The sequence below is a fragment of the Pseudoalteromonas sp. 3D05 genome (assembly GCF_002723455.1).
Lineage (GTDB): Bacteria > Pseudomonadota > Gammaproteobacteria > Enterobacterales > Alteromonadaceae > Pseudoalteromonas.
The window spans coordinates 1-57,671 of the sequence record NZ_PDUS01000021.1; the positions used below are offsets into that span (position 1 = coordinate 1).

Annotated in this window: 49 protein-coding genes and 1 pseudogene (1 of these 50 running past the window's edge); 13 read left to right on the forward strand and 37 right to left on the reverse strand. The window is 40.5% G+C overall.

Annotated features, from left to right (window positions below):
• Positions 1–243: 243 nt before the first annotated feature.
• From CSC79_RS17040 to dnaK, 7 genes are all read right to left on the reverse strand, one after another.
• On the reverse strand, positions 244–855 hold the full coding sequence (locus CSC79_RS17040) for a hypothetical protein (RefSeq protein ID WP_143483839.1): 612 nt from the start codon (positions 853–855) through the stop codon (positions 244–246).
• On the reverse strand, positions 848–1,837 hold the full coding sequence (locus CSC79_RS17045) for an RHS repeat-associated core domain-containing protein (protein ID WP_237114051.1): 990 nt from the start codon (positions 1,835–1,837) through the stop codon (positions 848–850). The genes CSC79_RS17040 and CSC79_RS17045 overlap by 8 nt, the downstream gene beginning before the upstream one ends.
• Before the next feature lie 78 nt (positions 1,838–1,915).
• Positions 1,916–2,272 (reverse strand): hypothetical protein, encoded by a 357-nt coding sequence (locus tag CSC79_RS20280; protein ID WP_237114052.1) that lies wholly within the window; start codon positions 2,270–2,272, stop codon positions 1,916–1,918.
• 125 nt (positions 2,273–2,397) lie between these two features.
• A complete protein-coding gene (locus CSC79_RS17050) occupies positions 2,398–4,653 on the reverse strand; it encodes an acyl-CoA dehydrogenase (RefSeq protein ID WP_099296949.1) in 2,256 nt (751 codons plus the stop codon).
• Positions 4,654–4,866: 213 nt separating this feature from the next.
• Positions 4,867–5,328, reverse strand: coding sequence for a Cys-tRNA(Pro) deacylase (ybaK, locus tag CSC79_RS17055; RefSeq protein ID WP_099296950.1), 462 nt, complete (start codon positions 5,326–5,328; stop codon positions 4,867–4,869).
• 288 nt (positions 5,329–5,616) lie between these two features.
• The gene (gene dnaJ / locus CSC79_RS17060) at positions 5,617–6,759 is read right to left on the reverse strand and encodes a molecular chaperone DnaJ (protein ID WP_099296951.1); all 1,143 of its coding nucleotides are present in this window, start codon (positions 6,757–6,759) and stop codon (positions 5,617–5,619) included.
• A gap of 212 nt (positions 6,760–6,971) precedes the next feature.
• Complete coding sequence (gene dnaK, locus CSC79_RS17065) at positions 6,972–8,891, reverse strand: molecular chaperone DnaK (RefSeq protein WP_099296952.1); 1,920 nt, start codon at positions 8,889–8,891, stop codon at positions 6,972–6,974.
• A 243-nt stretch (positions 8,892–9,134) separates the two neighbouring features.
• Between dnaK and CSC79_RS17070 the strand changes: the two genes are divergently transcribed.
• On the forward strand, positions 9,135–9,950 hold the full coding sequence (locus tag CSC79_RS17070) for a thioesterase family protein (RefSeq protein WP_099296953.1): 816 nt from the start codon (positions 9,135–9,137) through the stop codon (positions 9,948–9,950).
• Here the strand turns inward: CSC79_RS17070 and CSC79_RS17075 are convergent.
• Positions 9,939–10,715, reverse strand: coding sequence for a transporter substrate-binding domain-containing protein (locus CSC79_RS17075; RefSeq protein ID WP_237114053.1), 777 nt, complete (start codon positions 10,713–10,715; stop codon positions 9,939–9,941). The genes CSC79_RS17070 and CSC79_RS17075 overlap by 12 nt on opposite strands.
• Positions 10,716–10,974: 259 nt before the next feature.
• Here CSC79_RS17075 and CSC79_RS17080 point away from each other — a divergent pair, with 259 nt between their 5' ends.
• From CSC79_RS17080 to CSC79_RS17090, 3 genes are read left to right on the forward strand one after another with little or no spacing between them, the layout of a single operon-like run.
• Positions 10,975–12,195: a paraquat-inducible protein A gene (locus tag CSC79_RS17080; protein WP_099297010.1), complete on the forward strand. Its 1,221-nt coding sequence runs from the start codon at positions 10,975–10,977 to the stop codon at positions 12,193–12,195.
• A gap of 8 nt (positions 12,196–12,203) precedes the next feature.
• Positions 12,204–13,859 carry an intermembrane transport protein PqiB gene (gene pqiB / locus CSC79_RS17085; RefSeq protein ID WP_099296955.1) on the forward strand — a complete coding sequence of 552 codons (1,656 nt, stop codon included), beginning with the start codon at positions 12,204–12,206 and terminating at the stop codon, positions 13,857–13,859.
• Positions 13,860–14,495 (forward strand): PqiC family protein, encoded by a 636-nt coding sequence (locus CSC79_RS17090; RefSeq protein ID WP_099296956.1) that lies wholly within the window; start codon positions 13,860–13,862, stop codon positions 14,493–14,495.
• 67 nt (positions 14,496–14,562) lie between these two features.
• Here CSC79_RS17090 and CSC79_RS17095 read toward each other — a convergent pair whose 3' ends face one another.
• From CSC79_RS17095 to CSC79_RS17115, 5 genes are all read right to left on the reverse strand, one after another.
• On the reverse strand, positions 14,563–14,982 hold the full coding sequence (locus CSC79_RS17095) for a GNAT family N-acetyltransferase (protein ID WP_099296957.1): 420 nt from the start codon (positions 14,980–14,982) through the stop codon (positions 14,563–14,565).
• A 66-nt stretch (positions 14,983–15,048) separates the two neighbouring features.
• Positions 15,049–16,068: a zinc-binding dehydrogenase gene (locus CSC79_RS17100; RefSeq protein WP_099296958.1), complete on the reverse strand. Its 1,020-nt coding sequence runs from the start codon at positions 16,066–16,068 to the stop codon at positions 15,049–15,051.
• 16 nt (positions 16,069–16,084) lie between these two features.
• Positions 16,085–17,461, reverse strand: a complete 1,377-nt coding sequence (locus CSC79_RS17105) for a TolC family protein (RefSeq protein ID WP_099296959.1) — start codon at positions 17,459–17,461, stop codon at positions 16,085–16,087.
• Positions 17,454–20,609: a multidrug efflux RND transporter permease subunit gene (locus CSC79_RS17110; RefSeq protein ID WP_099296960.1), complete on the reverse strand. Its 3,156-nt coding sequence runs from the start codon at positions 20,607–20,609 to the stop codon at positions 17,454–17,456. Before CSC79_RS17110 ends, CSC79_RS17105 begins: the two co-directional genes overlap by 8 nt.
• An 8-nt stretch (positions 20,610–20,617) precedes the next feature.
• On the reverse strand, positions 20,618–21,784 hold the full coding sequence (locus CSC79_RS17115) for an efflux RND transporter periplasmic adaptor subunit (RefSeq protein WP_099296961.1): 1,167 nt from the start codon (positions 21,782–21,784) through the stop codon (positions 20,618–20,620).
• 121 nt (positions 21,785–21,905) lie between these two features.
• On the opposite strand from CSC79_RS17115, the gene CSC79_RS17120 reads away from it, so the two are divergent.
• Positions 21,906–22,853, forward strand: a complete 948-nt coding sequence (locus CSC79_RS17120; protein WP_099296962.1) for a LysR family transcriptional regulator — start codon at positions 21,906–21,908, stop codon at positions 22,851–22,853.
• On the opposite strand, the gene CSC79_RS17125 is transcribed toward CSC79_RS17120, so the two are convergent.
• Positions 22,850–23,881 carry a GGDEF domain-containing protein gene (locus CSC79_RS17125; protein ID WP_099296963.1) on the reverse strand — a complete coding sequence of 344 codons (1,032 nt, stop codon included), beginning with the start codon at positions 23,879–23,881 and terminating at the stop codon, positions 22,850–22,852. The two genes, CSC79_RS17120 and CSC79_RS17125, sit on opposite strands and share 4 nt — an antisense overlap.
• 172 nt (positions 23,882–24,053) lie before the next feature.
• A complete protein-coding gene (locus tag CSC79_RS17130; protein ID WP_099296964.1) occupies positions 24,054–24,917 on the reverse strand; it encodes a DUF6279 family lipoprotein in 864 nt (287 codons plus the stop codon).
• A 489-nt stretch (positions 24,918–25,406) separates the two neighbouring features.
• Between CSC79_RS17130 and CSC79_RS17135 the strand changes: the two genes are divergently transcribed.
• Positions 25,407–26,132, forward strand: coding sequence for a tetratricopeptide repeat protein (locus CSC79_RS17135; protein WP_099296965.1), 726 nt, complete (start codon positions 25,407–25,409; stop codon positions 26,130–26,132).
• Between the two features lie 128 nt (positions 26,133–26,260).
• Here the strand turns inward: CSC79_RS17135 and CSC79_RS17140 are convergent, their stop codons facing one another.
• The 12 genes from CSC79_RS17140 to CSC79_RS17200 all read right to left on the reverse strand — a co-directional run bounded on the left by CSC79_RS17140 (position 26,261) and on the right by CSC79_RS17200 (position 40,165).
• Positions 26,261–27,682 carry a coniferyl aldehyde dehydrogenase gene (locus tag CSC79_RS17140; RefSeq protein WP_180270453.1) on the reverse strand — a complete coding sequence of 474 codons (1,422 nt, stop codon included), beginning with the start codon at positions 27,680–27,682 and terminating at the stop codon, positions 26,261–26,263.
• Positions 27,683–28,140: 458 nt separating this feature from the next.
• Entirely contained in the window at positions 28,141–29,571 is a 1,431-nt protein-coding gene (locus CSC79_RS17150; protein ID WP_237114056.1) for an SLC13 family permease, read from the reverse strand.
• Positions 29,572–29,623: 52 nt separating this feature from the next.
• Positions 29,624–30,586, reverse strand: coding sequence for a porin (locus CSC79_RS17155; protein WP_099296967.1), 963 nt, complete (start codon positions 30,584–30,586; stop codon positions 29,624–29,626).
• 198 nt (positions 30,587–30,784) lie between these two features.
• Positions 30,785–32,149: a sigma-54 dependent transcriptional regulator gene (locus tag CSC79_RS17160; RefSeq protein WP_099296968.1), complete on the reverse strand. Its 1,365-nt coding sequence runs from the start codon at positions 32,147–32,149 to the stop codon at positions 30,785–30,787.
• Positions 32,146–33,882 (reverse strand): cache domain-containing protein, encoded by a 1,737-nt coding sequence (locus CSC79_RS17165; RefSeq protein ID WP_099296969.1) that lies wholly within the window; start codon positions 33,880–33,882, stop codon positions 32,146–32,148. Before CSC79_RS17165 ends, CSC79_RS17160 begins: the two co-directional genes overlap by 4 nt.
• Positions 33,883–33,927: 45 nt before the next feature.
• Positions 33,928–35,907 (reverse strand): TonB-dependent receptor, encoded by a 1,980-nt coding sequence (locus CSC79_RS17170; RefSeq protein ID WP_099296970.1) that lies wholly within the window; start codon positions 35,905–35,907, stop codon positions 33,928–33,930.
• 115 nt (positions 35,908–36,022) lie between these two features.
• Positions 36,023–36,286, reverse strand: a complete 264-nt coding sequence (locus tag CSC79_RS17175) for a hypothetical protein (protein WP_099296971.1) — start codon at positions 36,284–36,286, stop codon at positions 36,023–36,025.
• Positions 36,287–37,027: 741 nt separating this feature from the next.
• On the reverse strand, positions 37,028–37,279 hold the full coding sequence (locus tag CSC79_RS17180; protein WP_099296972.1) for a hypothetical protein: 252 nt from the start codon (positions 37,277–37,279) through the stop codon (positions 37,028–37,030).
• Positions 37,280–37,326: 47 nt separating this feature from the next.
• Positions 37,327–37,731, reverse strand: a complete 405-nt coding sequence (locus tag CSC79_RS17185) for a DUF1761 domain-containing protein (protein ID WP_099296973.1) — start codon at positions 37,729–37,731, stop codon at positions 37,327–37,329.
• Positions 37,732–37,960: 229 nt separating this feature from the next.
• Positions 37,961–38,491: a response regulator gene (locus CSC79_RS17190; RefSeq protein WP_099296974.1), complete on the reverse strand. Its 531-nt coding sequence runs from the start codon at positions 38,489–38,491 to the stop codon at positions 37,961–37,963.
• Entirely contained in the window at positions 38,491–39,738 is a 1,248-nt protein-coding gene (locus tag CSC79_RS17195; protein WP_099297012.1) for an ATP-binding protein, read from the reverse strand. Before CSC79_RS17195 ends, CSC79_RS17190 begins: the two co-directional genes overlap by 1 nt.
• Before the next feature lie 22 nt (positions 39,739–39,760).
• The gene (locus CSC79_RS17200) at positions 39,761–40,165 is read right to left on the reverse strand and encodes a DUF4440 domain-containing protein (protein WP_099296975.1); all 405 of its coding nucleotides are present in this window, start codon (positions 40,163–40,165) and stop codon (positions 39,761–39,763) included.
• 390 nt (positions 40,166–40,555) lie between these two features.
• On the opposite strand from CSC79_RS17200, the gene CSC79_RS17205 reads away from it, so the two are divergent.
• Both CSC79_RS17205 and CSC79_RS17210 read left to right on the forward strand, forming a co-directional pair.
• Complete coding sequence (locus CSC79_RS17205; RefSeq protein ID WP_099296976.1) at positions 40,556–41,623, forward strand: ketoacyl-ACP synthase III; 1,068 nt, start codon at positions 40,556–40,558, stop codon at positions 41,621–41,623.
• Between the two features lie 55 nt (positions 41,624–41,678).
• Positions 41,679–42,065: a VOC family protein gene (locus CSC79_RS17210; protein ID WP_099296977.1), complete on the forward strand. Its 387-nt coding sequence runs from the start codon at positions 41,679–41,681 to the stop codon at positions 42,063–42,065.
• On the opposite strand, the gene CSC79_RS17215 is transcribed toward CSC79_RS17210, so the two are convergent.
• Together CSC79_RS17215 and CSC79_RS17220 are read right to left on the reverse strand one after the other, a co-directional pair.
• On the reverse strand, positions 42,062–43,423 hold the full coding sequence (locus tag CSC79_RS17215; RefSeq protein WP_099296978.1) for a leucyl aminopeptidase family protein: 1,362 nt from the start codon (positions 43,421–43,423) through the stop codon (positions 42,062–42,064). The genes CSC79_RS17210 and CSC79_RS17215 overlap by 4 nt on opposite strands.
• Before the next feature lie 92 nt (positions 43,424–43,515).
• A pseudogene (locus CSC79_RS17220) lies at positions 43,516–43,941 on the reverse strand (hypothetical protein).
• A 110-nt stretch (positions 43,942–44,051) separates the two neighbouring features.
• Here CSC79_RS17220 and CSC79_RS17225 point away from each other — a divergent pair.
• From CSC79_RS17225 to CSC79_RS17235, 3 genes are all read left to right on the forward strand, one after another.
• A complete protein-coding gene (locus CSC79_RS17225; protein WP_099296979.1) occupies positions 44,052–44,213 on the forward strand; it encodes an oxidoreductase-like domain-containing protein in 162 nt (53 codons plus the stop codon).
• A 289-nt stretch (positions 44,214–44,502) separates the two neighbouring features.
• On the forward strand, positions 44,503–47,145 hold the full coding sequence (locus tag CSC79_RS17230) for a TonB-dependent receptor (protein ID WP_099296980.1): 2,643 nt from the start codon (positions 44,503–44,505) through the stop codon (positions 47,143–47,145).
• A gap of 107 nt (positions 47,146–47,252) precedes the next feature.
• On the forward strand, positions 47,253–48,695 hold the full coding sequence (locus CSC79_RS17235; protein WP_099297013.1) for a sulfotransferase: 1,443 nt from the start codon (positions 47,253–47,255) through the stop codon (positions 48,693–48,695).
• Here CSC79_RS17235 and CSC79_RS17240 read toward each other — a convergent pair.
• Complete coding sequence (locus CSC79_RS17240) at positions 48,673–49,572, reverse strand: alpha/beta fold hydrolase (RefSeq protein WP_099296981.1); 900 nt, start codon at positions 49,570–49,572, stop codon at positions 48,673–48,675. The two genes, CSC79_RS17235 and CSC79_RS17240, sit on opposite strands and share 23 nt — an antisense overlap.
• A gap of 141 nt (positions 49,573–49,713) precedes the next feature.
• On the opposite strand from CSC79_RS17240, the gene rlmF reads away from it, so the two are divergent.
• Together rlmF and ltaE are read left to right on the forward strand one after the other, a co-directional pair.
• Positions 49,714–50,646 carry a 23S rRNA (adenine(1618)-N(6))-methyltransferase RlmF gene (rlmF, locus tag CSC79_RS17245; protein ID WP_099296982.1) on the forward strand — a complete coding sequence of 311 codons (933 nt, stop codon included), beginning with the start codon at positions 49,714–49,716 and terminating at the stop codon, positions 50,644–50,646.
• Positions 50,647–50,668: 22 nt separating this feature from the next.
• Positions 50,669–51,676, forward strand: a complete 1,008-nt coding sequence (gene ltaE / locus CSC79_RS17250; RefSeq protein WP_099296983.1) for a low-specificity L-threonine aldolase — start codon at positions 50,669–50,671, stop codon at positions 51,674–51,676.
• Here ltaE and CSC79_RS17255 read toward each other — a convergent pair.
• From CSC79_RS17255 to CSC79_RS17285, 7 genes are all read right to left on the reverse strand, one after another.
• Entirely contained in the window at positions 51,659–52,243 is a 585-nt protein-coding gene (locus tag CSC79_RS17255) for a thymidine kinase (RefSeq protein ID WP_099296984.1), read from the reverse strand. The genes ltaE and CSC79_RS17255 overlap by 18 nt on opposite strands.
• A gap of 122 nt (positions 52,244–52,365) precedes the next feature.
• On the reverse strand, positions 52,366–52,857 hold the full coding sequence (locus CSC79_RS17260; RefSeq protein ID WP_237114054.1) for a methylated-DNA--[protein]-cysteine S-methyltransferase: 492 nt from the start codon (positions 52,855–52,857) through the stop codon (positions 52,366–52,368).
• Positions 52,854–54,215, reverse strand: a complete 1,362-nt coding sequence (locus CSC79_RS17265) for an AlkA N-terminal domain-containing protein (protein ID WP_099296985.1) — start codon at positions 54,213–54,215, stop codon at positions 52,854–52,856. Before CSC79_RS17265 ends, CSC79_RS17260 begins: the two co-directional genes overlap by 4 nt.
• Before the next feature lie 83 nt (positions 54,216–54,298).
• The gene (locus CSC79_RS17270) at positions 54,299–54,907 is read right to left on the reverse strand and encodes a superoxide dismutase (protein ID WP_099296986.1); all 609 of its coding nucleotides are present in this window, start codon (positions 54,905–54,907) and stop codon (positions 54,299–54,301) included.
• A 31-nt stretch (positions 54,908–54,938) separates the two neighbouring features.
• Positions 54,939–55,445 (reverse strand): hypothetical protein, encoded by a 507-nt coding sequence (locus CSC79_RS17275; protein ID WP_099296987.1) that lies wholly within the window; start codon positions 55,443–55,445, stop codon positions 54,939–54,941.
• Positions 55,446–55,531: 86 nt separating this feature from the next.
• Positions 55,532–56,023, reverse strand: coding sequence for a GNAT family N-acetyltransferase (locus CSC79_RS17280; protein ID WP_099296988.1), 492 nt, complete (start codon positions 56,021–56,023; stop codon positions 55,532–55,534).
• Positions 56,024–57,671, reverse strand: partial view of a PAS domain-containing protein gene (locus tag CSC79_RS17285; protein ID WP_099296989.1) — the 3' portion only. 3,089 nt of this gene lie beyond the right edge of the window; only the last 1,648 of its 4,737 coding nucleotides appear in the window; the start codon falls outside the window, past its right edge; the stop codon is at positions 56,024–56,026.

Consider the following 57,671-nt stretch of genomic DNA (forward strand, 5'->3'; position numbering starts at 1 on the left):
CGTTTTCTTGCAGTAGCCATGTATCACCCTGTTTGTTTTTTGCACTAATTGAAAGTTAGTTGAAAAAATAAAAAATACAAACTTTAGGGTGGGTGTCTTTTTATTTATTTAGATGGGTGTCTTATTTATTTCGTTAGTAGCAATTTAAAACCGTCTAATGCTTGCTGATAAAGAGTTGGATAGTTGAAGTGGTGGTTGTTACTCAGACTCTCACTGAGAGTCTGGATGCCACATTAAAAAGACTTAATTGCAAATTGTTACTTTTAATTCACTTCTCGCACCTTTTTGCTCATAAGTCTTACAAACCCCTTTTCCCGTTTTTATTGTAGGTAAAGAAATTAACATTAGTATCTCGATGTAATTACTGGTGCTAGCAACCTTTAATGGTAAAGAGTTTTCAATTAACATTTTATGGAAATTGTCATTAAACAAGTTGTAAACTTTGTTTTTGGACATTTCTTCGATTATAGAGGCTACTTCCATTTCACAGTCACTTTCACCACTACCGGTTTCATTCGCCTTCTTAATCAATCTAGACTGAAGATTTTCTATAAAAAAATCACGAGCCAAAAGAAAAGTATTAATATTAGTTTTTCCCATGAAGAATCGGTCAATAGCAGCTTTTGATGACTCACGAATAGACACTCTGGCCCATTGGGGTACTTTATCGTAGACAAACCTCTCAACCCCTTCCATAGAATCAAAAATAGTTAGGTTGGACTCTAGCTTCTGCCCTAGCTTTACACCTTCACAACTCCCCATTAGGTTTATTTGATTTACATCACTATCAGCCAATGACCAAGGTGAAGCTGACATCAAAAATAGCATGAGCACTAGGATTATTAATTTATTCACCAATTGTTACTCCTTTGATTAAACGCCCCTCAGGTCTTGCAATGTTTACTGAGCTTTTAGCTCTTCGATAATTTAATTCTCTATAACTACCATTTCTTGTTGAGACAGAGACCAAATACTTTTTGTTTACATATCCATTTTTTACCATTGATGTGACATGTCTAGCGTCATGCCCACTAAAATTGTTATTGCTATCCCAATGTGTATGACCCGACCTCATTATAGATACCTTGCCAAGTGATTTTTTTACTCGATGGTACATTAAGCTAGGATTAACCCCTGTTGAGGACCCCCCTTCTCCTGAAAGAGTTCCGACAGCCCCAAAAGTTGCCTGAAATCCCGATTCGGTTTTCACAACAAACCATTGAACCTCGTCTTTAACTATTTGTGATAGTGGGTTGTATAAGTTATGCGCAGCAATATCAGCCTCCTGCTGACTATCAAAGCTTCCAAGAGAATCATTTACTCTCCCTTGCTGAGAATTGTGTGACAATAAAGTAGTTACAGCATCTTGCTCTGTTTCTGACAGGTTATCGAAAACATTGTCACTTACAAGCCCTGCGACACCACTTCCGCCAGAGTTCCCTGACCCAGTTACACTGGTACCACCATTCTCTTCTCCCGACTTTTGAGCAATATTTTTCTGACTGCCTATATCCATACTGACTACTTTACCACCGCTAAATGTTGCAGAAAATGATTGTGTTGCCCCATTTGAATAGGTAGCTGTACCAGAGACTCCTGTAGTCACTGTTCGCTTTATTCTTGAGCCAGTTACAGCAACTTTTTCAGTAGTTTTGGTTGACTCAATTTTTTCAAGTTCAGGTTCTTTCGCCGTATACCCAGTCGGGTCTGTTCCCGCCAGCGGATTATTCATAATATACGAATATGGATTGATACTCTGTGAATTTCCAGGGCTTTGAATCACAGGATCAACACTCATAAACCGACCAAGGTTATAATCGTACACCCGACCGTTCATATGAATTAACTCTACATCATCTAAATGCTCGTGGTCGGTAAAACCTCTGCGTGTTTTGGCTTTATCCAGGTCATCCAGTTATGAATTACCATACGGCTTTAAGTCGCCACTTGCCAGCCTAGGTTTACCAAATGGGTCAAAGTTGCGCTGTGCTGTGGCATAACCATTATGGTCGCTGAATATGCGTGCGCTGCCTAGGCGGTCGCGGTGGGTATAGCGAATAGTTGCGCCTTCATTGGTTGTTTGGCTTATTACAGCAATGTCGTCTATAAATGCGCGCCAAGTGGTTTTGCTGCCGTCGGTTTCTTCTTCATACAATTTATCGCTATAATAGGTAGTCACACTACCATTCACTTGCTTATAGCGCATATTCTCTGGGCCATAGGTAAAGTTGATAGTTTTACCGTCTTTTTTGATTTGGGTAGGCTTATCCATCGCGTTTAAATGGCACGAGTAATTTCATTACCGCAAACAAAAAAGCCCACACAATTTTGTGTGGGCTTTTGAATATAAAAGCGCCAGAACTGCTGGGCGCTTACATTGTTGAATTAAATCAAACTTTACTGATTAACAACGCTTTTCAGTGGGTTTACTGGCTTTGCATTTTCATCTAACAAGTTTAAATCAAAATCAAACTCATCAACACGAATTGCGCGTTCACGCTTTTTGTTGTAATCAATTAATTTTGCATATTCATCTTCTGTGATGATGTTAGCCACAAGCGCATTATCAAGTGTTAACGCAAAACGAATACCTGGCTTGATTGTTTTGCTGCGTAACGCTTTTTTAACTTTTGCAAGTAAGTCTAAACACGCCATTTTAGCTTGGTATGCTTGCTCATTAATATGATGACCGTCGCCTTCAACTGGCTTAACTAGATGCGTGATTTGCTTTTTAAACGCTGTATCTAGCTGTGCTTGCTTAGATAGTTCACGGATTAAGTCATCGCTTATCTTTGGCATTTTAGTTGAGTAGTTCATGGTAATGAAACGCATAAACTTACGCGTACCGCTTGCCGGGAAGTTATCTAAAAACTTGTGCAAGGCTTCTTCAGCGCTTTGTAGAGCAAAACGAGTTGCATAGTGGAAGTAAGGTGCTGCTTGCTCACGCTCACTGCTCGCTACTTTTTGCTCGTAGTACTTAATTGATGCCATCGCCGCATATAAAAAGCTCATCACGTCACCTAAGCGCGCTGAAAGCATTTCAGCTTGCTTAAGTTTACCGCCAAGCACTAGTAACGAGAAGTCAGCATATACAGCAAGTTTAGCAGATAACTTTTGCGCTGCTTTTTCGTATTCGCGCACTTCTGGTAATTTAGACTCAGCACCCGCAGTAAATGGTAAAACACCTAAGCGGAATGCACGCAAGCTGTTACCTACGCTGTAGCCAACTGTTTTACGTAGAATGCTGTTAAATTCTTTGTCTGCGTTTTTATCTTCACTGTGGATAGATTCAACCATAGATTGTAAATATGGGTGGCAACGCATAACACCTTGACCAAAAATCATTAGGTTACGAGTTAAAATGTTTGCACCTTCTACCGTGATGGCAATAGGCTGTGCCACATAGCCACTGGCTAATGTATTTTGCGGGCCATTTTGAATCGCTTTACCTGCTTGGATATCCATTGCTGAATCAAGTACATCGCGACCAATCTCTGTCATGTGGTATTTTGCAATCGCTGTAACAACAGAGGGTTTTAAGCCCATGCCTAAGCCTTCAGTTGTCAGCACTCGCATCGCTTCTTGTAGGTATGTTTTACCTGCAATGTCTGCTAGTTTTTCTTGAATACCTTCAAACTGACCAATGGCTAAGCCAAATTGCTCACGCACTGCTGCATACTCAGATGCACCTTTAAATGCAACTTGTGAAGAACTTACACCTAATGCCGGTAATGAAATACCACGGCCAGCGCCTAAGCAGCTAACCAGCATTTGCCAACCGCGGCCGATGTTCTTTTGGCCACCAATAATGAAGTCCATTGGTACGAATACTTTGTTACCACGGGTAGTACCGTTGTAAAAGCGAATGCCCATAGGATCATGGCGATTACCAAGCTCAACACCTGGGTGCTCTTTTGGAATAAGCGCACAAGTAATGCCTAGGTTTTCTTTGCCGCCAAGTAGGCCATCAGGATCAACTACTTTAAAGGCTAAACCAAGTACCGTCGCAATCGGTGCAAGCGTGATGTAACGTTTGTCCCATGTGATTTCAAGACCTAACACTTCTTTACCGTTATACATGCCTTTAGTCACGGTGCCTAAATCAGGGATACCGCCTGCATCAGAACCCGCTTCTGGGCTAGTTAATGCAAAACATGGAATATCACGGCCATTTGCTAAGCGTGGTAAGTAATGAGCTTGTTGCTCTTTTGTACCAAAATGGAGTAGTAACTCACCCGGACCTAATGAGTTAGGTACCATAACCGTTACCGCCACCGCTGAGCTTTTAGTCGCAATAGTTCCTACGATAGTTGAGTTAGCATAAGGGCTAAACTCTAAACCGCCGAATGACTTAGGAATGATAAGTGAAAAGAAACGTTCTTTTTTAAGAAAATCGAGAATGTAGTCAGGTAAATGAATACCATTTTGAATCTCTGTATCATCAATCATGCCCATTAGTTCTTGTAATGGACCGTCGATGAAGGCTTGCTCGTCTGCACTCAATGTTGCAGCAGGCACAGCGCGCAAGGCGCTAAAATCGGGCTTACCTTGGTAGATAGAGCCCTCTAACCAAACATCACCCGCATCAAGCGCTTCTTGTTCAGTAATAGAAATACTGGGTAACACTTTTTTTAATTTTGTACGTAAACTCATGATTAACTCATCCGACCAGATAATTTATAGTACTATTACGTCATAAAAATCACTTTAGATCAATTGCTCTAACCAACTTTTTAACAGTTTTTTCAATTTATTTATTTTTTCTATGCATAAGTTATTGAATAAAAACAGCTTACACGTGTAAGCTGAATTGAAAATACTTTTGAATTTTTGTGCAATAAAACCGCAAACCTATCATCTTATTTATCAAAAACAGGCAAAGCTCGCCTGCGTTAACGTTTGTAAATCCATTGGACATAGCGCTATCTCAAGGCCGCGCTTACCTGCACTCACATAAATAGTGTTATACTTTTCAGCGCTTTGATGAATGTACGTTTCAAGGCGCTTTTTTTGCCCAAGCGGGCTGACTCCCCCTAAAATATAGCCCGTACTGGCAGCCACTTTATTTGGCTCTGCCATCGCTGCTTTTTTAGCCCCACATGCTTTAGCCAGTTGCTTTAAATTGACCTGCTGCGATACCGGCGTAATTGCCACAACGAGTTTATTGTCACTCGTTTCTAACACTAACGTTTTAAATACTTGCTCTGCATTTAATGCAAGCTTTTCAACCGCTTCGAGTCCAAATTGTGCTGCTGTTGAATCATGTTCATAGCTTAATACAGTAAAGTTAATGCGCTTTTGCTCTAGGAGTGTAATTGCCGGTGTCATTATTATTTATCCCTAAATTTGTACGTTTGCCGTACTGCAGATGATTACATAGTTTGTAGAATATTTGGGCAGTAATAAAGCGAAATTTGATATTTATATGGTTATTCATTGCAATAAACAACAACATTAAAAATAAAAATCTGGTTTTAATTATATAGAGGAGTTTAACGCTTAGGCGTGGAATGCTGCTAAATATAAACGCGTACTTATTCAATACACACGCTATTTATTTCAAATTATTAAAAATGGCGCCATGTGGCGCCATTTTTTAAAATCACTTAACGATTATTACTTAGTTAAATCATCAAAGAATTTCTTCACGCCATCAAAGAAGCCTTTCTCTTTAGGGCGATTTTTTGAACCGTCTTTACCCATGCTTAGTTCAAGCTCTTCGAGTAATTCACGTTGGCGTTCATTTAGGTTAACCGGTGTTTCGATAACCACTTTGCAAAGTAAGTCACCTACAGCACCACTGCGAACTGATTTAACACCTTTGCCACGCATACGGAACATCTTACCCGTTTGGCTCTCAGCAGGTATTTTAAGCTTAGCACGACCATCTAGCGTAGGTACTTCAATCTCGCCACCTAACGCCGCTGTGGTGTAGCCAATTGGTACTTCACAGTAGAGGTTGTTTCCATCACGCACAAAGATTGGGTGTTCACGTACCGATACTTGTACATATAAATCACCCGCAGGTGCTCCATGAGCGCCCGCTTCACCTTCGCCAGATAAACGAATGCGGTCACCGGTATCAACACCAGCCGGTATTTTAACTGATAAGGTTTTGGTTTTCTCTACACGGCCTTGACCATGACAGCTGTTACAGGGATCAGAAATAATCTGACCTGTGCCCTGACACGTAGGACACGATTGTTGAACAGCAAAGAAACCTTGGCGCATTTGTACTTGGCCTGCGCCATGACACGTTGTACATGTTTTTGGCTTAGAACCAGGTTTTGCACCACTGCCATCACAAGGTGAACAGCTCACCCACGTAGGCACTTTAATTTCAACTTCTTTACCACGAACCGCTTCTTCTAAGCTTAAGTCCATGTTGTAACGTAAATCGGCACCGCGTTGCTGGCGAGATTGACGACGACCACCGCCACCTCCGCCAAAGATATCACCGAATACATCACCAAAAATATCACCAAAGTCGCCTTGGCCGCCACCAAAGCCACCGTGACCACCGCCACCACCTTGTTCGAAGGCTGCATGACCATATTGATCATACATTTGACGTTTTTGATCATCGGTTAAGATTTCGTAAGCTTCTTTAACTTCTTTAAACTTACTTTCTAGCTCTTTATCACCGGCGGTACGATCTGGATGATATTTCATCGCTAAGCGTTTATACGCTTTTTTAATGTCTCTTTCGCTGGCATCTTTTGCCACACCAAGAACTTCATAATAATCGCGTTTTGACATATCTATCACACTACTCTTTTGCTACTGCAGCTTGGCTGCGGATAAACCGATAAATCATATCGATTTACCATTAATTTTTAAGCTATTTTACATGTTCTTTTTACATGCAAAAGGCGCGTTAAGCTTTAGCCTACGCGCCTCATTTGTTCATCCTAACTTAAACACCCCAATTAGTCATGGTGTTTTACGTTAGTGAGAAGCGTTAGTAACAATTACTTGTCGTCTTTCACTTCTTCGAACTCTGCATCTACAACGTCGTCATCTTGCTTAGCTGACTGTTGTGGTTGCTCACCAGCGTCGCCGCCAGTTTGTTGTGCTTTAGCTTGTGCAATTTCCATCAATTTTTGTGATTTCTCAGCAAGAGCTTGAGTTTTTGCTTCAATCTCTTCTTTTTTGTCACTCTTGATTGCTGTTTCTAGGTCAACAACAGCCGCTTCTATTGCTTCTTTGTCTTCGCTAGGCAATGCATCGCCAGCTTCTTCGATTTGCTTACGCGTACCGTGAACCATTGCATCAGCTTGGTTACGAGTCGCTACAAGCTCTTCGAACTTTTTATCTTCTTCAGCGTTAGCTTCTGCATCACGAACCATTTTTTCAACTTCTTCGTCACTCAGACCTGAAGACGCTTGAATCGTGATCTTTTGCTCTTTACCTGTATCTTTATCTTTTGCTGATACATGTAAGATACCATCCGCATCTACGTCGAAAGTAACTTCGATTTGTGGTGTACCACGTTGCGCAGGACGAATACCTTCTAGGTTAAATTGACCTAGAGATTTATTATCACTTGCGCGTTTACGCTCACCTTGTAATACGTGAATAGTAACCGCTGCTTGATTGTCTTCAGCTGTTGAGAAAGTTTGCGATTTCTTAGTAGGAATCGTTGTATTTTTCTCAATTAGCGCAGTCATTACAGAACCCATTGTCTCAATACCTAGAGACAGTGGAGAAACGTCTAGTAATAGTACGTCTTTAACGTCACCTGCAAGTACGCCACCTTGAATCGCCGCGCCTACTGCTACTGCTTCATCAGGGTTAACGTCTTTACGTGGGTCTTTACCAAAGAACTCAGCCACTGTTTTTTGTACTAACGGCATACGTGTTTGACCACCAACAAGAATGATATCGTTGATGTCGCTTACAGATAAATCCGCATCAGCAAGTGCACGTTTAAGTGGTTCAATTGACTTAGTTACTAAGTCTTCAACTAGTGACTCAAGCTTAGCACGTGTCAATTTCACGTTCATGTGCTTAGGACCTGATGCGTCAGCAGTTACATACGGAAGATTTACTTCAGTAGACTGTGCCGATGAAAGCTCAATTTTTGCTTTTTCTGCTGCTTCTTTAACACGTTGCATTGCAAGTGGATCAGCTTTTAAGTCAACGCCTTGGTCTTTCTTAAACTCAGCAACTAGGTAGTTGATTACGCGGTTATCGAAATCTTCACCACCTAAGTGAGTGTCACCGTTAGTCGCAAGTACTTCAAACGTGTGCTCGCCTTCAACTTCGTCAATCTCGATGATTGATAAATCGAAAGTACCGCCACCTAAGTCGTAAACGGCTACAATGTTTTCGCCTTTGTTTTTATCCATACCGTATGCAAGTGCAGCGGCTGTAGGCTCATTGATGATACGTTTAACTTCTAGACCCGCGATACGGCCAGCATCTTTCGTTGCTTGACGTTGTGAATCGTTAAAGTATGCAGGTACTGTGATAACGGCTTCAGTTACTTCTTCACCTAAGAAGTCTTCCGCTGTTTTCTTCATTTTTTTCAGTACTTCTGCTGAAATTTGTGGTGCCGCACGCTTTTCGCCGCCCGCTTCAACCCATGCATCGCCATTATCAGCTTTGATGATTTGAAATGGCATGATACCGATATCGCGTTGCACTTCTTCGTCTTCAAAACGACGACCGATTAAACGCTTAATCGCAAATAAAGTGTTAGTTGGATTTGTTACTGCTTGACGTTTTGCAGATTGACCAACTAATGTTTCACCATCTTGCGTGTACGCAATAATGGATGGTGTTGTACGATCGCCTTCCGCATTTTCAATTACGCGTGCTTTATCGCCATCTAGTACTGCAACACAAGAGTTAGTAGTACCTAAATCGATTCCAATAATTTTACCCATGAATCATCTCCAACTTCAAAATTCGTTAATACGTTCGATGACTAGTAAATAGGGATGCCCCAAACTGAATTCAACTGTAAAAATGAAAAAAAAGTGATTTTTTGTCATTTATTTTGCAAATAACTTAATAACAAGTCTGAGTTGATGTTTTTTAGACCATTTGAGCACGCTTTCACAAGTGGTCTGATCAGTTTTTGTATGATATAAATTAAACAAATAACATTTTATTCCAAAGGAACGGCTATGCACTTTGATGATTTACTCCAAGCTGCAACACAAATCGGTAACATGTCTGCACTTGAACAAAAAACGGCGACCATGCAATTTCCTGCTAATTGGTGCCAAGGTAGAACTGCATTTGGTGGGTTATCTGCATCACTACTTTATCAAGCCATGCGCCAACAGATTGAGCCATCGCGACGTTTACTGTCATTAAGTACAAATTTTGTAGGGCCATTATTAGCCGACACCGGCTTTTCATTGCACGTTGAAATATTACGAGAAGGTAAAAATAGCACACAAGTTTTAGCCAAAGCCGTACAAAATGATCAAGTAAGTGTAATTGTGCAGGCTTGCTTTGCTAAAGCGCGTAACTCCGGCGTTCATGTACCCGTTTCGAAAGAAATGACATTAAAACCTGTGGATCCTCGCTATACGCTTCCTTTTAAATCGGGTGCCATGCCTGAGTTTTTCCAACATGTTGATTTATGTCCGCAACAAGGTGGTATGCCGTTTGTTGGCGCTGATACATCACACTTAGGTGGTTGGATGAAACTAAAACACACCCCAGCACAATTGAACGAAGCGCACGTTATTGCGCTCACCGATGCTTGGCCACCCACTTTATTGCAGATGTTTAACCAACCGGCTCCTGCAAGTAGTATGTCTTGGTATTTAGAATTTGTACAAGAGCCCCAATTAGGGGCAAATGAATGGTTAGGGTTTGAAGCAATTACTCATCACTGTAAAGATGGATATGGACTTGAAGATGGGTCTATTTGGTCACAATCAGGGGAACTTATTGCGCTAACACGACAAACGGTTGCTTTATTTGATTAGGCCATCGTAAGAGGCCTTTGCATAATTAGTACCATCGAAGGTCATAATCGCATTATATTCACCACTTTTTTTGATATGGGCTAAGCCCATATCAAACAGCTCTTGTAAGGGTTTATCATTGAAGTACGCTGGGCGCGCAGCTTCACTAAATATAGGGTGAATTGTTATTTCTTTTGTGTTGTTCTCTAGCTGATACTGCTGTAAGTAATACAAAAACACTCGCTTTTCGAGTACCACTACATCGACCCACTCTTTCATTAAGTGATCAACCTGAGCCGCCTGATTGACGACCTCTTCATAGTAATTTAATTTCGTTGTTACCTTTTTATATGGGTGAGGTAAGAACGCCGTCGCGTTTTGAAAGGCCAATACACTTTTACCTGTTAACGCATACACCGAGTTTATCTTGAAATTATTTTTAGTCAGGCTCACGGCCACATTTTGATAGGATAAAAGACTTTGGCTTGGGTAAATCCCCTCGATTCGAGAACCTGCGTAATTCACTGCAACATCTATTTCAGCCTGCTCTAAAGAATGTTCTACGCGTTTATTCGACATGTAAATAATATTCAGATCAGTAATGCCTTGGCTTTTAAAAGCCGCCTTAATTAACTCTAACTGTAAACCCGAGTTATTTTTACTAAATACATATGGGGGTAATGAAGGGCTTACGCCAATATTGACACGGTTAGTTGATTTTTGCTCTGTGAGAGCATGTAAGCTTACGCTAAATAAAATTAAGCAAAAACAAAGTAGTTTAATCACAAATTGACCCTTGAGGCATAATTTACGCCTATTGCGTGTATGTATGACTCCATTCATTGTTATACCGAAACCACCTCAAGGTGCGAGCGTCGTTGCAAAGTATCACCTTGATATTGAGCCCCTGCGAAACGCTGAATTCTGCACCTTAAGGTGGCTTGGGTATATACTTATAATAGTGTATTTAAAACAATCATCCAATTGTAATTCACATTTATTTGATGCAAACTTTAATTCGTATGTACTTTATTTGGCTATCACATTGCAAACAGCTTGTCCTAACTGTGACCTAATTATAGATGTTCCTCAAATAGCAGCAAAACAAATAGCTGTGTGCCCGCATTGCCACACGAAATTATCTACTGCAAATACAAATAACGACTCCCTTATTGTGGCACTAAGTATCAGTGCGTTAATCATGCTTTTAAGCAGTATGTTCTACCCTTTTATTTCATTTAGCAGCAGCGGTATTACGCAAACAATCACGCTACCCGATGCAGCAAAAATTTTATTTAATTATGACAGTGAATTACTCGGTATCTTTATTGATGTGAGCATTATTGGCTTGCCCATGGCGTTACTTGCCTTACTGATTCCATTACATTTAGGAGCTTTAAAAGTACTGCCTTTTACTATTGCAAAGCGGTTACTTAAGTTCACATTGGCATTAGAACCGTGGATCATGTGTGAAATTTTTCTGATTGGTGTGCTTGTCAGTATGGTTAAGATTATGTCGATGGCAGACATTAGTTTTGGGATTAGCTTTTGGGCTTATATCTGCTTCGTCATTTTGTATATTGCCGCACTTACGCACTTAAACCGTCAACGTCTATGGGAGCAAGTCCGCCCACTCGCTAATATTAGTGAAGCAAACAATGGCGACAGAGGCATCGATAAAAATATTAGAGCATGTCATGTGTGTCACCAATTATCCGAATATGAATATTGTCCCCGCTGCCACAGTAAAGCTCATGTTCGAAACCCTAACAGTATTCAAAAAGCACTCGCGTGGTTATTAACTTCCGTTGCCTGTTATATACCTGCAAATATGTTTCCTATTATGTATACCACTAGCTTGGGTGATCAAACGCCTTCTACACTTATTGGTGGTGTTATTGTGTTATGGCAAGCAGGTTCGTACCCCATCGCTATAATTATATTTTTGGCTAGTGTGGTTGTGCCACTAGCAAAAGCACTCATCTTATTTTTTTTATGTATTATCGTTAAATACCCAGCAAGCAGTCAGTCAAAACGGTATACCAAAGTGTATCAATTAACTGAATTTATTGGTAAATGGTCTATGATTGATGTATTTGTTGTCGCAATTCTAGTAGCCTTGGTTCAGTTAGGTAATTTAATGTCTGTAAGCCCAGGCCTAGGGACTGTATTTTTTACTGCTATGGTGCTCAGCCAAATGATGGCAGCCCACGCATTCGACCCTCGTCTGCTTTGGGATTCGCCAAATACCGTTACACGTAATTAGAGATAGTCATGAATGAAACAGCCAACGTAAAACAAGAGCCTCGCATTTCTGCTATTTGGATTATTCCTATAATAGCCCTATTTGTTGGTGCATGGATGTTGTATCAATATCAGGCAAACAAAGGAGCGACTATATATATTACCATGGCACAAGCTGAAGGAATTATTGCCGGTAAAACAGAAATTAAAGTTCGTAGCGTAAAGATAGGCCAAATAGACCACATCCGATTATCTGATGATAAAAACAGCGTTATTGCGCGAGCGCAAATAGATAAACACTACGATAGTTTACTTACCGATGATGCTAATATTTGGGTGGTAAAGCCACGGATTGATGAAACTGGTATCAGTGGCATGAGTACATTACTTTCAGGTGTATATTTAGAATTTGCACCGGGTGAAAGTAACCTAATGAAAGAACATTTTATATTACAAGACGAGCCCGCATTAATTGGTAAAGATGTTAAAGGTGGTCGGTTTGTTTTACAAAGCTATAATGCCGAAGTAATGGATGTAAGTACCAGCATTTATTATAAAAACTATAAAATTGGCCAAGTTGAAACCGCCACTTTTGATTGGAAAAATCAAGCGATGAAGTACGGCATCTTCATCAATGAGCCATATCAAAACTTAATAACCCTTAATTCAATTTTTTGGGTCAACGCGGGGGTAGAAATTGATTTATCAGCTGATGGTATTAACGTTAATACGGGCTCTTTAAGTAAACTACTTAAAGGCGGTATTTCTGTTGGTCTACCTGAACAACAAGCCCCTGGTGATTTAGCCAATGATGGTCATGCATTTTCATTAAGTAAAAGTTATAAGCATGCCCTTGAAGAACGTTTTTATGATTTTGATTACTACCTAATTGAATTTGAGCAATCTATACGTGGCTTAAGGCCTGGCGCCCCAGTTGAATACCGGGGTATGCGTGTCGGAACAGTCGTAGAAGCACCAGCCAATGTGATGATTGATGGTGTGCCTGCCCATTTTAGAACTGATAATACAGCCGTACCTGCTCTTATTAAAATTGAATATGGCCGCATATATCATAACAGCAACCAAGCTCGCGATTTTTGGCGAGGCAACGTCGAAGGGTGGATTAAAAATGGTTTACGCGCCTCGCTTAAACCAGGGAACCTGCTCACTGGTGCCGTGTATGTTGATTTTGATATATATAACGATGCTGATGACGCTGAACTAACAACTGTGTCTCAATATCAAGTGTTTCCGAGTGTTTCAAGTGGGATCACGGTATTGGCTGATCAAGTTTCGGATGTACTGAATAAGGTGAACAACCTAAAAATTGAAGACAGTTTAGCCCAAATGCAATCTACATTTACTGATTATCAGGCGCTTGCCAATGAAATGCGTGACTTGCTTAATCAACAAGATACACAAAATTTACCCGGCGATATTAACCGCAACTTTGCTGAAATGACCAAAAGCATGCAACAATTTGATGTCACAATGAAACAGTTTGAAAAAACCATGGCCAGCTATCAGCAAGGGTCGCAATTTCACCATCAATTACAACAAACGCTTTCTGAATTTAAACGCTTAAGTGAAGAGTTACAACCTTTAACACGCGGCCTAAATGAGCAGCCAAACATGTTCATTTTTGATAAATCATTACCAGCAGACCCAACACCGAGGAAACAATAAATGCGTATCTTCAGTTTAATAAACACGCTACTCGTTACCTGCATGCTAGGAATCGCTGGCTGTAGTCAGTCATTAAATGCTCCTGTGAAGTATTTTCAGTTTAATCAGAAAATAACTCCTTCAGCGCGCACGAGTGAGAACACCGATTTACAGTTACGTATATTAACCGTCAACCTACGTGGTGCTTTAAATAATCGCGGTATTGCACTAGAGGTAGATAATAACCAAGTCACATCGGCAAATTATCATTTATGGAGCGAAGCGCCAGATATTATGCTAACAACCAGTGCTCATCAAACACTGTTTACCCAATTAGATTCATGGATGGTCGTCAAAGGATTACCTGTAATTACCGACACCGACCAACAAACTTTTTATGAGATTGAATATGAAATTCACCACTTTAATGGTGACAATGCTGGCAATGCTGATATCTCTGGCCTGTGGCGGCTTTACCACACAACATTTGAGAATGGGCGCACATTAAAAGAGATTCACTACTTTAGTGAATTGACCCCGTTGATAGATGATGATTATAAAGGGCTTGTTGAAACACTTGAAAAAACATGGTCGGCAGTCAACCTAAACGTTGCAGAGCAATTAAAAGCAATGCAAATTAAAGTTACAACGCCTTAATGTAAAGGCAAATAGGCTGCTTGTCATGACTTGCTATTATATCTGTCATGCGGGAGAAATTTAACTTTTAAAGTATTTTTTGTGATGCGATATTATCTTCAGAGGTAATTGCTGAAATTGTTTGAAAGCGATTCTGAACATTTTGAATCAATTGTTCACATGCCTCCGTTGCATAGCCTTTACCGGTATACTTTGATAAAAAGGCATAACCAATATCAGGGACATGCAGATAGTCTCTTTTAAACAACCCAACCATACCAATAGGGGTAGAGTCTTTAAGCGTTACTATATAAGGACCAAAGCCATTTATTTGATGTGAATTTATAAATGTATTTTGAATATAATCCTGTGCCTGCTCAGGTGTATAAATGCCTTTGTCTGCAATGTTTTCATAAAAACTGGGTTGATTCAGTAAAGTTAAGATAAAAGAACTATCACTCAATTGCCCTGAACGCATTATTAGCCGTTGTGATTTAATATTATCCATAACATCCTTTATACAAAAACCTCCAGACAGTGAGGCTTAATTACATTTTCAGATAATGTATTTAATTTAGCTCACCTGCACAACTTGCTTTCCGGTAAAACCACCTTGTAATTGTTTATTTAGCGAGGCAGATACATTCGAAGCATTAAACTCAACAGGAATAATACAAGGAATGGTCAGTGTATTATTTGCCAAACTTTCTAGTAGCAAATTGCCCATAAAGCTCATTCTTTGCTGCGCACATAAGCTATTTGCAAGCCAAGCACCGCCGAGTGAAACAATACCGATATTCGGAGCTCGGCGAAACATCAGCTCTTGCTCAAATGCTGGTAGAGGGTTTAAACAAGCAATACGTCCACAAAAACGCATTAATTCAACGTTTCGAATGGTCGTTTCTCCCCCTATTGAATCCAGAACGGCATCGAAACCTTGCGGGCCGAGCTCTCGGCGAATTTTATCCGCTAATTTTTTATCGTGATAATCAAATGCAACATCGGCTCCGAGCTGTTTAACAAGCTTATGGTTGCGCTTACTTGCTGTCGTAAACACTGTTGCACCACGCTGTTTTGCAAACTGGATTGCAAACTGGCCCACTGCACCTGCACCGGCTTCAATTAATATTGAATCCCCTTCACTTAACTGTAGTTTGTCCAATGCAATTAATGCAGACATACCTGCACAGGGTAAAGTTGCCGCATGACTTGATTTAACCGAGTCGGGGATCACTGAAACTGCAAAGTTGGGGACTTTTACGTATTGGGATAACACGCCTTGCTCACCCAAATTACCGTGGAACATTACCCGGTTCCCCACGCCTGGGAAAACACCTTTATCCGCTTTAACTACCACACCAACGGCATCCAAACCCAAAGTATGAGGGTAATTCCATTTACAAAAACCCGTTTTAGCGAACTGTGCATCCGTGGGATTTAACCCCACATACTCCACTTTAATTAACAAATCATTCCCTGATACATCGGGCACAGGTATTTCACGTTCAGAAAGTAAAATCTGCTCGTTAGGCTCCTCGAGCACAATTGCACGCATAAGCCTTGGAATTGTTGATAAAATATCAGTATGTGGCATTAAAGACTCTATTTAACTAATTAACTAACGCGTAGCCCCACCGCCCATTGAATACTTGGTAAGTATCTACTTTGGCAAGTAATGACGAAATGGTTGAATCTACTGCATTCTCTTGCGCTATTAAAACATCCTGCCGCGCATCTAACAACTCTAAGTAAGGAATTTGCCCTTCTTGATACATAGCTTGTGCTTGTAAAAATGCATTATTGGCATACTTAAAACGCTCGTTTGCATACTTAGTTTGTTCGCCCTGTTTGACTAAACGCTGTAACGATAGTTCACTTTCGCTCATCGCATTTAATACAACTTGCTGATATTGACTATACGCGGCTTGTGTTAAATAGTCTTGTGCATCACGCTGGGCAAGCAAAGCAGGGTAACTCAGTAATGACCACTGGATTTTTGGCGCTAACTGCCATTGTTGTTGAGTATCAGATAACTGATTATTACCTAAGCTAATTACACCAGCAAAAGCACTCAAGCTAATATCTGGCAGTAAAGCTTTACTTGCAGCCACACTCAGTGAGCTTGCTTGGCTAAACTCAAAAAGCGCTCGACTGATATCGGGCCTAAGTGCAACCGCTTTGCTTGGGCTGGTTAAACTCACCTTAAAATTGCGGCTGAGTATATCCCTTTCATCCTCCAATTTTAAATCATCGGCAAGCTGCCCAGTTAATAAAGCCAACATTGACAAGTCACTAAACTGAGCAAATTCAATCTCAGGCAACAAAGCTTGCTGTTGCTTTAGCTGAGCCAACGTCCTATTTAAATCAAGTTCGCTTGCAACCCCCTCTTCAACACGTGCTTTTAGTACATCAATACTTTGTAAGAGCGCCTCTATTTGCAAGTTGATTATTTGCTTTTTTTGTAAGCTACCTTGGTAGCTTACAAACCCTTTTACCACTGAGGATAGTGTTTCAATTTGCAACGCCCTTACTTGCTCAGCTTGGCTCATTGCACCGGCATTCGCAGCGTCAACCAGTGCAGTGACTTTACCAAACAAGTCTATCTGCCAATCTAAACTAACACCTGATTGCGATTGCCGTGATTGACTATTACCAATGCTAGTGCGCGTCGCACTTGCACCAATATTACCTTGTGGTAAGTACTGGGCACGTTCAGCACCTAAGCGCGCTAAAGCACTTTGCAATTGAAATTGTTGGGTCTTTAAATCAAAATTATTACTTCGCGCTTTGGCAACCAGATCATTGAGTTGCTGTGAGCCCAATTTTTGCCACCAATTAAGCTCATCAGTGCCCTGTAATTGCTGTGCAATCTGCGTTTTCTCAACAAATGATTGCAAATCGGATTGGTACTGTTGCTCATCAATTTTGCTCGCACAGCCAGTTAATAAACTAGCAATAACCACAGCGGCTAATCGTAAGTTATTCATTAATTTGCTCCTGTGATGGGGCTTTAGGTGATTTGGTTACTAAAATATAAAATACAGGTGTAAACAATAAGCCAAAGACTGTCACACCTATCATGCCTGAAAACACCGCGTTCCCCATTGCATGGCGCATTTCAGCGCCTGCACCTGTGGCTAGTACAAGCGGAATAACACCTGCAGTAAATGCTATTGATGTCATTAATATAGGGCGCAAACGCATACGGCATGCCTCTAAAATGGCATCAAAATGACTCATGTTCTGCTTGGTTTTATCTCGCGCAAATTCAACCATCAAAATGGCATTTTTTGATGCAAGCGCTACTAAAACAATTAAGGCAATTTGTGTAAAAATATTATTATCGTCGCCCACTAGCCACACTCCCATTAGTGCAGAGAATATAGTCATCGGTACAATTAAAATAATAGCTAGAGGTAGCCTTAAACTTTCATACGTCGCAGCCAATACCATGAACACAAGTAAAACCACCAGTGGGAAAACATAAACCATCGTGTTACCCGCTAGAATTTGCTGGAATGTCACTTCAGTCCATTCATACTCAATCCCAGTAGGCAGGGTATCAGCTAAAATTGCCTCTATTGCATATTGCGCTTGGTCAGAGCTAAAACCTGGCGCAGGACTGCCATTGAGTTCAGCACTTGGGTAACCGTTGTAATGCATTACACGGTCAGGTCCAATTGTTGGTGTCGCTGTCAATACTGAGCCTAGTGGTACCATATTACCTTGGTTATTGCGTACTTTAAGGTTTAAAATCTGCTCTGGATCGAGCCTATACTGAGCATCAGCTTGCGCATTAACTTGGTAAGTACGGCCAAACATATTAAAGTCATTTACATACATTGAACCTAAGTATATTTGTAGCGCATTAAACACTTCATCGAGTGGAATCCCCTGTATTAAAGCTTGCTCACGGTCAATATCAATATCCATTTGTGGTACTTGAATGCGAAAACTTGAATACATGCCCATCAACGCCGGATCTTGCTGCGCTTTTGTAATTACTGCTTGAAGACTATTAAACAAGGCTTCAAAGCCTTTATTAGCACGATCTTCAATTTGTAATTTAAAGCCGCCCGTAGTTCCTAAACCTTGAATTGGCGGAGGCGGAAACACTGCTACAAATGCCTCATCAATGGCTGAGAAACGCTGGTTTAATTGAGCAGCAATCGACATTGCAGACAACTGCGGCTCACCTCTTTCGCTAAATGCATCTAAAGGGGTAAACACTATCGCGCTATTAGGGCTATTTGTGAATCCATTTACTGACAATCCCGGAAACGCAACCGTGTTTGCAACGCCCGGCACTTGCAATGCAATTTCTTGCATTTGCTTTACAACATCTTGTGTACGCTCAAGACTCGCAGCATCAGGTAATTGCGCAATGGCAACCAAATATTGTTTATCCTGAGCAGGGATGAAACCACCTGGTACAGCATCAAACAACTTAATTGTACCGCCAACTAATGCAATATAAACAACCAGTACGATAACACTCATACGCATTAATTTTTGTACCAGCTTTTGATAACCTTTTGCGCCACGGTCAAATAGGCGGTTAAACGGATTAAACAACCAGCGGCCAAATAAACGATTAAGTAAACGTGTTAATGCATCGGGTTTTGCATCATGGCTTTTAAGTAATAAAGCCGACAATGCAGGCGAAAGTGTTAATGAGTTAAATGCGGAGATGACCGTTGAAATAGTAATCGTTAATGCAAATTGTTTATAAAATTGCCCCGATAAACCACTAATAAATGCAGTAGGAATAAACACCGCACATAACACTAAGGCAATCGCAATTATTGGTCCGGTTACTTCGGTCATCGCCACCCGTGTTGCTTCTAAAGGTGATAACCCTTGACCGATATTTCGTTCAACATTTTCAACCACCACAATCGCGTCATCAACCACAATACCTATAGCCAACACCAAGCCAAATAACGATAACGTATTAATTGAGACACCTAACCATTGCATGACCGCAAACGTGCCAATCAATGAAACTGGGACTGCAATCAATGGGATAATAGATGCTCGCCAAGTTTGTAAAAACAACACAACCACAATAACAACCAATGCAATTGCTTCAAGTAAAGTCGCAATAACTGCATCAATTGAACCACGCACAAACACAGTAGGATCGTAAACTATGTCATATTCAACGCCTTCGGGAAATGCTTTAGATAGTCGCGCCATAGTTTCACGTACTTGATCAGAAAGCTCAATTGCATTTGAACCCGGACGTTGGAAAATTGGCATAGCCAGTGCTGGTTGATTATCAAGTTCAGCACGTAATGAGTAGGTGTTTTGTCCCAAGTCCACTCGAGCGACATCACTAAGGCGAGTTAATTGCCCTTGTTCGCCCACTTTAATAATAACTTGCTCAAACTCTTCAACACTGTTTAAGCGCCCTTTAACATTCAGCAATACTTGAAACTGACTGTCTGTTGAGGCTGGCTGGGCACCTAAGCTACCCGCTGCAACCTGTTGATTTTGAGCACGAAGAGCAGTAACAACATCCATCGCTGTCAAACCACGAGCAGACAATGCATCTGGGTTTAGCCACACTCGCATAGAATACTGACCACCGCCAAATAACTGCACATCACCCACACCCGCTAATCGTGCGATTTGGTCTTTAATATACAAGTCAGCATAATTCGATAGGTATGCTGTATCGTGTGTTTTCTGTGGTGAATATAAATGTACAACCATGGTCAAATCAGGCGATGATTTTTCTGCAACCACACCTAAACGCTGTACCTCTTCAGGTAAGCGCGGTAACGCACTGTTTACGCGGTTTTGCACTTGTACTTGCGCTCTATCGAGATCAGTACCAAGCGCAAATGTAACAGTTAAGGTCATTCGGCCATCACTGGTCGCTTGTGAAAACATGTACAGCATATTTTCAGTGCCATTTATCTCTTGCTCTAACGGTGTTGCGACAGTTTGAGCTATTACCGTTGGGTTTGCACCTGGGTAGTTAGCGGTTACAACTACGGTAGGTGGAACGACTTCGGGATATTCGCTCACGGGGAGCTGAAATAGCGAGATCCCACCCGCAATGAGGATAATTAACGACAGCATTGCTGCAAAAATCGGGCGCTGAATAAAAAAGTGTGAAAATTTCATGTTATGCCCTACTTTTTAGCCATTAAATTGTGAGAAGACGGCTGTAAAGTGAATGCAATACCCGAGGTATCTAATGTTACTGTGTTAGGTGCTACAGGCATCCCAGGGCCAACTCTAGCAGGGCCATTCACAGCAATAATATCAGTGTCAGATAAGCCTGACGTCACCACCCTGAAACGTCCATACCGCTCACCCACAGTGACTAGCTTGTACTGTAAAACATTGTTCTGACCAACGGTTAATACAAAACGATTTTTTAGATCAGTGCCTATAGCACGATCAGGGACGATGATATGCTTTTGTACCGCATTCGCAGCAAGCTTAATCCGCGCAAATGAGCCTGCTCTTAATTCATTGTTTGATTGCTCAAACCGTGCTCTTACGCGCAATGTCCCTGTTGCTACATTAATTTGATTATCTATAAAATCGATATAGCCTGCATGGTCAAATGTTGCTTTACCCACTTTTTGCATCACAACCGCTTGTTTATCTGAACGGGTAACATCACTAAATGATCGATTCCATGTACGCTCATCTACATCAAAATATGCATACATCGTTTTATTTGAAACAATCGAGGTTAAAACCGATTGCCCAGCTTGAACATTATTGCCCTTTGTTATATTTGCACGTGAAACAATGCCTTCTATCGGTGAGCGAATTTTAGTAAAAGCCAAGTCAAGTTCAGCAGCTGTTAATTGCGCTTTATAGGCAGCTAATTGCGCTTCGCGTTGATGCAAGGTTGAAGTACGTGATTCAGCTTGTTCAGTTGAAATTGCTTTACGCTGGGTTAGTCGCTCAGCTCTTTTAGCTTCACTACTCGCTTGCTCCAATGCAGCTTTTGCACTGGTGACTTGCGCTCTTAAGCTAGCAACAATGGCTGCGTAAGGGCGTGCATCTAGTTCGAATAACAAGTCCCCTTTTTTAACCACGTCTCCTTCTTCAAAAGCTATATTCTCAATAACACCTGAAACACGGGGCATTAAGGAGACCTCTTCAGGTGCCTCTAAACGAGTTGTATAGGTATGCCAACTTTGCACAGGCTTTGTGATTACTGCTGCCACATCTATAGGTTGTAGCTGTTGTTGGGTATTTTCTTGTGCGGGTTCTTCTGCACACCCGCTTAAGGTTAGTAATGCCGCTATAATTGCGGTAGCTATTAAGTGCTTGTTCATTTCAACGCTGCTCCATTTTATTTATTAATAAATGGTACGGAACAAACATGCGGACAAAAACCATAGATTTTCAAATTCATTAATGCCAAAATGGCACCAATTATTATTGAGTGGATATATCATGGACACAACGAGCCGTTTATTGATGTTATTAGAAGTCGTGGAAAGAGGGTCGTTTGCTAAAGCTGCCGAAACACGCAACATTGATAGGTCTGTTATTTCTAAACAAATTAGTCGCTTAGAGGATGACTTAGGTGTTCGGTTACTCAATAGAACAACACGGTCTTTTTCACTAACAGCTGCTGGTGCAGAAATGGTAAAAAAAGCAGCAGAGCTTAGAGAACTACTCAGTGAAACGATTCGTCTTGCTGAAAATTACCATCAAGAACCACGCGGTGTACTTAAAATAACCTCGTCTACAATTATTGGCCGGCGCTACTTACAACCGGTTATCAACGATTTTCAAAAACGCTTTCCCCAGGTAGAAGTTGAATTGAGGCTTGATGATAAGTTAGTTGATTTAGTGTCAGAAGGATTTGACTTGGCTTTTCGCGTTGGCGAACCTAAAGATTCATCACTCATTGCCCGCAAAATTGCACGAAATAGATTATTATTATTAGCGTCACCCGAATTTATAAATACTTATGGGATGCCTGAAAGTATTGAAGATTTAGCCGATTTACCAGCTGCTAGCTATTCGAGCACTTCTTTAAGGGTTGAAGGCGTTCGCTATATTGATCAAAATGGTGATGCTCAAGAGCAAAAAATAAAAAGTGTGTTTAGAGCAAATGATGCTGAAGTTTTATTAGAAAAAACGCTATCTGGTACAACTTATGTTTTAGCGCCCGCTTTTATAATCGATAACGAAGTCACATCAGGGCGATTGGTACCGTTATTAACAGATCTACACCTTACTGAATACAGTGCAATGTACGCTGTTTATCCGCACCGAGATTTACCAGTTAGGACACGCCTTTTCTTTGATGCTATAAAAGAACATTTAGGCAAAGACACACCACTTTGGGAAAATAATATACCAAATTTTGACAGTATGTATCGCGGCCGTTAAGAGATCTTCTTTAGGTCACTAAGCATAACAACATCTTCTGGTGGCATAACAACCTGGTTTCGGCCGTTTCGCTTTGCCTCATACAGCCTGTCGTCTGCCGCTTTTATAGTGTATTTTAATGTTTCACCTGATTTATATTGCGCAACACCTACACTAACCGTCAGTGCAATCATTTGATCATCAATTAAAAATTGATGTTCCTCAATACTGCTGCGGATCATTTGCGCACTGTATTTTGCTTCATCAAACGAGCAACCATGTACAAAAATTGCGAACTCTTCGCCACCTATCCTGAAAACATGCGCATCAGGTAACTTATGTTTTATGATTTGGGTAACAGCCACCAATACTTTGTCCCCTACCGCATGGCCATAAACGTCATTCACCCGTTTAAAAAAGTCTAAGTCCATAACAAGGGTATACAAACCGAGCTTATTAATAAGTTTAGTCTCGAAAATATGGTTCATGGCAAGGCGGTTTCCAGTGCCTGTTAATGGGTCGAGCAATGCTAAATTTTGCAATTGTTTGTATGAGTTTTCTCGGCTGCTTTCAAATACATGAGCTAACACCCAAATAAGTAAATAAGCCAAAGCTAAATTTAGGCCTAAATTTAAAGCGGCAAATGGTTTAGAAGACAACACAATGGCCTCCAGCACGAGTGAGAGGCAAGATAATATAGCTCCCCAGCGAACTCCCATTAATAAATAAAAAGCAATTGGAAGCACTAATAACCAAACAAACAATGCGTTTTTCATTGGGGCCAGATGACTGCCAAATACAACCAGAAAAGCTAAAAATAAACAAATACTGAGAGATTGCCAGAGCTTAACCTGTTCACTGGAAATAGTGATGTATATATAGAAGCAATAAAGTGCAAACACACTTTCTAGCAAACCGAGTACTAAAAAGTTGTTGATAAACACATTAAAGTAACTAAATGCTGCTGCGACAAAGCTTAAACAGAAACACATCCATTTTAGTATCTTACTACGTAAGACATGTGTACTGTTTAGTGCTGCAATAGTCATCTAAATACTTAGTTTTAAATTAATAACATCAAGTTTAAACACTCTTTGTTAGAACTCAAGCTAAAATGACAAATGCATGATTTAAAGCCGTCTTTTGGACTTAGTGGCTGTAAATACTTATCAGTAAAATAACCACAACCAATAATTTAAACATGTCGCGTAAATCGGCTGTTTAGTCTGCTATTAAGTCATCAATTTCTTCTATCATGTCTTTAAACTTGTCCTCGGCATGCTTCATTTGTTTCGGGGTAAGTGTATGGCGTAATTCAACTAATAGCTTCGCATATAAAGCTTGGTTTTTCTCAGTTGCAGCCATTAACTCTGGACTCATAAACGCTTCACGTTCAGTAATAATACGCAGCAAGTTTTGCCTAAATTCAGCCGAATTTGTTGTAGGATTGTCAAATACTGCAACCAAGGCATCTAACCGAGTGTTTTTGTATTTTTGCCATTGTACAAATCGTGGTTCATAGCTATCATTAGCATTCGAAATAAGAGTGAGCTGCTGTTGCGAAAGCTTTCCTAACCACTCTTTGTAAGTTTCGGTTTGTTTCTCTAATAGTTCTTCACTTCGCTCTGTATCGGTTTGCTTTTCATATTCTTCCAACTCTTCATTTATATCGTCTCGAATCTTAGCAATAAACTGCATTTTTTGCTTTTTATCAAGGGATTTAGCGACGTCTATTAACGGTTGGGCAATTTTGTCGACCAAGGTCTGCCAATGGCCTCTTGAATTATTAAAATGCTCGATGAGTGCCTGCTCAGATGGTGAATCGTTTAGTATATTTTGCAAATGAATTAGATCAGCTTTATAAAGCGGTAATTGGCTTGTTCTATGCCAGTCACGCGTATCTTTGATCAATAATTTGACCGTCTGCGATTGTTGCTTATTTAGATCTACATAATCGTCAATCCAGAAACCTGACAGCCAACCAATATTGTTGTAGGTGAAACTTGCTGAACATCCGCTGACAAATAAGATGAAGATAATCAACAGCCCATTTCTTAAACTTAACTTTTTATTGTTTTTGTACATGTAAGTATAATCCCTCGTTATTCTGCCCATAGGTTTGTTGGCATTAGTTATACTGAATATAAAATAATTACGATCACAAATTTGATAATAATTCTCATTTAACTATTGACCCGCACGAATATGTAAGTAATAATCATTCCCATCAACACGGACTCATTTATTTATGTACCGACCTCAGTGCCTAAGGATAGAATACCCAGCATGGATGCTGGCCCCATAAACTGTGTGTTGATGAAGAGCGTGCCGCTTCAGTGAGAGACTTTACTCGACCCAAAGTATTTCATTTTCAGATCACATTTACTTGCTACATTGCTCATATCGGTGACGGTTGATATGAATCAAAAAGCCCCTGAGGGGCTTTTTTTATTTCTTTAATTTATCCCTTAATATCTGTATCTTACCCTCAATATTACGATTTTTAATTATAAGTTGGGTTTTTTGCAGCTTAGATCTAAAATTATACAGTTACAACTTATTGGAGGTTTAGTCATGTGGCAACCGAAATTAAAAGTATTGTTAATGATTGGTGCATTAAGCGTGCCTTGTTTTAGTCATGCAGGTCTAGAAGAAGGCATTAAAGCCGCCAATGAAGGGCAATTTGAAGAGGCCTTAAAAGAATTTAATTACCTTGCCGATAAAGGGTTTGCACCGGGTATTTATGAGCTAGGACAGTTATACGAAAACGGTCACGGTGTAACCCGTAATTACCGCAAAGCGGCGGATTTGTACCAGCAAGCTGTTAACAAGAGCCACGTTGACTCTATGTTTGCCCTCGCTGTGCTTTATGATGAAGGTAAAGGCGTTAAGCTTGATAAGCAAATGGCCGTGACATTATTTAAGCAAGCTGCAGAAAAAAACTTGCCAGCAGCACAATTTAACCTCGGAGTGATGTACTCAAATGGCACTGGCGTCAAACTTGACTACAAAGAAGCGCTAAAATGGTATGAAAAAGCAGCTGGAAACAACTACTCCTTAGCTCAGTTCAATATTGCACTTATGTATTATGAAGGTTTAGGTGTTGAAAAGAATATAGAAAAATCATATATCTGGAACTCAGTAGCCGAGTTTAACGGAAACTTAAACGCAAGCCATAGCCGTAAACTTGATGAAAGAAAAATGCTACCTGCACAAATAACTGAAGCTAAAGAAAAAGCGAATGTGCTTTATGAGCGAATTCAAGCAGGATTATATGCAGGAGAAGACCGAATCTATTAACAGTAATTAGCACTCATATAATTGTTGCCCGATAAAGCTGTTTAAAAACAGCACGTTTTCGGGCAATTTAAAGACTCTTTATTACTGATTGGTGATGCTTTATGAATCAAATAGCGACTTTGCATTTGTTAATTACGCAAATACATCCACTTAAGTAATTTAATAAGCAATGAGTTTTGAGAAAGCAGTAAGTTTAACCGTGGATTAAATTGACCACTTATTAATTTACTTCTCTCATGACTAAAGGTCATAAACCCTTCTCTACCATGATAATTTCCCATACCAGATTCACCTAAGCCGCCAAATGGGACATCTTCCGCTGTTACTTGCATAAGCGTATCATTTAATGCAAGCGTGCCACTTTGCGTTTGCAACTCTATTGATTCGTTAACAGCCTTATCATGACCCATCACATACAATGCCAGCGGTTGAGGATGGTTATTAATATACGCTATAGCGTCCGTTAAATTGTCATAACCCATGATAGGTAATATTGGCCCAAATATCTCTTCTTGCATTACCAACATATCATCATTCACATGTGTCACTAAGTGCAACCCCATACGATGCTTTTGTTGATCGGTCATATTATCATCAAGAGGCTCTATTACTTGTGCGCCTTTGCTTTTTGCATCCTCAAGTAAATTATTTAATCGCTCGTAATGATCAGTATTTACTACTGACGTTAAATTTTTTCCCTCTACACCCAGTCCATAATATTTTTTATACAAAGAGCATAAGCTTTGAGTTAGTTGATGTTTTAACTCGTTAGGAACTAAAACATAATCTGGCGCGACACAAATCTGGCCAGCATTAGACATTTTACCAAACAAAATAGCCTTTGCAGATTTATTAATATCGGTACCGGGTGTTATGACCACTGGCGACTTTCCACCGAGCTCTAAAGTCACAGGAGTCAAATTTTTGCTTGCGGCGGCCATTACATGGCGCCCAACGTTGGTAGAGCCAGTAAAAAACAAATGCGCGAATGGCAAAGCTGAAAACTGCTGGCTTACCTGTGTCTCACCTTCAATTACCGTACAATGCTCACTTAATTCGTCGCTAAAAAGTCGCTTTAAAACTTGATTAGTATGAGGTGTAAACTCACTTAACTTCAGTAACACACGGTTACCTGCAGTTAGCGCCGTTGCTACTGGCACGAGTGCAAGCTGAATCGGGTAATTCCACGGAGAAATAACACCCACGACTCCTTTTGGTTGATAACTTACAGAGACTTTAGAAGGTGCTAACGAAATACCTGCCCGACGCGGCGTATCTTTCGCCCATTTAGGGAGATGCTTAATATTATAAGCAATGGCTTTCACTGTCGGTAAGATATCACCTAAAACAGTGTCAAAACCTGTTCTGTAGCCAAAATCTTTTGAAATAGCAGCGACTATCTCACCTTCAGACTCAATGAGTTTGCTTTTAAGTATTTTTAAAAGATTAATACGATCTTTTATAGTGGGATAAGGGACACTGTCAAAGCGTGTTTGCATGAGGTTGAAAGCAGACGTTAAGTCAGCAGAGATACTAGCACTGTCAGTCAAAAGAAAATCCGTTCATTAAAATTACCAGGAATTACTATAACTGTGTTTATACAGAGGAGCAATAAAGAGTGCTTATACTAGGGCGTGTTGACCTTTGTGGATTGAAATTTGTTCAATCTAGGGGCGATTTAATCGCGGCGCGAGGTTTGTAACCTAGCGGGCTAAGTAAAAACCGAGCAAAGCTACCGCGTCCTGCTAGCGCCCCTTACCTACATCCATGTAGGTAACAAAGAGTCAATCGCCCCTAGATAGAACCCTTTGGGCAGCGCATGTTTGGCATTTATACTGCGTTATCGCCTATTTATGGGGAACAACCACACTGCATAGGCGCTGCCTTGCCTAAATACCAAACATATTGCTGCAAAATTAATCACGAAAGGTCAACACGCCCTAAAGTATAAGCACTCTTGGTTGGGTAATTCTAACCAAGGCAACTCAAAATACGAGCGCCGTTGGAGTTAAAAATTAAACACTGATGCAGCTATAGTCATAGTAACTAATGTGATCAGCACGATTGCAATGATATTTAAGACAAACCCTGATCTGATCATATCTCGCATCTGTATCTGTCCCGAGCCAAACACAATCGCATTAGGCGGCGTTGCAACAGGCATCATAAAGGCACAACTACATGCTATTGCAGCAGGAATAACCCACACTAATGGAGTTCCAGTGATTGATTCAGCAACTGGCCCAAGTAAGGGTAAGAACCCTGCGGCCGTTGCCGTATTACTTGTTATTTCAGTTAAGAATGTGATCATAGTTGCCACCAATAATACACTCAAAACCAAAGGTATTGTGTCTGCACCATCAATAAGGTGTGCAATGTACTCGGCTAAACCAGAAGACTTAATTTGAGCAGCAAGGGTTAAGCCACCACCAAATAACAATAATACACCCCAAGGAACACCTGATGTGCTTTGCCAATCTAAAATGCGTTCATTACTGCCTTTATTTGCAGGTAATACAAACAACATTAGTGCTGCAGCAATTGCAATACCGGTATCAGATATTTTTAAACCAGAAAAATCAGCAAGTAGAGGCCTGAAAATCCAACACACAGCAGCCAGTGCAAATACGGCTAAAACGCCTTTTTCGGCACGTTGCATTGAACCGAGTTCAAGTAACTGCGTACTAAATAACGATTTAGTGTCTACTTTTACACTCCCAGCCTCTGTCTTATCTACTTTATAGGCAAATTGAGTTAACCAAACCCAGCAAATAACCAACATAACCAAAGACAAAGGCACACCTACCATCATCCATTGTGAAAAACCAATTTCAATTTGATAGCTATCAGACAAATAAGCAGCCATTAATGCATTGGGTGGTGTACCAATCAATGTAGCTATACCACCGATACTGGCACCATAAGCGATGGACAACAACAACGCTTTACCAAACCCATTGTTGTGTGGATTAGATTGTTGCACTAAGTGTGTAATAGATAGTGCTATAGGCAACATCATCACTGCTGTTGCTGTATTGGACATCCACATTGATAAAAAGGCAGTCACAAGCATCATTGCTAAAATTTGGTAACTGGGTTTTGACCCTGCATAAAGCATTGTTTTAAGTGCTATACGCTTGTGTAATCCCCATCGTTCCATGGCAATAGATATTAAAAATCCACCCAAAAATAAAAAGATTAACGGATGGGCGTAAGGTGCGGCCACGCTCTTAATTGAAGCAATATCTGCCAAAGGTGAAAACACAAGTGGCAAAAGTGAGGTCGCAGGAATAGGCACTACTTCACTGACCCACCATGATGCCATCCAAAATGCTAAACCCGCGGTTCTAAAAGCCGCAACACTCAGCCCCGATGGAGGATCAACTAAACAGGTGATTAACATAATGCACGGACCTAGCAACAGCATAATATATTGCATAAGCGGTGACTTACCTTGATTGTTATTAATTATTTCACTCATCACTTATTCCTTAAAATTTGTACTTAAGGCCTAATGCAAGGCTGCTATCGCTTTGATGATCAAGATCTAGATCAGTATAAAAAAGGTAAGCTGTTGTTTGCTTGTCAAATACATAATCTATACCACCAGTCCACTGGCTACCATCGTTAGCATGGCGTAACTGCGAATCATCACTGGCAAATTGTACTTTAGGCACCCACTGCCCCATTTTGTAGCTGGCACTAACCACATAGCCATTGCCTGATTTGCTACCATCTATTGATTCACTGCGCTGATAGATTGCGCCAAATTGCCACTGTGCTTGTTTAAGTACACCAGCTATGCGCGTAGCATTAATATTGTTTAAGGAGTCAACATGGCTGATTGCGACATAGTAATCTTTATTTTTTAAACCACGATCACCATAAATTATAGTTGCTGCAAACCCAGCTTCGTTATTTGCACTGTCATCTTTAGGCGCATAAGTGAGGGATAGCTGCGCACCCGAAAAAGATTTTGATGTGTACGTTAGTGTATCACCCAGTCTATCCTGCCCTGGTAAAAGCTGAGCGATATCTGCTTGGGTTTCATTAAAGTTATCTACTTTGCCTTCAGAATATTTAAATCGAGTATCATTACGTCCGATAACCACTTCACCAAAGTTACCTTTTAAACCTAAGTAAGTATTACGCGAACTAAATGGGTCATTGGTATTATCATGTTCAAACCCTTTGACCTGTACTTCGTACTTGAAAACGGCGCTAAGTGATTCAGTTAATTTGTGATTACCTTTAACACCAATACGAGAAAAAGGCGCATCGATTTGCGTGCCTTCATTGGCGTAGCGCATTATGCCTTTGTCCGTGTTCGCAACTTGAACTTCTGCCTTGCCGTAAATGTTATATTCTGCGCCGTGAACATTTTGCCAAGGTGCAAGCAATGCAACCGTAGAAGCTGCAATTAGTAATGTTTGATTTTTATCTATTATAGTCATTATGTGCCTTCATTATTATTAGGATGATTTGTTGCTCCTAGTAATAAAGGCAAATATGTTGCCAATCGTTAAATAAACATTAAATACATTTAAAATCAGTACGTTAAATTTAACCTCAAAAGTAGTAGAAACTAGAATGGGTAGAAAGTCACACAATTAAAATACACAGCTGTCACCAAAACCACCCATTTTAGGTGGCTAATCTTTAAACATATCTTTATTCAAACCATACTTACTCATCTTGTCGTAGAGTGTTTTTCGCGCAAGTTGCAATGTTTGCATAGTTTCTTTAATACTGCCTTGATGGCGCTCTAACGCCTCCTCCAATAATGATTGTTCATAAAAGCTAACCTTTTCCGCTAAACTTAGATCTACAGGAGGGGTTGCTTGATTGACATTATTAGCCTCAAAAGCAAGATCAGCACCTAACAAAACTGCACGTTCAGCCTGATTTCGTAACTCTCGCACGTTCCCAGGCCAATCATACTGCAATAAATATTGTTGAGACTGAGCATTTAATGGTGCCGGTGGTTTGTGAAAACGTGTTGCGGCTATCGAGCTAAAATGCTTAAACAATAAAGGGATATCTGGTTTTCTATCGCGCAATGCAGGAATGCTCACTTTCACCAAATTCAAGCGGTAGTATAAATCAGCGCGAAACTTTCCCTCATCAACCAAGGTTAATAAATCAACTTTAGTCGCTGCAACAATTCTAACGTCTAGATCAATCGCTTTATTTTCACCAACGGGGGTTACTTTTCGCTCTTCAAGTACACGTAGTAGTTTAATTTGTAATGACATTGGCGTGCTTTCTATTTCATCAAGAAAGACCGTGCCGCCTTGTGCAAACTCAAACTTACCTTGGCGACTCTGCGTGGCGCCGGTATAAGCGCCACTGGCAGCACCAAAAAGCTCACTTTCGATTAATTGTTCAGGCACTGCACCGCAATTTATTGCCACAAAATTACAATTGGAGCGGCTACTTTGGTCGTGTAAATATCGAGCCACCAGCTCTTTACCTGTGCCAGTTTCACCTTCTATCATCACATCTGCGGGAGTATCAATTACCGTGTTTAAAAGATGCATCATATGCTGCATTTGTGGCGTTTCGCCTAAAATTCTAACCCCTGGTGCAGATGTTTTTTCAACCGCTAACTTTAAGGCTCGGTTTTCCATCACTAAGGCTCGTTTATCGCAAGCGCGTGCAAGGCAGTCCAGCAGTTGTTCGTTGAGTGGCTTTTCAAAGAGATCGTACGCCCCTAATTGCATAGCTTTGACTGCAACTGAGACATCTGCAAACCCAGTTAAAAATATGACGGGGAGCTCACTATCAAATGCTCGGACTTGCTCGAGCATCGCTAAACCATCCATTTTCGGCATATTGATATCACTGATCACAACACCGTTAAATCGTCGAGTAAGCTTAGATAAAGCGCTAAGTGGGTCATTAAAGCATTGAACTTCATAGCCTTCTATCTCAAGCAGCTGCTTGATAGAGTCTCGGATCATTGCTTCATCATCAATCACAATAACCTGTTTACACTGTTGCTCTAACTCAGTCATATACTTCCTTTATCCGAGGCTAAGGTAATAATAAATTGTGCTCCTCCACTTGGCCGGTTATGCGCAGTTAAGCAACCGTCAAATGAGTGTATAATTTGTTTTGAAATAGATAAACCAAGGCCTAGACCATTGCTGGACTTGGTACTATAAAATGGCTCAAAAATGGTTCCTAGTGCATGCTGTTCAATACCAGGGCCAGTATCGAGTATTGAAAACTTCACTCGCCCGTCAAATTGCTCAAGCTCAAAGCTCAGCTCTTTAACGTTTTGCTCTGCCATTGCTTGGCTCGCGTTTGTGATTACGTTCACTAAAACTTGTTCAAACTTAATACCATCGACCCAAACAGTAACCGAATCGTCAATTTCGATGGGCCGTACTGTAATTTGATTTTGTTTAAGTTGCGCACTAGCAATCAACATCGCATTTTTTAACAATTGAGATAGGTTTTGTGAGCGTAGTTGTGTTTGTGCTGGTTTACTAAAGTGTTTTAATTGACCTACAATTTGATGTACACGCTCTATCAACCCTTGCACAATTACAATGTTATCTTCTGCTGCTTGAACATTACCCTTAGCAATCAGTTTTTTTGCACTGAACAAATAGGTACTCATTGCACTAAGAGGTTGGTTAATTTCATGGTTTATGCCTGCACTCAATTGCCCAATTGTGGCTAACTTGGCAGATTGTACTAATGCAATTTGCGCTTTTTCTAATGCATCTGTACGTTCTATAACCTCTTGCTCAAGACTATGGCGCGAATAAAGTAACTTTTTATAGCCTGCAAAACGAGACATTAAGACATAACCAATAGCTAAAGTAATAATGTAAAAAACACTGAGCCAAAAAAGACGAGGAACTTGAGCAATGTTAACCGACGACACATCCACTAATACAGTAATCTTTGCGTTTAGCTGTTCAATGTCTGATTCAGCAAAAACATACTGAGCAAGGCCTGCCCCCTGCATTATATTCAATAACCTAATATCTCGGCTGCTACTAATATGAGATACTATTTTTTTTGGAATATGATCAAGGTAACTTCGTTTAGAGATAAGCGCCTGTCGCTCAGTTTCACTAAACGTTCTTAGAGTGTTTAATCGCCAAGGGGCTATACTAGCAATTGCAATCACACCATCACTCATTGTCATATAAAAGTGACTCGTTTGTGATGCGTTAAGGAGTTGTCTGTCATTTTCAAATTTCGATACATTTACTTTTAATGCGACAACACCAATAACAGCGTCATCTTTGTAAATAGGTTCTGAAAAGTAAATTCCTCGCTCATTTGAACGCAGGCCAAGCGCAAAATAAGCCACCTTATTGCCCGCTATAGCTTCATAAAAATAGGGCCGAAAAGCAAAATTGTTTCCTATGTATGTATAGTCTAACTGCCAGTTACTCGAGGCAATAACATCCCCCTTCAAGTCTAATAGGTATACGTCAGATGCACCACTTGATTGCTGAATATCTGCTAGGTAGTTATTAACCGAATTGGTCGATTTATTATCATTTTGAATAAAGCCAGACAATAATTGATTGTCTGTTACAAGGTGGGGTATTGCAGAAAATCGAGCCAGTTCGGTATCTAAATATCGGCTTAACTGCGTGACTTGCTGTTTAGCTTGCCCTGCACTTTGTTGTAAATCATACTGACGCCCAAACCAAAATGCGCAAACCAGTAGTACAAGCAGAACACCTGAGCCTGCTATATATTTTTTTGAAATGCGCTGCATTATGTATCGTTTACCTAAAGAAAAACATGAGGGCGCTCGTCCCTTTTAAAAGTCCATTGAATAGTTTAACGATATTTCTCTAGATACGCCAGCTACTGCACCAGTAGCTACGCGAGGATCATAGGTATTATACTGCTTATCAAATAGGTTATACATTTTTAAAGTTAAATGACTTTTATCGTTTATCGAATATCGTGATGTTGCTGAAAATAGCATATAGCTTGATTGTACAAAGGGGGCCGTCGTTAAAGTTTCACCTTTCACTTCCCCGCGCCATAAACCGTTTATACTGAACAACCATTGGTCCAACTGGTAACTACTTATAATGCTTGCAAACCGTTTGAAAGTCGGTTTTATGGGCTCATCAAAGTACTGAGTATAAGTACCTGTCAACGAAACCTCAGGCGTTATATTCCATCTACTATCAATCTCAACACCACGGTTTGTATCATCAAGCTGATTTGAAAATGTGAACATGTTGGTCTTATTTTCCTGCGGTATGGTGGAGATAAAATCGTGTAATTGATTGTGAAATAGCACCATATTTGAATGCCATGACTTAGCCTCATGACGCCATACAAGCTCTGTCGTTTTAACATATTCAGATCGCAGCTCAGGATTACCTACAGTAACATCATCATTTGAATATAATTCATTGGTTACTGGGGTTCTGAATGATTCACCATACTGTAACTTAAATGTATTCGCAGGTGTTGGTTGATAAATAGTAGCAAAACGTGGTGACAACTTACTCTCGATATTTTTGACATCGTCAAAACGACTACCAAGAAAAACTGTAACAGTTTCAGACAACGGGATTTTTAACTGCCCGTACACACTGTGTGTTTCAAATGAGGCTTTAAGGCTGGCAAAAGGAGCAAACTCTTTGATGGTGCTAATTTGGCCTAAATAATAAGCATCATCAAGGATTATGTTACCACTTGCTTGATCATAAAAGTTTGTTCGTACACCAGCTGATTTTTGCTGCGCATCAGAGAACTCATACCCTGCATTAACAACCCAATCGTTAGTGAGTTGGTGTTTAAAGTCAATGTTTACTTTTAAATCAGACGTTGTCCACGCAGGACCATTTAAAAAATCATTTTCTGCGAAGGGGTTATTGCTAGCCGCTAATATTAATCCGGCACTTTGAATATCATGCTCTGAATACGCCACTTTTGTTGTTAATTGTGTTGTTGTATTTTGCAGCCAATCATAGGCAACTGAAACAAAATGATTCTCACTTTGATGTTGATTTTGTTTAGAATAACCTGCAAGGTTGATAAATTCATCAAGCTCAACTTTGTTGTAACGTCCTCTTATCTGAAGCTCGTTTATGTCAACACCCGCTTCAAAATATATTGATTCCAAAGGGTCTCGTACACCTTGAGGATAATAATCCCCCTCTTTTTTATTAATTGCCAAAGAAGTAAATGCGTTTACATCTTCATTAAATTGATAATGAGCACTGAGCGATACCCCTCGTTTGCCGTTTGAACCTATCATCGCTGTGACTTCATTAACGTCATGTTTTGTGACAACGTTCATCACCCCCATAAACGCATTACTGCCATAGAGTGCAGAGCCTGGACCACGGATAAACTCAACTTTTTCAATTATCTCGATGGGTATAAAAGGCATGTAAACAGATGCTTTGCCAAACGACGATTCATTAATACGCTCGCCGTTGATCATAACTAATACATTGCCGCTATCTAAGTAGACCCCACGCGCATGATCTTTTGGTACTGCGCCTACCCAATCTCCACGTGTAGATTGCATTCCTGGGACGAAATTCATTAGTTCGTAGGCACTGTCGACACCTAAAAGGTTTATTTTTTGTTTATTGAATACGGTAATAGTGGAAGGAGCGGAGGCGAGTGTTTCTGAGGTATTAGAGCCAATGTCAACTTGAACGTTGAGCAAATCTTCAAAGCTCATTGAAAATAAATCTTCAGATTCTGCAGCTAAAATAGGGGCTGCGCTTAAGCACAAATACAGACAAAAAGTTTGCTTCAAAGTCATTACGCCACAACACCTGTAATTAATAAAAAAGGTCGACGGTGCATTATAACCATCTATTTACAATATTAATACAAATGTGTCACGGCGTACGGGTTTTTCTAAAATTTTTCGCGTGTTAAGCGTTTGAGGTCACTGGTTTTGCTTTTAAATATTTGTACAAGCCGATTAAAGACGCCGCTATCCAAAAAATCTCAATAACAAAACTCGCCAAATTAAAATTATAACAAAGGCTTATCAGTAACAATATCGCACCAGATAAATTCATTATGTTATAAAGCAAACCAGTCGGTGTTGCTTTGCCCAGTTGCAGCATAAAAAACGCGCCCACAACTAAAAAAGTACCTGTCATACCAATAATATCAAATAAAAGTGCAATCACGGGGTTTCCCTTGTCCATTACTATAATTACCCACACTACTGGCCCATTCCATGGGGAGGGTTGTTTTCATTCATTGAAACAGCAAACCGAGTAAGTTTAGCAGGGTAGAAAAATTGACACAGGATAAATGTCCGCTTTTAAAACGAACTGAATTTAAAAAGGAGTTTAAGCTAAATAAATAGTCGCACTATATTTTTGCATAATGCATTTACTTCGCAAAAGTATCTGATAGCTTTTGATTATACGTATTCAACAGTCAGTTGAATCGCCTCGCTTGATTTGATCTGCATAAGAGGAAAGCGGTTCTTTGTTATTGTATTGCCCCACCTCGATGTAATACAGAGTAAATAACCGAGTAATAAACCAAAACCATTTAGCAGTTAGCCTTTTTGAAAGTAATTATAACCGCAAAAACACACTGATATTCAAGTGTGTTTAAAGCGATATTTATATAATCTAAAAAACAAATACAAAGGCGAAATTAATGTGAGGAACATGCCAATAAAGAACGAATAAAGAACAACTTTTCTTTTCGATACTGAGTGCTCAGCTGATACCCATAGGTTTGAACATATGAATATAAGGCTATAAATAGTTAATATGGGTATTAAAACCGACGCATCAAAATTATATCCTTCCATACTCAAATACCTCACTGCAATTAAAAATCTGTAAGGTAACCGTTCGAAAAATGTTACCACAATGTTTACTTTGTAACATGTCCATTGAGGCTTTGCAAAGTCACTTAAATGTCACTTTACCACCAATCATTTTATAAGCAGGTGCGCCGCGGATCATAGTTTCGCGGGCAAAGGGACGCTCGCATTGAGGGCATATACATGGTGTGGAAGTGAAGTCTTGGCTTATGCGTTCAACAAAGCACTTAACGAGTGCGCCTTTTCCCCCTTTGCGGTATTTATAAAGCTGAGTTTTACAATGCCCACAAAATATATCTACCGTTTTCGTTGGGCCTTTTTTGTTCGGTTTTGCCATAGCTCACAAGAATACAGGTTCAAATAATAGGCTTGAAGTTTATCAGCTTAAGGCAGCAAACCCAAAATTAAGCCCATGATTGTAAATTGTAAGATATGATAACCGCTGTTAATCAAAAACAATTTAAGTGGGCGTTGTTCAAACAAATAAGTGATCCCGTAAGCACTTCCTACCCAACAAAGCCCAATTAGAAAAGCCGCGCCTACACTCACGCCTAAAGTAGGGGTTGGCCCAAAAAAAAGTGACAAACTGAGGGCAATTAATAACGATAGAACGAAACTCCCGGCAAAAACCTTTTTAGGGTTTACTGTTTTCAAATCTAATTCAGTCAATCCACATGCTTCCATCCAAGCGCGTTGAAAAAGTAATGGGGAATACCAAATCCCACCTAACGCAAATGAGGATAACGCAGCAATAAAAACAGCAAAAAGGTTAACATGGGAAATATCCATAAGGGCTCATCATGACAACTTAAATAAAATGAATATTTTTACTTTAGTTAATGAATCCCATTGCGGCAACAAATGCACTTAGCAAAACAATACATACTTTAATGAGCTAAAAAAACAAAAGGTGTATCTATTTGATTTTAAAAAATTAAACCCTAACTTCCAAGAAAATCACTGTCCCTGTTTATCCTGAAAATCTGACTTTTCTGATACAGCTCTCATAATTATGCAATTACTGTTTTACAGGTTTTTTTTGTAATTTGCGCTGCAATGTACGCCGGTGCATATTTAGCTGGCGAGCTGTTGCAGAGATATTCCCTTGATTGCAATGCAGAACTTGTTGAATATGCTCCCACTCTACCCTTTCAGCTGACATCACCGAATCAGGAGAATTAACGACCTCTTTTTGCAGTTGATTATTTGGGCACAACGCATTTACTAGGGTCGGCATATCTACCGGCTTGGTTAAATAATCATTAGCGCCCAATCGCATCGCTTCTACGGCTGTTGCAATACTTGCAAAACCAGTTAATAAAACAATTTGGCAATGAGGTAATAAACCCCGCAACGGAGAGAGAAGATCCATTCCATTGTCATCAGCAAGTTTCATATCTAATAAGATATGGCTCGGTGTGACTTGCTCCGCTAGCATCAAAGCCTGTTGCCTATTATGCGCCACATTGCAAGTAAACCCTTGTTTGGTTAATCTTCTTGATAAAGTGCTGGCTAGGCTTTCATCATCATCGATTATAAGCAGTTTCATTATTCACCTTCGCTTGTTATTGCCAGTTTTACTTTTGCCACAGCACCGCCTTGTTGATGATTAAAAAGTGTTAAAGACCCCTGTAAGCGCTCAAACGTAACATTTGATAACATCACGGCTAACCCCATTCCTGAGCGGCTTGGCATAACTTGCCCCCCAAGTTGACTCAGTTGCTCTTTGGTGAAGCCCTTACCATAATCGCGGATCAACAGGTTAAGCTCTGGCTCACTACCTTGGTTGGAAAGTTGCCAGCTTAACGATAGCTGGTTTTGATTGTTTTGTTGATTTGCGGTTGTCGCGTTTTGTAATAAATTTAATAACGCGGGTAATAACATCGCATCGCTTTTAACACTGACATTGGGCGTTTCATTTTGCCATTTTAGCTGCTGATCTGGGTAGTGTAACAGCATGGTGTCGTGAATTTGTTGCTTTAGATCTAATAACTTTACAGCGTTTATTTTACTGTGTGTTCTCAATTGCGCTGACAGCTCTCTGAAATTATTTAATTGTGCTGTGCACTGTGCGAGAGGCTTTTGCATTTCAGTGATCAGTTCATTATTAGGCAGCTCTTCCTTTAGCTCTTCTAAAATCAACTGTAGGTTAGCTATTGGACTCGCCAGTTGATGCGTTATTTGTACCGCCGCACCATCAAGTGTGACAATCTGCTCGGAACGTAGCTGCTTTTCTCTCACACTAGCGATGGTTTGTTCTCGAAAACGCAAAGCACGATTCATGGCCCCAACCACCAAAGCAATTACGCTGGCACTGATCACAAAATTGACCCACATGCCGATAAAATGACTCGTCATATCCATATCATGCATACTATGCTGAGGCACTTTTAATAGTAGCAAACTGTAAGCCGTGATAGCCAAAGCTGCAATGTATACTAAGCCCTTTGCACTCACACTCACCGCAGCAATCATAATGGGTAATAGTAATAGCGACACAAACGCATTCGTTGCGCCTCCACTGAGCGATAATAATATGGCTAAAAATAATACATCCGCGGTCAGCTGCATTAACATGCCAATTTCTTTGGCTTTGTTTACATTACGATAAGCAATTACGCTAAAAATTTGAAATGCGGCTTCTAGTGAGATAACAAGCAATAACTCATAAAGTGCAATTTGATGCTCAAGCAGAAAATAAACAGCAATTACTGCAAGTAGTTGTATTGCAATTGCACCAGAACGTAGCATTAACAATCGGCTAATAGCGGGATCTGTCCGCGTTAAAAATGCCATATCAATAAACCTAAAAAAAGAGTTAATCTTCATCCATTGAGATAGAAAAAACAGCACATGGCGTTCCTTGATGAAACACCATTTTCCAAGACGAATCCGTATAGCGCCATAGTGACATTCGAATGGAATAATTAAACTCAGCCCGTGCTGAGCGTCTATAAGCAGCTTGATAGCTTAATTGAGCGATATCGTCACTGAGCATGCGGCCTTTAAAGTTTTGATTATAAAACTGTGGAACTACTTCTGTGGGAAGACGTGTGAGTACTTGAAACTTATTAAAAACCGTTCCATTACTGGCGATTTCAATAAAATCATCATCGAGTAAAGCATCTAAAGCGTTGGCCGATTGGCGAACTTCTGGTTCGAGTAATTGCCGTTCAGACTCGATTAAATGATTAAATAATGACGCCTTAATTTTGCTACCCATAGTAGCTCCTAGTGTTGTTTAAAACCCTTTTAGTGGGTTAAATCGTCACTGCCCTTTATAAATTAGCAGTTCACTTTTTTATAGATAATAACCAGTTACATACTATTACTCAACAAATCGCTAGCACAGCATAAAATGACATACGCCTAGGTTGATGTATTAATTTATCGCATTACGTTTGAACGACATAGATTAATCATATTTGTATGAATAACAATAATATCAGCCGAATTCATTTTATATAGCTAATTTGTCTACTACCATTGATGTAAATTGTTTTAAATACCAGTATTTACAGTGTAAACATGCTTCAAACTAGTGTTATAAGCTGAATTTTGGTATAAACACATCATTAATGACAGATGTCTGACCACTTAAAGAGAACACACTATGTCTTACGCACATATCACTGGTTGGGGTAAATGCATTCCACCAGCACGCATTAGCAACGATGAAATAAGCCAATTGGTTGATACTAACGATGAATGGATCACATCTCGTACAGGTATAAAAGCGCGCCGAGTCAGTCATGTGAGTACTGCTGAACTTGCAACGGTTGCAGCTAAACATGCTATTGCATGTGCTGGTATTGATGCCAAAGACATTGATCTTGTTCTTTTGGCAACGTGTACGCCGTCAACTATGGTTGCAAACACAGCTTCATTGGTACAAAAAAATATTGGTGCTATCGGCGCCGCTGCCATGGATACAAATGCTGCATGCTCTGGCTTTTTATATGCAATGCAAACAGCAACAGCACAAATTCAAGCGGGTATGATTAAAAAAGCCGTGGTGATCGCTGCTGAGCGCATGACCTGGTATGTAAACTGGGATCGTCGAGATAGTGCAGTATTATTTGGTGATGGTGCGGGTGCTGTGGTTCTAGAGGCTGCTGATACGCCTGCTGGTTTACTAGGCACCAAGACAGGCTGCGACAGTGAAGATCGTGATATTTTACACATTACCAATTTTGGCAGTGATATAGATAAATACAGCCCAGCGGGTCCATCTGATTTATTGTTTGAAGGCCGCGAAATATTTAAACGTGCCGTTAAAGGTATGAGTGAAGCTTGTGATGATGTCCTAACTCAGGCGAGCTTAAGCTTAGATGAAATCGATGTGTTAGTCCCTCACCAAGCAAACCTTCGAATTATTCAAGCAATCCAACATCGTTTAAAAGTCGCTGATGAAAAAGTGATGGTGAACATAGGCGAGTATGGTAATACATCCGCTGCAACGATAGCGATTGCGCTATGTGAAGCTGTTGAACAAGGTTTAATTAAGCCCCACGCAAATATTATGTCTGCAGCATTTGGGGCTGGTTTAACTTGGGCTGCTAGTTATATAAAATGGGGTGATCGGGTAACGCCAATTGCAATAAGCGATGCAACTTTACCACCTTGTGATAAAACAGGATTAGAGCTTGTTTCTGCAGCGGCGGCTGCATGTAAGCAATAAGTAAAATTTAGCTCGTTTAAAGCGCGAATATTCGCGCTTTTTTTATTGGAACAATATGAAACTACTCGCGATTCATCACGTTGCTATTATTTGCAGCGACTATCAACGTGCTAAACATTTTTATACTCAAATACTTAAGTTGCCCATTATTCATGAGCAATATCGTGCTGAACGAGACTCTTACAAATTGGACCTAGCACTACCAGATGGCAGTCAAATAGAACTTTTTTCGTTTCCAGATCCACCTATCAGACCTAGCTACCCCGAAGCACAGGGACTAAGGCATCTAGCATTTTCAGTCAATGATATAAAACAAGCAAAACACGTACTAGAAGCGCAAGGTGTTGATGTTGAGGAGATCAGAATAGACGAAATCACCGGGAAGCGTTTTACATTTTTCGCCGATCCCGATGATTTACCAATAGAACTTTATGAAGTTTAGTGAAAACGACTTTCTAAATAACTAAATACAGCACGCACACCGAGTGCCTCGCCGCCTGCTGGGCGACCTGGTAATGCACGTAAGTTCCACGCCATGACGTCAAAGTGGACCCAGTCAGTTGCAGGCTCGACAAACTCTTTTAAGTAAAGTGCTGCTGTAATTGCACCACCAAATGGTGTACTTGAGCAGTTAGACATATCAGCCACATCACTCTTTAAAAAGCTTTTGTATTGATCAAATAACGGAAGTTGCCAAACAGGGTCACTCACCCCCATGCCTGAGTCGATAATACCATTGGCCACATCACGGTTTGTCGAGAAAAAACCAGGCAGCTCAGTTCCTAATGCAACACGACATGCACCTGTTAAGGTTGCAAAATCAATCAATAATTCTGGGTCATCGTTTTGTGCCTCACTCAGCGCATCACACAATACCAGACGCCCTTCTGCATCAGTATTATCAATTTCTACCATGATGCCTTTACGGGTTTTAACCACATCGCCTGGGCGAAATGCGTTACGCGAAACGGCATTTTCTACAGCTGGTACAAGCACACGCAAGCGAATAGGTAAACCCGCGGCCATAATAAGCTGTGCAAGACCAATAACATGAGCAGCGCCCCCCATGTCTTTTTTCATATTACGCATGCCTGAGCTCGGCTTTAAATCTAACCCGCCAGAGTCAAAACACACCCCTTTGCCAACAAGGGTTACTAAAGGTGCATTTTTGTCGCCCCATTTTAAATCGAGCAAGCGCGGTTTATTTTCACTCGCACGGCCAACCATATGAATCGTTGGGTAGTTTTGCTCAAGCAACTCATCGCCAACCCACTCGCTGAACTCCCCTTGGTAGGTAGTTGCAAGATCAGCCATAACTTGTGATAAATGCTGTGGCATCATATCTGCAGCTGGAGTATTGACTAAATCACGCACAAGGTTAATTGCACTTGCTTGTTGATTTAAACGCGTAAATACGTCTTTGTTTTCGATTGCCAATTGAGCTTTTACTGCTGCTTTAGCTTTATATTCGTTAAATTCATATCCACCCAACATAAAGCCAAGTGCAATTTGTTCTAACTTATCATCAAGATCTTGTATTTTGTAAAGACCTTCAGGTAATTTTGATGCGAGATCGCCCGCTAGCCAAAAATCATCTAGACTTTCAACTAAACAGTAAGCATGAGCCAATGAACCTGACTGCTCATTAACAACTAAAGCTAGACCCTGCCTTTGGAAGTCACAACTTTTCAACCAATTTTGTAAAAAAATGGATTGCTGATCTAACCACTCTGAAAGGTTACTTTTTGTAACAAAAGATAAAGGTATTCCAGAAGGAGTATGACAAATTAACGCACTCATTTAACGACTCATTTAGTAAAAATTTATACCTAGCATACCAACAACCCTAAACAAAAGGTATAGCTTAAGCGTTTACTCCCTTCGTTCTGGCATTATTTTTTTACAGATTGATCATCTGAGTGATGTTTTTGCTCATCTTCAGCAATTTGCTGATCTATTTCTTTTAGCGGTTTATTAATATTAAAAGAACTAGGCAAAACATCCACGCCTACCCACTTACCAAGTTTTACAACTAAAGGAATCGTAACGGGAGCAAATGGTAAAAAAGCGAACACCCCAAGCCCTAAGCCTTTGAGAATATCAATAAATTGATTATTCGCCTGGGTTAATTCCTCTTTCGTTACATTACCGTGGGTGTAACGACGATAAATAGAGAGCATCTCTTTGGTTTCTTTTTTTTCTTATGCTAAAGCAATTTTTAACGCGACCATAGCGCGCTTAAAACGCAGTTGCTGGCGTCTTTTACCTATTTTAACAACTCTAATAGGTGCACGGTGAATTACTTTATATAGTCTCATGAAAGCATTTTCACACAGCCACTCACGTTCACAAAGTAGAATTTACATTTGCTGTGATATACTTGAGTAACTTAGAACAAAAAATTGTACCCGTGTAAATGAAGCCGCAAATGTGTGAACCAAAAACGCAAGAGAAAACAAATAAACCACAAAGACCCGCTCCCGACGAGTGCTGTGGCGGCGGCAGTTGTTGCCCGTGTGTGTGGGATGAATACCGTGAGGCGCTAAAGCAATGGCGTGATTCAACAAATAACGACGGCCAAGTTTCTTAATATGGCAAATTATTCTTATGAGCCATTAAATAAATTAAATTAATTATTTTTAAAATCAAGCCTTTTAGCTCTAATTTCGAGCAACTCGTAAAATACTCCTAGGAAAAAATCGTTATATATCATGTGGGTTAGCCACATTCAAATTTCCTCTATAGAAAAATAAAAAAAACCGTTTCTTTTTAACATCTTGCACAACTGGTTAACAATATGTATAAATAAATTACACCTATTTGATTTACAGACTAATATTGGTGTGGAAATTATAATAATTCTAACTGGGGAAATTAGAATGAAATTGAAAAACAACATGTTGAATAAAGCTGTTAAGCTTGCCTTAACTACCACAACAGCCGGCCTATTTATGTCAGGCACTGTTATGGCAGAAGAAGCACAAACGACCGAAGTTAAAAAAAATGTAGAAAAAATCGCCGTAGTTGGTACTCGTTCGGCACCACGCTCAATTGGTGACTCACCTGTACCTATCGATATTATCGGTGGAGAAGAATTAGGCAAATCAGGTAACACTGACATGCTAGAACTCCTTAAAGGGTCTGTGCCTTCTTTTAACGTTCACCAAAATCCTATTAGTGATGCTGCATCACTCGTTCGTCCTGCTAACCTACGTGGCCTTCCATCTGACAGCACATTAGTTTTATTAAATGGTAAACGCCGTCACCGTGCATCAGTTATTGCCTTTTTAGGAGGTGGTATTAATGATGGCGCACAAGGCGCTGATATCTCAGTTATTCCAAGCATTGCGTTAAAGCAAGTTGAAGTACTGCGTGATGGTGCTGCTGCACAATATGGTTCTGACGCCATTGCTGGCGTAATGAACTTTGTACTAAAAGATGCCTCAGAAGGCGGTAGTTTCGAAGTTCGTCAAGGTGAATACTACGAAGGCGACGGTGATACAACGCAAATCTCTGGTAACGTCGGCTTACCGTTTACTGATAGTGGTTTTGCAAACTTAAGCTTCCAATATAAAACAGCAGATGCAACAAGCCGCTCAGTACAACGCCCAGATGCTGCTGCACTTGCAGCTGCAGGTGTGCCAGATGTTTCTTCTTTAGCACAAGTTTGGGGCGCACCTAAAGTAGATGACGATATCTCTATTTTTGGTAACGTTGGCCTTGAGCTAACCAATGATTCTGAATTCTATATGTTTGGTAACTACTCTGAACGTGACGTGCGTGGTGGTTTCTATTATCGTAATCCAACAACACGCCCGGGCGTTTATGGCGGAAACATACGTGATGTAAATGGTGTTAATATGCGTCGCCCTGGTGATGATGATCCTCAAGGCCAAGAAGCATGGGATGCAGCAACTCCGACCGTATTAGTTGGCTCTCTCGATGGTTATGATGAACAAATTAACTGTCCTCTAGTTGAACTTCAAGCCAATGGTGCACCAGATCAAAATGCACTGGATTCATTAACAGCTGCAAATTGCTTTGCATTCAACGAAAAAATACCGGGTGGTTTTACACCCAATTTTGGCGGTAATATTGTTGACACCTCTTTAACCATTGGTACCAAAGGTGAATTCACTGGCGGTTACCTTGAAGGCGCTTTTTATGACTTAAGTGGTACTGTTGGCTTTAACGAATCACGCTACTTTATTTACGATACGGTTAATGCCTCTTTGGGTTTAGATAGTCCGCGTGATTTTAGTCCAGGTAAATATTCACAACTCGAGAAAAACTTTAATTTTGACTTATCAAAAGGCTTTGATTGGGGTTTAGCGTACGACGTGAACGTTGCAGGTGGTCTTGAATGGCATGAAGAAACCTTTACTGTCACCTCTGGCGATGTAGCCTCATTCACTGCCGGCCCATTTACGGATCAAGGCTTTGGTATTGGTTCAAATGGTTTCCCTGGCTTTAAACCATCAGATGCAGGCGAATACACTCGTCGTAACTACGCTGCTTATATGGACGTAGAAGCACCATTCACAGAAGAGTTTTTACTGGGGTTAGCACTTCGATTTGAAGACTATGACTCATTTGGCTCTACAACAAACTACAAGTTAACAGGTCAATATCACCTGACTGATGACTTAAATATTCGTGGTTCAATCAGTACTGGTTTCCGCGCACCTACCGTTGGTCAAGCCAATGTTAGTAACGTGCAAACAAACTTAAGCAGCGGTGTGTTAGTAGATTCAGCGCTATTACCACCAACGAACCCAATTGCAGTGCAACTTGGCGGTACAGAACTACAACCTGAAGAATCGCAAAGTTATACGTTTGGTGCTGTTTACACAATTGGTGACTTATTCTTTACCGTTGACTACTATAATATTCAAGTTGAAGATCGTATCAGTCAATCGGAAAAAATTGAGTTAAGCCAAGCAGACAAAGACACACTGAAAGCCGCAGGTGTACCAAATGTACAAAGTTTAGCGCAAGTAAGTTTCTTTACTAATGACTTTGATACAACCACTCAAGGTGTTGATTTGGTTGCGAACTATTCTGCTGATTTACTCGGTGGAAGCTCTACATTTAGCTTAGCGTACAACTGGAATGACACAGAAGTTACGCGTTCAAGCCCAATTACTGGTGAATTTAAAGTAAGCCGTCTTGAAAATGACTTACCTAATCATCGTTCAACACTTAGCTGGGCACAGCAGTGGGAAAGCTTTTCTGCATTTACTCGCGTAAATTACTACGGTGAATACCAAGGCGTGCATGTAGATTATGATGCAACGGCTAAAACAGCAGATGCTGCGATTACGTTAGATGCTGAAGTAACCTACTTCCTAAACGACGAAATGAGCTTCTCAGTGGGCGCACAAAACCTACTTGACCAAGATGCAGAAGAACTTGATTTTGACGTAGCACCTAACAATAACTGGGGTGGTAAGTATTATGAAACATCGCCTTATGGTATCAACGGTGGTTTCTACTACGTAAAAGCGACGTATACTTTCTAATCTAATTTTATAACGTTAATTAATGTATCTGGCGAAATGTGGAAGAGTTCTCTTTCACATTTCGCCTTTTTCGTTTTATAGTGACTAAAAAACAAATACGTAAACGCATGCTACTGAAAAAAGCCAATGAACTTTTAGCGCAGAACAAATTAAAAGACGCTGAATTTCATTATAAAACAATACTAAAAACCGACCCTCAAAATGGCAGCGCCTTATTTGGTTTAGGCCGAATAGCACTTCGTTTAGAGCGTTTTGATGCAGCCGTTTATCTTTTGCAAAGAGCGTGTGAACGCTTACCAAATATGCTCGAGCCACTGCATGCACTAGCAGATGCATTCAACGGTGTGAACTCCCCTGATGATGCGTTAACAGTATTAGAGTATGCAAAATCTTTGGCAAGCCACAACCCTGATCCACACTACTACCTTGCACAGCATTACCTAACCCATGGTGAATTAGATAAAGCCCACACTACATTTGCCCAAGCACTGAGTATCGGACTTTACCCTGTCACAGCCTACATTCTATATGAACTTGTGCAATTAGGTCGCTTTGATAAACAACACAATTACATCAGTAATTTGCATCATTTGCTAACGCAAACAAATAACCTACGGCTGAAAATGGTGTGTTATTACGCACTCGCTAAAAGTTATGACAAGCTTGATGATATCGACCAAGCTGCAAATTATTATACCCTCGCTAATAAGCAACAGTTTCAATTAGCTGATTTTAAAACGCAGCAGTTGAGTGGCTTTTATGAGGCATTGATTGAAAATCATCCCCCTTCAATTTTTACCGATATAGATAAAAACTTTACCGGCTCCGTGACCCCTGTGTTTATTGTTGGCATGCCACGCAGCGGTTCAACATTATTAGAGCAGATTCTTGCCAGTCACAGTGAGTGTGCCAGCATTGGTGAGGATATAACAATCAGCAGAGATGTTGTGCCATTTATTGAGCATAAAACACAACTTTCATACCCAGCCTGTGTAATGGCATTGACGCCTACAATAATAGAACAAGCTCGCGATATTTATACACAAAGGTTAAAGCAGGCTAAGCCTATTCGCCAATTTATGATTAATAAATTACCCGCAAATTATCAATCAATGGGGTTAATAAAACTGCTTTATCCCAACGCAATATTTATTGATATGCAACGTAACTTTGACGCAACGGCGTGGTCGGTATATAGCAATTATTTTGCAGAAAATGAGCCTTATTTTTGTTCGTTACCAGAGTTCAAAACATACTATGGTCTATATCAATCGCTGATGGAGCATTGGCATCGTTCTTTTTCTCACTCAATACTCACAGTGCAGTATGAAGAGCTTGTAAACGAGCCTGAATCACAGCTTAAAACCGTGTTCGATTTTTTAGGCTGTGAGTTTGAACCTGACTGCCTTGAGTTTTATAAGTCAAAAAAACCTGTTACAACACTCAGTAAAAGTGCTGTACGTGAACCCATTAATACCAAAGCAACGGCACAGTACAAACGCTTTGAGAAAACGTTACAGACCTTACTTAATGAGCCGCAAACCAATTGAGCAAATCAGTAAACTGATCTTGCTTTGCACTTGGGTGAGTAAGCATATTAATGTGATCATAATCATGTTGATGACCATGCTTGCGCCCATAAATTTGCAGTGATTGTTTGCCTTTGCCTGACTCATCCATAAACTTTTGGATATCAATTGGCTGAGCCAGCGCCTTATCTTTTACACCCGCAATATGCAAAGTAGGCGGTAAGTGCATATTACTAACCACTTTTGCATAGTCAAAGCCATCATCAGAGTCTACCCAGGGTCGTCTTTTGGCCCATTGCATACTTTGATAATGCGATTTTTGCGTTTCATCATCACTGCCCCATTTTAATTTTTTTGCGGGCAAATAGCCGTATTTTTTAGCTAAAATAGGTGCTAAAAAGTACCAAATAACATTACCTTGGAAATATTTTTTGGGGTGATGATTATATAAAGAACGTTTAGTACCAAAGTATGCACACGCTTTTACATCATTTATATAGTTTGGGTAACGCGCGAAAACACTATTCATCAACACGCCTCCCCACGAATGAGCAACCCAATAAGCCGGTGCTTCCCCTTCTAACTCTTTAATTTTAGCTACAAATGCGGGAATATCTTCGGTTATTGCCTCTGTTTGTCCATATTGAGCCTGAGGTGAAATAGCTGGGCGGCTCTCCCCCCTTCCTCGTAAGTCGGCAACATAGCAGACATATCCTTGCTCAGCTAAATAAGGCGCTAAGCCTTTATTACTGTGAGTGTAAAATATTTTGCCGTTTTCAACAGCGCCGTGAACAAACAATACAGCCGGGCCTGATTTAGTTGCATTATAAATGCGCCTTAAATGCAATGTTTGCTGTTCGTTGAGCTTAATATATACCGATTCTTGGGTTACAGACATAGTCACATACCGTGTTATTATTTTATCCTTTTCATACAACTCATCCTACCAGTATTTAAAAAATATAACACCGCTAATTTTACAGCACTTTTGCAATCAAAATGATAAACTACATGCTTGTTCTCTCTGCAAATAGTACCCATGAAATCTGCGCCTAAAAAAACAAAACTTCATCCTCGTAATCGCCATAACCAAGGATATGACTTTGCGCTTTTAACACACAATGAGCCTGCACTATCCCCTTACTTAGTTGAAACACCTTCAGGTCAAAAAAGTATCGACTTTAGTGACAACAAAGCAGTTAAAACGCTCAATCAAGCTCTATTAAAAAGCTATTATAATGTTAATTTCTGGGACCTACCGGCGCATAACCTGTGCCCACCAATACCTGGTCGTGTCGATTATATACACTACCTCGCTGATTTAATTGCAGATGATAATAACGGCGTGATCCCTACAGGAAAACAAGTAAAAGTTTTAGATATTGGTACTGGCGCCAGTTTAGTTTACCCGCTTACAGGCAGTGCTGAGTATAATTGGGCATTTACAGGCACAGACATTGACCCCGTTTCAGTTAAACTAGCAAAGCAGCTAGCGCAATTTAATAACCGCAAAATAAGTATTAAATTACAAAATAATCCTAAACACATTTTTCATGATGTCATTAACGCTAAAGATTTATTTCATTTAACACTGTGCAACCCGCCTTTTCATGCAAATGAGCAAGCAGCATCACAGGGCAGCGAACGCAAATGGCGTAACCTTGGCAAAGCCCCTAAATCAACGCTCAATTTTGGTGGCCAAAATAATGAACTCTGGTGTGAAGGCGGCGAAGTACAATTTATATCAACGATGATCAACGAAAGTGCTGATTTTTCAGAGCAATGTTTGTGGTTTACCTCTTTGGTATCAAAGAAAGAATCCCTAACAGCTTTACAGAAAATATTAAGCCAGCATCCAGTGGCCGATGTTAAAGTAATCGACATGGCTCAGGGGCAAAAAGTAAGCCGTTTTTTAGCGTGGTCTTACTTTGATAAATCAACACGCGAAGAAATATGCCAAACGTTAAGCTAAAGCAACGATAAGGAACTTAACAATGATCGACTTTCGTTCAGACACGGTAACCCAACCTTGTGATGCAATGCGCCAAACTATGAACAATGCCCCACTAGGCGATGATGTTTATGGCGATGATCCCAGTGTCAACGCACTTGAAAAATACGCCGCGCAAAAACACGGATTTGCCAATGCATTATTTTGTAGTTCAGGCACTCAGGCCAACTTATTAGCCTTAATGGCACATTGTGAACGTGGAGATGAATATATATGCGGCCAACGTGCCCATAACTATAAGTTTGAAGGCGGTGGCGCTGCTATTCTTGGCTCAATTCAACCTCAACCTATCGAAAACGAAGCCGATGGCAGCCTGTGCTTAAACAAAGTAAAAGCGGCGATTAAGGCTGATGATTTTCACTTTGCTAAAACCAAATTAGTCAGCCTTGAGAATACCATTGGTGGCCAAGTTCTCTCTCTTGAATACCTTAACGATGCCCGTGTGTTTGTAGACGAGCATAACCTTGCGCTGCATCTAGACGGCGCAAGAGTGTATAATGCAGCGGCTAAATTGGGCGTCGATATTACATGCATAACGAACCACTTCGATTCAGTATCTGTGTGTTTGTCTAAAGGGCTTGGCGCGCCTGTGGGCTCGGTGCTGCTTGGCAGCGAATCACTTATTGCTAAAGCACGCCGTTGGCGTAAAGTGCTTGGTGGTGGTATGCGCCAAGCAGGTATGCTCGCAGCGGCTGGACAGTATGCGCTTGAACATAACACAAAGCGCCTAGCCGATGATCATGACAATGCTCAGTATTTAGCTACGCAACTCAATACTCTGAGCGGCTTTAATGTCGCACTTAGCACAGTTGAAACAAATATCGTTTATGCTCATGTCGATAATGAGATTGACCTAACGGCTATCAGTCAACGCTTAGCAACTCAAAGTATATTGTTTTCGCCCGGTGCACCGCTTCGTTTAGTGACACACTTGGGTATCACTAAAGAATCCATCGATACATTTATAAAGGCATTAACGGCTGAGATTTAACGCCGCTTTGTAATGTTTGCGGCAAACCGAGACATATCGGTCATTGCCGCCAATTTCCACTTGATTACCATCAGCAATCGCTTGACCATTTTCATCTGTGCGCAGAACATGGTTTGCTTTTCGGCCACAATGACACACGGTTTTAAGTTCGATTAATTTATCGGCCCAGGCCAATAAATATTGTGAACCAATAAAAAGCTCACCCCTAAAGTCATTACGCAAGCCATAGCACAACACAGGAATACCCAGCTCATCGACCACATCCGTTAATTGTAAAACCTGCTCTTTTGATAAAAACTGACTCTCATCGACTAAAACACAATGGCGTTTTAGCTCAGTATTGAGGCTTTTTATCAATTCAAATACATCTTTATCTGCATCAAAAATATGCGCGTCAGCTTGCAACCCTATACGTGACGACACTTTGCCCACTCCAGCCCTATCATCAATAGCTGCTGTTAATATCACAGGCTCCATGCCTCTTTCACGATAATTAAATGCCGATTGAAGTAATGTGGTTGATTTACCTGCATTCATTGCAGAGTAATAAAAATACAGCTGAGCCATTTAATTACCTTGAACTGAAATCCAAAAAAAGAGCGAGTATGCTAGCGCATATTCGCTCTTTCATCACCTTTTATATGTCACCTTGAACAAAACCTTTTACTAATTGGCTTTTTGAAGTCTCGTTAATTAAGCAATATGCCTTCGTGTTTTAATAGCCATAATTTACGCTCTAGCCCACCAGCATAACCGGTTAATTTTCCACTGGCACCGATAATACGATGACACGGAACGATAATACTGATTGGATTTTTGCCATTTGCAGCGCCAACGGCTCTAACAGCTTTAGGGTTATTTAATGCAATTGCGATATCACTATAGCTTTGCGTTTTCCCATAAGGCACTGCTATTAACGCTTGCCAAACAGCTTGTTGAAACTTGGTGCCTTGGGTATCCAAACTTAATGAAAAACTCTGTCGTTGTTTATTAAAATACTGCTCGAGTTGCTTGGCACATTCAATAATATGAAGGTTAGTAACTTGCTCAATACTTGTTTCAGGGTATTGAGTGGGTGGATAAAAACCAACATAACTCACACCTTTGGTGGTTGCTTGAATAATGACATTATCAAGCGGGCTCATTATCTGCGTTTGAATAGTGTGTGGTGTTGTATTCATATAAGTTGTTGCCATAGTTGAAAAGTTAAATAACTACGAAATGGTGAACATGCCCCGCTCTCAAAAGCTGAGGCATTTGCTTGCGCTTTTTTAACACCTAAATCACCATCAAGTAAGATGTCTGGCTGACTTTGCCCCCGTAACTTAGCGTAATTAACCGTCCACGGGCCGATACCTTTTAGTGCCAGCCATTGATCTAAGTCCGTACAATGCGGATGTTGTTGGCAAAAGCTAGCTAAGTTAATCAATGCATTTTTACGCGCCTGCGGCATTTTAAAAAAGCTCAATTCACTGCTAGCTACCGCTGAGGGTGTAGGGAAATAAATACGCGCTTGGTCTTTTTCACCTAATTCATTAACTAACTGCGAGACTAAGTTATGGGCAGCAGTCACGCTAACTTGCTGCCCTAACACTGCCCGCATTCCTGCTTCAAAAGCAGACCAAATACCCGGTAAGCGTAAGCCCTCCGTCAACTTAAAAGCGCCGTGAACATGGGTTTTCAAATGTTGTTCTATCAAAGCAGTATCTGCATCTAAATCAAGTACACGGCGTATATTGGCCAATATAGGATGCAAAAAGCGGGGATCACTTATGTCTATTTCCACTGAAAAATAATGCTTATCTTTTACAATTGTGGCCGTAAACTGACCATGGTATTGCTCAGTCTTAAAACTACGGCCATAGCTAATGTCGGATAACCACTCAATCGGTGCAATCAATCTTTTTGCTAAAAATTGCTGTAATGCTAACCAATTATAAGGCGGCCTAAAAGGCAGCTTTAGCGTTATTTTGCTGGTATTAGGCTTAGACTTGGTGCGCATTTTACTCGGGCATATGTGTAGCTGCTGTAAAAACGCATCATTAAAACGACGGATACTGTTAAAACCCGCTGCGAAGGCTATCTCAGAGACAGGCAAGCTGGTTTCTTGCAGTAACTTTTTAGCAAAATGGCATTGATTAAATAAACGATATTGAGTAACTGAAATACCAAAATGTTGATCAAATAAACGGCGTAAGTAACGACTGGTGATCCCTAAACGTTCAGCCAATTGTTCACAACTTTGCGGCTGGCTAAAATTACTATCAATGAGAGCTTTTGCCCGCAAAGCTGTGGTTTGTGTGCCTTGCCACGCGCTACTGCCTGGCGCACTGTCGGGTCTACAACGAATACAAGGCCTAAAACCAGCAAGTGCTGCACTATGAGCGTACTGAAAATACTCTACGTTATGTTCTTTTGCGGTTGGGGCGGGACATATAGGCCGACAATAAATGCCAGTGCTTTTCACTGCAATAAAAAACAGCCCATCAAAACGATGATCACGACTTTGACGGGCACGTTGCCAATGGCTGGTATCCATAAATTAATGCTCAAACTAACTGCGACTAACAACTAGCTTACGCGAAAAAACACAGTTTACTAGCCGTTTTCGGCACTCAACCCTTAAATTGCAGCAAGGAAGCGACGCTGCACCTCGGCCCAATTAATGACATTATAGAATGCGGCAATGTATTCAGGCCGACGATTTTGATATTTCAAATAATATGCATGTTCCCACACATCTAGTGCTAATATAGGCGTATTGCCTTCCATTAAAGGGCTGTCTTGATTCAAGCTGCTCTGAACCACTAGTTCCTTGTTTGCATTAACACATAACCACGCCCAACCACTGCCAAAACGACTGACAGCGGCATTGGTGAACTGCGTTTTGAAACTATCAAAATCATTAAATGCACTATTAATTGCCTGAGCCAATTCGCCTTGTGGCTCGCCTCCCCCATCGGGGCTCATAACAGTCCAAAACAATGAATGATTATTATGGCCACCAACATGCTCTTGCACCGCTTTTTGTAATGACTCTGGAAGTGTCGTTATTTTACGTAATAATGTTGCTGTGTCTTGCTCCGCGTAATGCGTCCCTTCAAGTGCTGCATTGGCTTTATTTATGTAAGTCTGGTGATGCAATGTATGGTGTATTTCCATGGTTTTAGCGTCAATATGAGGCTCTAGTGCATCGTACTCATAAGGTAATGGGGGTAGTGTATATGCCATGATTACTCCTTTAAGGCCTGTGGTTAATTGATCAATGCAAGGTTGCAGTTTGATCAGGTGAATAACTTAAAGTGTGATTAATTTTTTCAATCAGATGCGGGTGATTACTATGTAATTTAGCAAACTGCACTAGCTCTAAATGAGTTTTATAGTGGTGATGAACTACAACTGTGCGCACCGTATTGCACGGATGTTGAATCAAATTACTCAAAGTAAGGTGAACATCACACAGCCATTTACACGCTTGTTCACATTGATTCATTGCTCGGTAGGTGTCAGCTAAATTATGTGCTGCAACAACCAAGGCTGGGCAGCAATGCTCTATAGCACCAATAGCTGATTGGCATATTTTTGCGCGACTAAATTGGTTTAAAAGGTGCGCCGCGAGTGTGTGCGCAGTGGTGTACTTATCGCGAGCTTCGAGTAAAGCACCACGTTCAAATGCATAATTACCAGCCATTATATTAGACTGCCAAGGGCTAAGCGCTTGATCGACTTGCGGTAAACCTTTGCTATCATTTAGTTGAGGGCGTGCCATTGGATCACCTGCACAAAGTTAAATTGGTGAGTTTAATCTACACACCAAAACAACTTAATGCAAATGATTTTTATTTATGTTAACTTTTACTTCTCTGCAAAATCAATTAACGCTTGCCCTGTTAATCGATAAATAATCCACTCATTTTGGGGCTCTGCACCCATGCTGTTATAAAAATCGATAGCCGGTTGATTCCAATCAAGCACCACCCATTCAAAACGCCCGCAATCTTTTGCGAGTGCTTGGCGTGCCAGATGTTGCATTATTAGCTTGCCAGCGCCTTTTCCGCGGCTATCAGGGCTGACATATAAATCTTCTAGGTACAGGCCATTTTTACCAAGCCAAGTAGAGTAGTTATAAAAGTACACGGCAAAGCCAATGGCTTCATCACCGTCTAAACAAATAATGCTGTGTGCTGTTGCCCCTTCACTAAACAAGGTTTTTAAAATTGCTTGCTCATCAGTTTTTACTGCATCAGGTTCTTTTTCATAAATGGCAAGTTCGTTAATAAAGTGCAAAATGGTTGCTGCATCTGATGGTTGTGCATCTTTAATTGTGATTGTCTGTGTGTTATTCATTTAAAATTGCTCGAGTTTCTCTTTTAATATATCTAATTGAATTGGTTTGGCTAAATAATCATTCATACCGGTGGCTAAACAGTAATCGCGATCGGTATCCATGGCATTAGCCGTCAGCGCAATAATGGTAATATCTTGATGTTTATAACCGGCTTCACCTGCGCGAATCGCGCGAGTGGCATCAAACCCATCCATTATAGGCATTTGGCAATCCATCAATACCAAAGCAAAATGATCGCCGGGCACCTTTGCTAATAAAGACAATGCTTGTTGCCCATTTACTGCCAAAGTCACTTGATAGTTTAGCTTACTTAACATTAGCTTAGCGACTTGTTGATTGATTGGATTATCTTCCACTAGCAGGATGTGATTATTCTTCTTTATACTGCGTAACGATGAAATGTAGCTTGAAGTAACAAGCGGTAGATCAGTTTCATCGCTGTTATTTGCGATCACTGCCATCGTAGAAATAAGATCCGCCGTTGTGATAGGTTTAGGAAAGTATGCCTGAAAACCGGCATCATTGTAGCGCTGCGCCCCTTCCATGCCCGCTATACTGGTCATCATCACTAATGGCATAGCCTTAAATGCTTCATCTGCTTTTAATATTCGACATAATTCGATGCCATCAATGTCAGGCATTTGCATATCAAGGACTGCAATATCATAAAGCGGTAAATTGTCACTAACACGACTTTTGCATAAACGAATAGCTTGATTTGCATCGCAGGCAAGCTCAACTTTTGCTCCCCAGTGTTCTAATTGCTGGCTGATCACTATCCGGTTTGTTTCATTGTCATCAACCACTAGAATACTCAGCTGTTCCATATCGATACGAGGAATACTTTGTTGAGTTTCAATTCCTGGTAGCAACATAACACTAGCGGTAAACTCACTGCCTTTACCGACTTTACTGGTAACACTCACTGAGCCCCCCATAAGCTCACAAAGTTGCTTACAGATAGCGAGACCAAGACCTGAACCGCCATATTCACGAGTTGTTGAGGCATCGACTTGCGAAAATGGGCTAAATAAGTCTTTTTGTTTGGCACTATCAATTCCTATCCCTGAGTCTTTAACCGAAATAGTTAATTGATACTGCTCATCTAAACGCGCTAGATTGGCGGTTATGACAACCTCGCCTTGTTGGGTAAACTTAACAGCATTACTGATTAAGTTTGTCAGCACTTGACGGATCCGCCCTGGATCGCCTCTAAGATCAGCAGGAACCACACCAACAACATCAAGAATAATCTCTATGTTCTTTTCTTGCGCCCGCAAAGCTTGCGATTCAGCCACTTGGCCTAATAAATCACACGCATTAAAGTTAATGCTCTCTAGCTCGATTTTTCCTGCTTCTACTTTAGAAAAGTCTAAAATGTCGTTGATCACCGACAACAAAGAATGAGCGCTATTTTTCGCAATCGAGACCTTCGTTTGTACTGGCTTGTTTAACGGCTCCAGCTCAATTAGTTCTAACATCCCTAAAACACCGTTCATTGGTGTACGAATTTCATGACTCATGGTTGCCAAAAATTGGCTTTTCGCCAATGCAGCATCATTCGCTTTTGCCAGTGCAACTTTTAATTCTTCAGCGGTTTCTTTTTGGTTTTGCGACATTAATACACTGCCAACAAGGGTAGCAAGT

Excerpts from the sequence above, each read along its gene's own strand:
- CSC79_RS17120 (WP_099296962.1), top strand. The coding sequence starts at position 21,906 with ATGGACACAACGAGCCGTTTATTGATGTTATTAGAAGTCGTGGAAAGA.
- CSC79_RS17255 (WP_099296984.1), bottom strand. The coding sequence starts at position 52,243 with ATGGCTCAGCTGTATTTTTATTACTCTGCAATGAATGCAGGTAAATCA.
- CSC79_RS17135 (WP_099296965.1), top strand. The coding sequence starts at position 25,407 with ATGTGGCAACCGAAATTAAAAGTATTGTTAATGATTGGTGCATTAAGC.
- CSC79_RS17215 (WP_099296978.1), bottom strand. The coding sequence starts at position 43,423 with ATGAGTGCGTTAATTTGTCATACTCCTTCTGGAATACCTTTATCTTTT.
- CSC79_RS17180 (WP_099296972.1), bottom strand. The coding sequence starts at position 37,279 with ATGGCAAAACCGAACAAAAAAGGCCCAACGAAAACGGTAGATATATTT.
- CSC79_RS17205 (WP_099296976.1), top strand. The coding sequence starts at position 40,556 with ATGTCTTACGCACATATCACTGGTTGGGGTAAATGCATTCCACCAGCA.
- CSC79_RS17115 (WP_099296961.1), bottom strand. The coding sequence starts at position 21,784 with ATGAACAAGCACTTAATAGCTACCGCAATTATAGCGGCATTACTAACC.
- CSC79_RS17105 (WP_099296959.1), bottom strand. The coding sequence starts at position 17,461 with ATGAATAACTTACGATTAGCCGCTGTGGTTATTGCTAGTTTATTAACT.
- CSC79_RS17235 (WP_099297013.1), top strand. The coding sequence starts at position 47,253 with ATGCTACTGAAAAAAGCCAATGAACTTTTAGCGCAGAACAAATTAAAA.
- CSC79_RS17190 (WP_099296974.1), bottom strand. The coding sequence starts at position 38,491 with ATGAAACTGCTTATAATCGATGATGATGAAAGCCTAGCCAGCACTTTA.
- CSC79_RS17260 (WP_237114054.1), bottom strand. The coding sequence starts at position 52,857 with ATGAATACAACACCACACACTATTCAAACGCAGATAATGAGCCCGCTT.
- CSC79_RS17070 (WP_099296953.1), top strand. The coding sequence starts at position 9,135 with ATGCACTTTGATGATTTACTCCAAGCTGCAACACAAATCGGTAACATG.
- CSC79_RS17090 (WP_099296956.1), top strand. The coding sequence starts at position 13,860 with ATGCGTATCTTCAGTTTAATAAACACGCTACTCGTTACCTGCATGCTA.
- CSC79_RS17095 (WP_099296957.1), bottom strand. The coding sequence starts at position 14,982 with ATGGATAATATTAAATCACAACGGCTAATAATGCGTTCAGGGCAATTG.
- CSC79_RS17170 (WP_099296970.1), bottom strand. The coding sequence starts at position 35,907 with ATGACTTTGAAGCAAACTTTTTGTCTGTATTTGTGCTTAAGCGCAGCC.
- CSC79_RS17155 (WP_099296967.1), bottom strand. The coding sequence starts at position 30,586 with ATGACTATAATAGATAAAAATCAAACATTACTAATTGCAGCTTCTACG.
- CSC79_RS20280 (WP_237114052.1), bottom strand. The coding sequence starts at position 2,272 with ATGGATAAGCCTACCCAAATCAAAAAAGACGGTAAAACTATCAACTTT.
- CSC79_RS17150 (WP_237114056.1), bottom strand. The coding sequence starts at position 29,571 with ATGCAATATATTATGCTGTTGCTAGGTCCGTGCATTATGTTAATCACC.
- CSC79_RS17240 (WP_099296981.1), bottom strand. The coding sequence starts at position 49,572 with ATGTCTGTAACCCAAGAATCGGTATATATTAAGCTCAACGAACAGCAA.
- dnaK (WP_099296952.1), bottom strand. The coding sequence starts at position 8,891 with ATGGGTAAAATTATTGGAATCGATTTAGGTACTACTAACTCTTGTGTT.
- CSC79_RS17045 (WP_237114051.1), bottom strand. The coding sequence starts at position 1,837 with ATGAACGGTCGGGTGTACGATTATAACCTTGGTCGGTTTATGAGTGTT.
- CSC79_RS17230 (WP_099296980.1), top strand. The coding sequence starts at position 44,503 with ATGAAATTGAAAAACAACATGTTGAATAAAGCTGTTAAGCTTGCCTTA.
- dnaJ (WP_099296951.1), bottom strand. The coding sequence starts at position 6,759 with ATGTCAAAACGCGATTATTATGAAGTTCTTGGTGTGGCAAAAGATGCC.
- CSC79_RS17200 (WP_099296975.1), bottom strand. The coding sequence starts at position 40,165 with ATGGGTAGCAAAATTAAGGCGTCATTATTTAATCATTTAATCGAGTCT.
- CSC79_RS17280 (WP_099296988.1), bottom strand. The coding sequence starts at position 56,023 with ATGAATAACACACAGACAATCACAATTAAAGATGCACAACCATCAGAT.
- CSC79_RS17130 (WP_099296964.1), bottom strand. The coding sequence starts at position 24,917 with ATGTACAAAAACAATAAAAAGTTAAGTTTAAGAAATGGGCTGTTGATT.
- CSC79_RS17275 (WP_099296987.1), bottom strand. The coding sequence starts at position 55,445 with ATGGCACGCCCTCAACTAAATGATAGCAAAGGTTTACCGCAAGTCGAT.
- CSC79_RS17125 (WP_099296963.1), bottom strand. The coding sequence starts at position 23,881 with ATGACTATTGCAGCACTAAACAGTACACATGTCTTACGTAGTAAGATA.
- CSC79_RS17225 (WP_099296979.1), top strand. The coding sequence starts at position 44,052 with ATGTGTGAACCAAAAACGCAAGAGAAAACAAATAAACCACAAAGACCC.
- CSC79_RS17160 (WP_099296968.1), bottom strand. The coding sequence starts at position 32,149 with ATGACTGAGTTAGAGCAACAGTGTAAACAGGTTATTGTGATTGATGAT.
- CSC79_RS17165 (WP_099296969.1), bottom strand. The coding sequence starts at position 33,882 with ATGCAGCGCATTTCAAAAAAATATATAGCAGGCTCAGGTGTTCTGCTT.
- rlmF (WP_099296982.1), top strand. The coding sequence starts at position 49,714 with ATGAAATCTGCGCCTAAAAAAACAAAACTTCATCCTCGTAATCGCCAT.
- CSC79_RS17100 (WP_099296958.1), bottom strand. The coding sequence starts at position 16,068 with ATGCCACATACTGATATTTTATCAACAATTCCAAGGCTTATGCGTGCA.
- ybaK (WP_099296950.1), bottom strand. The coding sequence starts at position 5,328 with ATGACACCGGCAATTACACTCCTAGAGCAAAAGCGCATTAACTTTACT.
- CSC79_RS17110 (WP_099296960.1), bottom strand. The coding sequence starts at position 20,609 with ATGAAATTTTCACACTTTTTTATTCAGCGCCCGATTTTTGCAGCAATG.
- CSC79_RS17195 (WP_099297012.1), bottom strand. The coding sequence starts at position 39,738 with ATGGCATTTTTAACGCGGACAGATCCCGCTATTAGCCGATTGTTAATG.
- CSC79_RS17270 (WP_099296986.1), bottom strand. The coding sequence starts at position 54,907 with ATGGCATATACACTACCCCCATTACCTTATGAGTACGATGCACTAGAG.
- CSC79_RS17185 (WP_099296973.1), bottom strand. The coding sequence starts at position 37,731 with ATGGATATTTCCCATGTTAACCTTTTTGCTGTTTTTATTGCTGCGTTA.
- CSC79_RS17210 (WP_099296977.1), top strand. The coding sequence starts at position 41,679 with ATGAAACTACTCGCGATTCATCACGTTGCTATTATTTGCAGCGACTAT.
- ltaE (WP_099296983.1), top strand. The coding sequence starts at position 50,669 with ATGATCGACTTTCGTTCAGACACGGTAACCCAACCTTGTGATGCAATG.
- pqiB (WP_099296955.1), top strand. The coding sequence starts at position 12,204 with ATGAATGAAACAGCCAACGTAAAACAAGAGCCTCGCATTTCTGCTATT.
- CSC79_RS17050 (WP_099296949.1), bottom strand. The coding sequence starts at position 4,653 with ATGAGTTTACGTACAAAATTAAAAAAAGTGTTACCCAGTATTTCTATT.
- CSC79_RS17265 (WP_099296985.1), bottom strand. The coding sequence starts at position 54,215 with ATGGATACCAGCCATTGGCAACGTGCCCGTCAAAGTCGTGATCATCGT.